51 protein-coding genes and 1 tRNA gene (1 of these 52 only partly in view) are annotated in these 56,775 nt (G+C 70.8%); 21 read left to right on the forward strand and 31 right to left on the reverse strand.

Going from position 1 to position 56,775, the window contains the following annotated elements; all coding sequences use genetic code 11:
• From ACZ7M7_RS38665 to rsmI, 10 genes are all read right to left on the reverse strand, one after another.
• Window positions 1–51 carry the 5' portion of an outer membrane protein assembly factor BamB family protein gene (locus ACZ7M7_RS38665; RefSeq protein WP_472125308.1) on the reverse strand. Its footprint begins 1,785 nt before the window's first position, so the window shows 51 of its 1,836 coding nt (coding positions 1–51); it begins with the start codon at window positions 49–51; its stop codon lies off the left edge, out of view.
• Window positions 52–134: 83 nt separating this feature from the next.
• Window positions 135–1,970, reverse strand: coding sequence for an outer membrane protein assembly factor BamB family protein (locus ACZ7M7_RS38670; protein WP_472125311.1), 1,836 nt, complete (start codon window positions 1,968–1,970; stop codon window positions 135–137).
• Window positions 1,971–2,227: 257 nt separating this feature from the next.
• Window positions 2,228–4,039: an ABC-F family ATP-binding cassette domain-containing protein gene (locus tag ACZ7M7_RS38675; protein ID WP_383606274.1), complete on the reverse strand. Its 1,812-nt coding sequence runs from the start codon at window positions 4,037–4,039 to the stop codon at window positions 2,228–2,230.
• 111 nt (window positions 4,040–4,150) lie between these two features.
• Window positions 4,151–5,203: a peptidoglycan recognition protein family protein gene (locus tag ACZ7M7_RS38680; RefSeq protein ID WP_472125314.1), complete on the reverse strand. Its 1,053-nt coding sequence runs from the start codon at window positions 5,201–5,203 to the stop codon at window positions 4,151–4,153.
• Window positions 5,204–5,439: 236 nt separating this feature from the next.
• Entirely contained in the window at window positions 5,440–6,351 is a 912-nt protein-coding gene (locus ACZ7M7_RS38685; RefSeq protein WP_472125317.1) for a 4-(cytidine 5'-diphospho)-2-C-methyl-D-erythritol kinase, read from the reverse strand.
• Entirely contained in the window at window positions 6,352–7,335 is a 984-nt protein-coding gene (rsmA, locus tag ACZ7M7_RS38690) for a 16S rRNA (adenine(1518)-N(6)/adenine(1519)-N(6))-dimethyltransferase RsmA (RefSeq protein WP_472125321.1), read from the reverse strand.
• A 56-nt stretch (window positions 7,336–7,391) separates the two neighbouring features.
• The gene (locus ACZ7M7_RS38695; RefSeq protein ID WP_472125324.1) at window positions 7,392–8,786 is read right to left on the reverse strand and encodes a ubiquitin-like domain-containing protein; all 1,395 of its coding nucleotides are present in this window, start codon (window positions 8,784–8,786) and stop codon (window positions 7,392–7,394) included.
• A gap of 141 nt (window positions 8,787–8,927) precedes the next feature.
• On the reverse strand, window positions 8,928–9,809 hold the full coding sequence (locus tag ACZ7M7_RS38700) for a TatD family hydrolase (RefSeq protein WP_472125327.1): 882 nt from the start codon (window positions 9,807–9,809) through the stop codon (window positions 8,928–8,930).
• Window positions 9,810–9,856: 47 nt separating this feature from the next.
• A complete protein-coding gene (locus ACZ7M7_RS38705; RefSeq protein WP_451178367.1) occupies window positions 9,857–10,261 on the reverse strand; it encodes a hypothetical protein in 405 nt (134 codons plus the stop codon).
• A 191-nt stretch (window positions 10,262–10,452) separates the two neighbouring features.
• Entirely contained in the window at window positions 10,453–11,301 is an 849-nt protein-coding gene (rsmI, locus tag ACZ7M7_RS38710) for a 16S rRNA (cytidine(1402)-2'-O)-methyltransferase (protein ID WP_369271588.1), read from the reverse strand.
• 62 nt (window positions 11,302–11,363) lie between these two features.
• Between rsmI and ACZ7M7_RS38715 the strand changes: the two genes are divergently transcribed.
• The 3 genes from ACZ7M7_RS38715 to ACZ7M7_RS38725 all read left to right on the forward strand — a co-directional run bounded on the left by ACZ7M7_RS38715 (window position 11,364) and on the right by ACZ7M7_RS38725 (window position 16,638).
• Window positions 11,364–13,106, forward strand: a complete 1,743-nt coding sequence (locus ACZ7M7_RS38715) for a dolichyl-phosphate-mannose--protein mannosyltransferase (RefSeq protein ID WP_383606297.1) — start codon at window positions 11,364–11,366, stop codon at window positions 13,104–13,106.
• A gap of 112 nt (window positions 13,107–13,218) precedes the next feature.
• Window positions 13,219–14,859 carry a penicillin-binding transpeptidase domain-containing protein gene (locus ACZ7M7_RS38720; RefSeq protein WP_472125330.1) on the forward strand — a complete coding sequence of 547 codons (1,641 nt, stop codon included), beginning with the start codon at window positions 13,219–13,221 and terminating at the stop codon, window positions 14,857–14,859.
• A 105-nt stretch (window positions 14,860–14,964) separates the two neighbouring features.
• Complete coding sequence (locus ACZ7M7_RS38725; RefSeq protein WP_472125332.1) at window positions 14,965–16,638, forward strand: penicillin-binding transpeptidase domain-containing protein; 1,674 nt, start codon at window positions 14,965–14,967, stop codon at window positions 16,636–16,638.
• 3 nt (window positions 16,639–16,641) lie between these two features.
• Here the strand turns inward: ACZ7M7_RS38725 and ACZ7M7_RS38730 are convergent, their stop codons facing one another.
• Window positions 16,642–17,001 (reverse strand): SsgA family sporulation/cell division regulator, encoded by a 360-nt coding sequence (locus ACZ7M7_RS38730; RefSeq protein WP_383606306.1) that lies wholly within the window; start codon window positions 16,999–17,001, stop codon window positions 16,642–16,644.
• Between the two features lie 166 nt (window positions 17,002–17,167).
• On the opposite strand from ACZ7M7_RS38730, the gene ACZ7M7_RS38735 reads away from it, so the two are divergent.
• From ACZ7M7_RS38735 to ACZ7M7_RS38765, 7 genes are all read left to right on the forward strand, one after another.
• The gene (locus tag ACZ7M7_RS38735; protein WP_383606309.1) at window positions 17,168–18,226 is read left to right on the forward strand and encodes an energy-coupling factor ABC transporter permease; all 1,059 of its coding nucleotides are present in this window, start codon (window positions 17,168–17,170) and stop codon (window positions 18,224–18,226) included.
• Between the two features lie 2 nt (window positions 18,227–18,228).
• Complete coding sequence (cbiQ, locus tag ACZ7M7_RS38740) at window positions 18,229–18,990, forward strand: cobalt ECF transporter T component CbiQ (protein WP_383606312.1); 762 nt, start codon at window positions 18,229–18,231, stop codon at window positions 18,988–18,990.
• The gene (locus tag ACZ7M7_RS38745) at window positions 18,978–19,739 is read left to right on the forward strand and encodes an energy-coupling factor ABC transporter ATP-binding protein (protein WP_383606315.1); all 762 of its coding nucleotides are present in this window, start codon (window positions 18,978–18,980) and stop codon (window positions 19,737–19,739) included. Before cbiQ ends, ACZ7M7_RS38745 begins: the two co-directional genes overlap by 13 nt.
• Window positions 19,736–20,197, forward strand: a complete 462-nt coding sequence (locus ACZ7M7_RS38750; RefSeq protein WP_383606318.1) for a MarR family winged helix-turn-helix transcriptional regulator — start codon at window positions 19,736–19,738, stop codon at window positions 20,195–20,197. Before ACZ7M7_RS38745 ends, ACZ7M7_RS38750 begins: the two co-directional genes overlap by 4 nt.
• A 122-nt stretch (window positions 20,198–20,319) precedes the next feature.
• Window positions 20,320–20,769 carry an organic hydroperoxide resistance protein gene (locus tag ACZ7M7_RS38755; protein ID WP_383606321.1) on the forward strand — a complete coding sequence of 150 codons (450 nt, stop codon included), beginning with the start codon at window positions 20,320–20,322 and terminating at the stop codon, window positions 20,767–20,769.
• Window positions 20,770–20,832: 63 nt separating this feature from the next.
• Window positions 20,833–21,339: a YbaK/EbsC family protein gene (locus ACZ7M7_RS38760; protein ID WP_383626607.1), complete on the forward strand. Its 507-nt coding sequence runs from the start codon at window positions 20,833–20,835 to the stop codon at window positions 21,337–21,339.
• Complete coding sequence (locus ACZ7M7_RS38765; protein WP_383606327.1) at window positions 21,336–22,181, forward strand: EamA family transporter; 846 nt, start codon at window positions 21,336–21,338, stop codon at window positions 22,179–22,181. The genes ACZ7M7_RS38760 and ACZ7M7_RS38765 overlap by 4 nt, the downstream gene beginning before the upstream one ends.
• A 45-nt stretch (window positions 22,182–22,226) precedes the next feature.
• Here ACZ7M7_RS38765 and ACZ7M7_RS38770 read toward each other — a convergent pair whose 3' ends face one another.
• The 3 genes from ACZ7M7_RS38770 to ACZ7M7_RS38780 form a co-directional block, all read right to left on the reverse strand.
• A complete protein-coding gene (locus ACZ7M7_RS38770; RefSeq protein WP_328881097.1) occupies window positions 22,227–22,502 on the reverse strand; it encodes a hypothetical protein in 276 nt (91 codons plus the stop codon).
• Window positions 22,503–22,639: 137 nt separating this feature from the next.
• A complete protein-coding gene (locus tag ACZ7M7_RS38775) occupies window positions 22,640–23,353 on the reverse strand; it encodes a class I SAM-dependent methyltransferase (protein ID WP_383606330.1) in 714 nt (237 codons plus the stop codon).
• Between the two features lie 19 nt (window positions 23,354–23,372).
• A complete protein-coding gene (locus tag ACZ7M7_RS38780) occupies window positions 23,373–24,884 on the reverse strand; it encodes a purple acid phosphatase family protein (RefSeq protein WP_472125339.1) in 1,512 nt (503 codons plus the stop codon).
• 296 nt (window positions 24,885–25,180) lie between these two features.
• On the opposite strand from ACZ7M7_RS38780, the gene ACZ7M7_RS38785 reads away from it, so the two are divergent.
• Window positions 25,181–25,456, forward strand: coding sequence for a DUF1876 domain-containing protein (locus ACZ7M7_RS38785; protein ID WP_383606336.1), 276 nt, complete (start codon window positions 25,181–25,183; stop codon window positions 25,454–25,456).
• Window positions 25,457–25,500: 44 nt separating this feature from the next.
• Here the strand turns inward: ACZ7M7_RS38785 and ACZ7M7_RS38790 are convergent, their stop codons facing one another.
• From ACZ7M7_RS38790 to ACZ7M7_RS38800, 3 genes are all read right to left on the reverse strand, one after another.
• Window positions 25,501–26,658, reverse strand: a complete 1,158-nt coding sequence (locus ACZ7M7_RS38790; protein ID WP_472125342.1) for a serine hydrolase domain-containing protein — start codon at window positions 26,656–26,658, stop codon at window positions 25,501–25,503.
• A 255-nt stretch (window positions 26,659–26,913) separates the two neighbouring features.
• Window positions 26,914–29,163, reverse strand: a complete 2,250-nt coding sequence (locus ACZ7M7_RS38795; protein ID WP_472125345.1) for an MMPL family transporter — start codon at window positions 29,161–29,163, stop codon at window positions 26,914–26,916.
• Window positions 29,164–29,265: 102 nt separating this feature from the next.
• The gene (locus ACZ7M7_RS38800; RefSeq protein WP_383626619.1) at window positions 29,266–29,865 is read right to left on the reverse strand and encodes a TetR/AcrR family transcriptional regulator; all 600 of its coding nucleotides are present in this window, start codon (window positions 29,863–29,865) and stop codon (window positions 29,266–29,268) included.
• A 162-nt stretch (window positions 29,866–30,027) separates the two neighbouring features.
• Between ACZ7M7_RS38800 and ACZ7M7_RS38805 the strand changes: the two genes are divergently transcribed.
• Complete coding sequence (locus ACZ7M7_RS38805) at window positions 30,028–33,261, forward strand: S41 family peptidase (RefSeq protein ID WP_472125348.1); 3,234 nt, start codon at window positions 30,028–30,030, stop codon at window positions 33,259–33,261.
• A gap of 152 nt (window positions 33,262–33,413) precedes the next feature.
• Here the strand turns inward: ACZ7M7_RS38805 and ACZ7M7_RS38810 are convergent, their stop codons facing one another.
• From ACZ7M7_RS38810 to ACZ7M7_RS38825, 4 genes are all read right to left on the reverse strand, one after another.
• Complete coding sequence (locus tag ACZ7M7_RS38810) at window positions 33,414–33,638, reverse strand: hypothetical protein (protein ID WP_383606351.1); 225 nt, start codon at window positions 33,636–33,638, stop codon at window positions 33,414–33,416.
• An 88-nt stretch (window positions 33,639–33,726) separates the two neighbouring features.
• On the reverse strand, window positions 33,727–34,611 hold the full coding sequence (locus tag ACZ7M7_RS38815; RefSeq protein WP_383606354.1) for an SDR family oxidoreductase: 885 nt from the start codon (window positions 34,609–34,611) through the stop codon (window positions 33,727–33,729).
• A complete protein-coding gene (locus tag ACZ7M7_RS38820; RefSeq protein WP_472125352.1) occupies window positions 34,608–35,552 on the reverse strand; it encodes an alpha/beta fold hydrolase in 945 nt (314 codons plus the stop codon). The genes ACZ7M7_RS38815 and ACZ7M7_RS38820 overlap by 4 nt, the downstream gene beginning before the upstream one ends.
• The gene (locus tag ACZ7M7_RS38825) at window positions 35,549–37,129 is read right to left on the reverse strand and encodes a flavin-containing monooxygenase (protein WP_472125355.1); all 1,581 of its coding nucleotides are present in this window, start codon (window positions 37,127–37,129) and stop codon (window positions 35,549–35,551) included. Before ACZ7M7_RS38825 ends, ACZ7M7_RS38820 begins: the two co-directional genes overlap by 4 nt.
• Before the next feature lie 141 nt (window positions 37,130–37,270).
• Here ACZ7M7_RS38825 and ACZ7M7_RS38830 point away from each other — a divergent pair, with 141 nt between their 5' ends.
• On the forward strand, window positions 37,271–37,912 hold the full coding sequence (locus ACZ7M7_RS38830; protein WP_472125358.1) for a MerR family transcriptional regulator: 642 nt from the start codon (window positions 37,271–37,273) through the stop codon (window positions 37,910–37,912).
• A 275-nt stretch (window positions 37,913–38,187) separates the two neighbouring features.
• Window positions 38,188–39,408, forward strand: coding sequence for a recombinase family protein (locus ACZ7M7_RS38835; protein ID WP_472125361.1), 1,221 nt, complete (start codon window positions 38,188–38,190; stop codon window positions 39,406–39,408).
• Between the two features lie 66 nt (window positions 39,409–39,474).
• Here ACZ7M7_RS38835 and ACZ7M7_RS38840 read toward each other — a convergent pair whose 3' ends face one another.
• Window positions 39,475–40,278: an exodeoxyribonuclease III gene (locus ACZ7M7_RS38840; RefSeq protein ID WP_472125363.1), complete on the reverse strand. Its 804-nt coding sequence runs from the start codon at window positions 40,276–40,278 to the stop codon at window positions 39,475–39,477.
• Window positions 40,279–40,355: 77 nt separating this feature from the next.
• Here ACZ7M7_RS38840 and ACZ7M7_RS38845 point away from each other — a divergent pair, with 77 nt between their 5' ends.
• Window positions 40,356–40,832: a GNAT family N-acetyltransferase gene (locus ACZ7M7_RS38845; protein ID WP_472125366.1), complete on the forward strand. Its 477-nt coding sequence runs from the start codon at window positions 40,356–40,358 to the stop codon at window positions 40,830–40,832.
• Window positions 40,833–40,836: 4 nt separating this feature from the next.
• Here the strand turns inward: ACZ7M7_RS38845 and ACZ7M7_RS38850 are convergent, their stop codons facing one another.
• From ACZ7M7_RS38850 to galU, 8 genes are all read right to left on the reverse strand, one after another.
• On the reverse strand, window positions 40,837–42,066 hold the full coding sequence (locus ACZ7M7_RS38850; protein WP_472125497.1) for an MFS transporter: 1,230 nt from the start codon (window positions 42,064–42,066) through the stop codon (window positions 40,837–40,839).
• Window positions 42,067–42,172: 106 nt separating this feature from the next.
• Window positions 42,173–42,246: transfer RNA gene (locus ACZ7M7_RS38855), tRNA-Ala, on the reverse strand.
• Window positions 42,247–42,318: 72 nt separating this feature from the next.
• Window positions 42,319–43,596, reverse strand: coding sequence for a divisome protein SepX/GlpR (gene sepX / locus ACZ7M7_RS38860; RefSeq protein ID WP_472125368.1), 1,278 nt, complete (start codon window positions 43,594–43,596; stop codon window positions 42,319–42,321).
• Window positions 43,597–43,768: 172 nt separating this feature from the next.
• The gene (locus ACZ7M7_RS38865; protein WP_472125371.1) at window positions 43,769–44,428 is read right to left on the reverse strand and encodes a GNAT family N-acetyltransferase; all 660 of its coding nucleotides are present in this window, start codon (window positions 44,426–44,428) and stop codon (window positions 43,769–43,771) included.
• A gap of 20 nt (window positions 44,429–44,448) precedes the next feature.
• Entirely contained in the window at window positions 44,449–44,949 is a 501-nt protein-coding gene (locus tag ACZ7M7_RS38870; RefSeq protein ID WP_472125373.1) for a MogA/MoaB family molybdenum cofactor biosynthesis protein, read from the reverse strand.
• Window positions 44,946–45,473 carry a cyclic pyranopterin monophosphate synthase MoaC gene (gene moaC / locus ACZ7M7_RS38875; protein ID WP_383606388.1) on the reverse strand — a complete coding sequence of 176 codons (528 nt, stop codon included), beginning with the start codon at window positions 45,471–45,473 and terminating at the stop codon, window positions 44,946–44,948. Before moaC ends, ACZ7M7_RS38870 begins: the two co-directional genes overlap by 4 nt.
• Before the next feature lie 86 nt (window positions 45,474–45,559).
• The gene (gene glp, locus ACZ7M7_RS38880; RefSeq protein ID WP_383606391.1) at window positions 45,560–46,885 is read right to left on the reverse strand and encodes a molybdotransferase-like divisome protein Glp; all 1,326 of its coding nucleotides are present in this window, start codon (window positions 46,883–46,885) and stop codon (window positions 45,560–45,562) included.
• Window positions 46,886–46,889: 4 nt separating this feature from the next.
• A complete protein-coding gene (gene galU / locus ACZ7M7_RS38885; RefSeq protein WP_194045119.1) occupies window positions 46,890–47,792 on the reverse strand; it encodes a UTP--glucose-1-phosphate uridylyltransferase GalU in 903 nt (300 codons plus the stop codon).
• A gap of 61 nt (window positions 47,793–47,853) precedes the next feature.
• Here galU and ACZ7M7_RS38890 point away from each other — a divergent pair, with 61 nt between their 5' ends.
• Complete coding sequence (locus tag ACZ7M7_RS38890; RefSeq protein WP_472125377.1) at window positions 47,854–48,507, forward strand: 5-formyltetrahydrofolate cyclo-ligase; 654 nt, start codon at window positions 47,854–47,856, stop codon at window positions 48,505–48,507.
• Window positions 48,508–48,596: 89 nt separating this feature from the next.
• On the opposite strand, the gene ACZ7M7_RS38895 is transcribed toward ACZ7M7_RS38890, so the two are convergent.
• Window positions 48,597–51,377, reverse strand: coding sequence for a penicillin acylase family protein (locus ACZ7M7_RS38895; RefSeq protein ID WP_472125381.1), 2,781 nt, complete (start codon window positions 51,375–51,377; stop codon window positions 48,597–48,599).
• A 228-nt stretch (window positions 51,378–51,605) separates the two neighbouring features.
• On the opposite strand from ACZ7M7_RS38895, the gene ACZ7M7_RS38900 reads away from it, so the two are divergent.
• The 5 genes from ACZ7M7_RS38900 to ACZ7M7_RS38920 all read left to right on the forward strand — a co-directional run bounded on the left by ACZ7M7_RS38900 (window position 51,606) and on the right by ACZ7M7_RS38920 (window position 56,755).
• Window positions 51,606–53,132 (forward strand): potassium/proton antiporter, encoded by a 1,527-nt coding sequence (locus ACZ7M7_RS38900; RefSeq protein ID WP_472125384.1) that lies wholly within the window; start codon window positions 51,606–51,608, stop codon window positions 53,130–53,132.
• A gap of 273 nt (window positions 53,133–53,405) precedes the next feature.
• The gene (locus ACZ7M7_RS38905; RefSeq protein ID WP_472125387.1) at window positions 53,406–54,698 is read left to right on the forward strand and encodes an MFS transporter; all 1,293 of its coding nucleotides are present in this window, start codon (window positions 53,406–53,408) and stop codon (window positions 54,696–54,698) included.
• 67 nt (window positions 54,699–54,765) lie between these two features.
• A complete protein-coding gene (locus ACZ7M7_RS38910) occupies window positions 54,766–55,089 on the forward strand; it encodes an FmdB family zinc ribbon protein (RefSeq protein WP_472125390.1) in 324 nt (107 codons plus the stop codon).
• A gap of 77 nt (window positions 55,090–55,166) precedes the next feature.
• Window positions 55,167–56,009: an S-methyl-5'-thioadenosine phosphorylase gene (locus ACZ7M7_RS38915; RefSeq protein ID WP_383606409.1), complete on the forward strand. Its 843-nt coding sequence runs from the start codon at window positions 55,167–55,169 to the stop codon at window positions 56,007–56,009.
• A 143-nt stretch (window positions 56,010–56,152) separates the two neighbouring features.
• Window positions 56,153–56,755 (forward strand): hypothetical protein, encoded by a 603-nt coding sequence (locus ACZ7M7_RS38920; RefSeq protein WP_472125393.1) that lies wholly within the window; start codon window positions 56,153–56,155, stop codon window positions 56,753–56,755.
• Window positions 56,756–56,775: the final 20 nt, after the last annotated feature.

Consider the following 56,775-nt stretch of genomic DNA (forward strand, 5'->3'; position numbering starts at 1 on the left):
GAACCCGCCCTGCGGGGGCTGGTTGGGCGGCGGAGGCGGCGGCTGGGTCATGGCGTGGGTACCTCAGGGGAGGGGGACGACGGGCACGGCGGGGACGTGGGGGACGACGGCGAAGGGAAGGACTGCCGCTCGCCTCACTTGCCGAAGGCGAGAATCAGCTTCTCCTTGGATTCGTCGCTGCCGCTCAGCCGGGTGCTCGAGAGGTAGAAGCGCCCGTCGGCCCAGTCGAACGCCTTCGAGAAGAAGCCATTCTCCACGTCCGCGGCGCCGGCCGGGTTCTGCAGCAGCGTCGTCGGCTTGGGGTTGCTGCCGCTGACCGGGATGGACACGACCTGGCCGCCGGCGTCGTACGACGGGTCGACGTAGGCGATGAGCTTGCCGTCCTCGACCTTGATCGGCAGCATCGGCTCCTCGGCGGGGGACTTGACGCGCCACTTCTCCTTGCCGTTGGCCAGGTTGATCGCGACGATCTCGTTGGCCCCGGTGGTCGCCTTGGTCGGCATGTAGAGAGTGTCGGCGTCGGAGGCCACACCGGAGCAGCCCTGGAGGTCACGCTGGAGGATGGCCCAGCCGCACTGGGCGCCGATCTCCAGAGCGACCTCGACCTGCGAGCGGCGCTTGCCGTCGTCGCCGAGCGTGGAGATGTTCCACTGCTTCTTGTCCTCGTTGGTGCTGTAGAGGACCAGCGGGTCGAGGGAGAAGACGCGTGCGACCTTCCAGCCCTTGTCGAACTGCCAGGTCCACTTGACCTTGCCGGTCGCCGGGTCGAGCTCCTGCACCTCGTCGTGCTCGTTGCTGCCGGTGGCGTCGCAGCCCGCCACGGCGATCAGCTTGTCGCCGCCCGCGAAGGAGTCAGGGAAGCACTTGTCGCCGAACCTCGTCTTGTCCCACAGCTTCTTGCCGCTGTTGACGTCGTACGCCGTGCCGGACTGCGAGCGGCCCACCATCAGCGTCTTGCCGGTGATGGACAGTTCGACGTCGAGGGTGCTGTCGAACAGCGCGCCGTTGGCGACCGAGGCCTTCCAGCCCTTGGCGCCGCTGTTGAGGTCGACCTGCTGGAGCTGGTTGCACTTGGCGCGGTCGCTGCTGCCGCTCATGTACGCGACGACGATCTTGTCGTCGGACGACTTCTGCGGGGTGACCGCGCAGATCTTCTGCGGGAAGGTGATCGGGTCCCAAGTGGCTTCACCGTCGCCGACGTTGTAGGCGAAGAGCTGCTTGTACGCCGCCTTCACCGCGGCCTTGTCGGTGATCCACATGCCGGGGGCGTCGGCGCCGGAGGCGGGCGCGTCGGGCGCGGGCTTGTACCAGAGCACCTTCGAGTCGCCGGACTGGCGACCGCCGTTGAGGTTCTCCGGGTCGGCGCCGCCGTCACTGCCACCGCCGTCGGGGTCCTCGGACGGGGACTCGGTGTTCTTCGAGTCACCGCTCTCCTGGGCGATCGGCTTCTTCGGGTCGTCGTCGCCGCTGGTCACCGCGTACACGCCGCCGCCGATGACGAGCAGCGCCGCCACCGCGGCACCGATGGCGAGGGCGGGCTTGCCCTTGAAGGGGTTGCGCGAGCCGGGCTGCGGGGCGCCGGGCGCGCCCGGGTACTGCGGCTGGCCCGGGTAGCCGTAACCCTGGGCGGGCTGCTGGCCGTAGGGGCCGGGCTGCTGCTGATAGCCGTACGGCCCCGGCTGCTGCTGCGGCTGTGCGTACGGGCCGGACGGGTACGGGCCCGGCTGCGCCGGCTGCTGCTGCGGGTAGCCGTAGCCGGGCTGCGGGGCGCCGGGCGGCGGGCCCTGCGGGGGCGGCGGCGTCTGCGGCGGGCCCTGCGGCGGCGGGGGTGTCTGGGGGGCGCCCTGCGGCGGGGGCGGGGTCTGCGGCGCGTCCTGCTGCGGAGGCTGCGGGGCGCCGAAGCCGCCCTGCCGCGGGTCCTGCGGTGCGCCGAAACCGCCCTGGGGCGGCTGGTTGGGCGGCTGGCTCATGAGCGGTTCCCCCTCGTGACCGGTGTGGTGCACGTCCTGTGCCGTCGCGTTTCCGCCACACCGACGGTTCTCAGACTGTTCTCAGACGGCTCTTTCTATCACCCGCCGACGACAGTGCACCGGGCCGTCTCGCCCCCTGTTCCCAAGGGAGGACCGGCCTGTGATGCCCCCGTTATGCGCCTTCACACGCCCTTCACGCGGGGCGCGTGCCGCTCGCGCGAGCCCCTCCGGCACCGCACGCCGGACCGTTGCCCGTGCTACGCGTCCTCGGCAAGTTCCAGCCAGCGCAGCTCCAGCTCGTCCCGCTGGCCGGCCAAGTCGCGCAGTTCCGCGTCGAGTTCGGCGACCTTGCCGAAGTCCGTGGCGTGCTCGGCGATCTGCGCGTGCAGCTTGGTCTCCTTCTCGGAGATCTTGTCGAGCTGGCGCTCGATCTTCTGCAACTCCTTCTTGGCGGCGCGCACATCGGCGGCGCTCTTCTCCGGTACGGCCTTCTCGGCGGCCGGAGCGGACACCGCCCCGGCGGCGACCTGGGCCTCCATGCGGTGGCGGCGCTCCAGGTACTCGTCGATGCCGCGCGGCAGCATCCGCAGGGTGGCGTCGCCGAGGAGGGCGAACACCCGGTCCGTGGTGCGCTCGACGAAGAACCGGTCGTGGGAGATGACGATCATCGAGCCCGGCCAGCCGTCGAGGACGTCCTCCAGCTGGGTGAGGGTTTCGATGTCGAGGTCGTTGGTGGGCTCGTCGAGGAAGAGGACGTTGGGCTCGTCCATCAGCAGGCGCAGCAACTGGAGCCGGCGCCGCTCACCACCGGAGAGGTCCCCGACCGGCGTCCACTGCTTCTCCTTGCTGAAGCCGAACGTCTCGCACAGCTGCCCGGCGGTCATCTCCCGCCCCTTGCCGAGGTCGACGCGCTCGCGCACCTGCTGAACGGCTTCCAGCACCCGCAGGTTCGGGGCGAGTTCGGCGACCTCCTGGGACAGATAGGCGAGCTTGACGGTCTTTCCGACGGCGATCCGCCCGGCGGCCGGCTGCTCCTCGCCCTCCGTCCGTGCCGCCTCGGCCATGGCCCGCAGGAGAGAGGTCTTGCCGGCGCCGTTGACACCGACGAGACCGATCCGGTCGCCCGGGCCGAGCTGCCATGTCACATGCTTGAGCAGCACTTTGGGGCCGGCCTGGACGGTGATGTCCTCCAGGTCGAAGACGGTCTTCCCGAGCCGGGAGGAGGCGAACTTCATCAGCTCGCTGCTGTCCCGGGGCGCGGGTACGTCCTTGATGAGCTCGTTGGCCGCCTCGACGCGGAAGCGCGGCTTGGACGTGCGCGCGGGAGCGCCGCGCCGCAGCCATGCCAGCTCCTTGCGGACCAGGTTCTGCCGCTTGACCTCTTCGGTGGCGGCGATGCGCTCGCGCTCGGCGCGGGCGAAGACGTAGTCGGAGTAGCCGCCCTCGTACTCGAAGACGTCGCCGCGCTGCACGTCCCACATGCGTGTGCAGACCTGGTCGAGGAACCAGCGGTCGTGGGTGACGCACACGAGCGCCGAGCGCCGCTCGCGCAGGTGCTGGGCGAGCCAGGCGATGCCCTCGACGTCGAGGTGGTTGGTGGGCTCGTCGAGGACGATGAGGTCCTGCTCCTCGATGAGCAGCTTGGCGAGCGCGATCCGTCGCCGCTCGCCACCGGAGAGGGGGCCGATGACGGTGTCGAGGCCCTGCGGGAAGCCGGGCAGGTCGAGGCCGCCGAAGAGGCCCGTGAGCACGTCCCGGACCTTGGCGTTGCCCGCCCACTCGTGGTCGGCCATGTCCCGGATGACCTCGTGCCGGACGGTCGCCTCGGGGTCCAGCGAGTCGTGCTGGGTGAGCACCCCGAGCCGCAGCCCGCCCGAGTGCGTGACCCGGCCGGTGTCGGCCTCCTCCAGCTTGGCCAGCATCCGGATCAGGGTCGTCTTGCCGTCGCCGTTGCGACCGACGACGCCGATGCGGTCCCCCTCGGAGACGCCGAGCGACACACCGTCGAGCAGGGCACGGGTGCCGTACACCTTGCTGACGTTCTCGACATTGACCAGATTGACGGCCATTTCTCTCCTGCCCAGGGGGTCGATCAGCCTCCCAGCCTAGTCGGCCCGTACGACAGCCCCGTGCGCCCCGGGGGTCGGCAGCCCCGGGGCGCTTCGCCGTGGAGGCCGGCGTCAGCGGCGGGCGGCCGCCGCGCGGACCTCGGCGAGGAGGTCGTACATGACCTGGCCCGGGCATTCGGTTTCGAAGTAGTCGCGGTGACCGCCGACCGTGTTCGTGTCCTTCTTGGTGCCGTTGACGGGGTTGGTGTAGGTCACCCTCGCCTGCGGGTCCAGGCCCTTGAACCGGGATATGACCTTGATCAGCCGGATCAGGGAGGCCTTGGCCGCGGCCGTGGGGGCCTGCTGGTCGAGGTTGCCGATCAGGGCGATGCCGAGGGCGCCGGAGTTGTAGCCCACGGAGTGGAAGCCGGTGACGAGATCGCCGTCCGGGTTGAAGGCGGGGATGCCGTCGGCACCGGAGTAGCGGCCCTCGTAGACCGTGCCGGCCTCGTCGATGAGGAAGTGGTAGCCGATGTCGCCCCAGTCGTTGGTGATCGCGTGGAACTCGTAGATCGCGCGCACCGTCGCGGCCGGGTCGGGGTCGTCGTTGGGCGTCGCGGTGTGGTGGACCGTGATGATCTGGAGCGGGTAGTACGTCTCGGGCGAGTTGACCTTGCCGTCCTTGTACCGCTTGGACTCGTCGGCGCCCCAGGCCGGCCGCGAGAGGTAGCCGACGCCACGCACGCGCGTGGGCTCGCTCGGCACCTGGTAGGTGCGCTCGGGCCCGTCGGTGGTGTCGATGGCCAGCGAGCGCACGCCGTTGATGTCGCTCGGGGCCTTCACTTCGTAGGTGCCGGCGTTGTCGGCGGCGACCAGGGCGGTACCGCCGTCCCCGACGGCCGCGCAGCCGTGGGCCAGGTTCTGCCAGTTGCCGTCCGAGAGCCGGATGGCGGCGCCCTCCTTGGCGCCGGACCAGCGCACACCGACGTAGGAGGCGGCGAAGGCCGTGGTGGTCTCGCCGGTGCCGGTGGCGGCCTCGGTCCGGGTGGCGGGGAACTTCTCCGGCGTGGTGCCCGAACCACCGGATTCGGAGGTGGAGTTGTCCGTCTCGCCGGAGTCGCCCGCGGCGAACACCATCGGCGCGAGGGCGGCTCCGGAGGCCACCGCCCCGCCCGCGGCGATCATGCCGCGACGGGACAGGGAGCGCTTTCTACGGTGAGACGGCTGAGCAGGTGTGGGGGATTCGGACACAGGAGTGTCCCCTTCCAGAAGTGCACTTGACGGTGAGCCGGGCACGACGGCCCGAAAGTTGAAACGTCAAGCGACCCTAAACGCCTCAGCGGCCGCACGGGTACTGCGATCGCAGTACTTCCGTGTGGAGATCGAGCGAAGAACGCGTACTTGTGAGTACGGCGTCACGCTCAGGCGGCACGCACGACCGTGGCACCCTGCGCGGGCCCGGACGCGGTACGTGCCGCACGGCAAGTGCCGGACGCCCGCAGGGTGTCGGCCACCTTCACGGCGGACTCGGCGTCCCGGGCGAGGAACGCGGTGGTCGGGCCCGAGCCGGAGACCAGCGCCGTCAGCGCGCCCGCCGCGAGCCCCGCGGCGAGGGTGTCGGCGAGCTCCGGGAAGAGGGAGAGGGCTGCGGGCTGCAGGTCGTTGGAGACGGCCGCGGCGAGCGCGTCGGGGTCGCCCTTCGCGAGGGCGGCGAGGAGCGGCTCGGAGGCGACGGGCTCGGGGATGTCGGTGCCCTCGCCGAGCCGGTCGAACTCACGGAACACGGCCGGCGTCGACAGCCCTCGGCCGGCCATCGCGAACACCCAGTGGAAGGTGCCGCCCGCGTCGAGCGTACGGAGCTGCTCGCCCCGCCCGGTGCCCAGCGCCGCTCCGCCGACCAGGCTGAACGGCACGTCGCTGCCCAACTCGGCGCAGATGTCGAGGAGTTCCTCGCGGGAGGCGTGCGTACCCCAGAGCGCGTCGCAGGCCAGCAGCGCGCCCGCGCCGTCCGCACTGCCGCCCGCCATGCCGCCGGCCACCGGGATGTCCTTGGCGATGTGGAGGTGGACCGCGGCGTCCAGTCCACGGCGTTCCGCCAGGGCGAGCGCCGCGCGGGCGGCGAGGTTCGTACGGTCGAGGGGGACCTGGTCGGCGTCGGGCCCGTCACAGGTGACGCGCAGCCCGTCCGGCGAGGGGGTCACGGTGACCTCGTCGTACAGCCCGACCGCCAGGAAGACGTTGGCCAGGTCGTGAAAGCCGTCGGGCCGCGCGGCGCCGACCGCGAGCTGGACGTTGACCTTGGCGGGGACACGTACGGTGACGCTCGCGCTCACTTACTCGGACTCCTTGTGCTGGTCGGCGGGCCGGGCGGCGGACTCGGCGGGCGGGACGCCGGGCTCCTGCGAGCGAGCGCCGGACTCCGTGCGCCGGCCGCCGGACTCCTCGGGCTGGGCACCGGCCGCCTTGTGTTCGGCGATCCGGACGAACTCCTCGACCGTCAGTGCCTCTCCGCGGGCCTGCGGCGAGACGCCGGCGGCGACGAGGGCCTCCTCGGCGGCGGCCGCCGAGCCCGCCCAGCCGGCGAGTGCGGCCCGGAGGGTCTTGCGGCGCTGGGCGAACGCGCCGTCGATGACGGCGAAGACCTCGCGCCTGGAGGCGGTCGTCCTGAGCGGCTCGGCGCGGCGGGTCAGGGACACCAGCCCGCTGTCGACGTTCGGGGCGGGCCAGAAGACGTTGCGTCCGATGGCGCCGGCCCGCTTGACCTCGGCGTACCAGTTGGCCTTGACCGAGGGGACGCCGTACACCTTCGAACCGGGCGGGGCGGCCAGTCGGTCGGCGACCTCCGACTGCACCATGACGAGGGTGCGTTCGATGGTCGGGAAGGTCTCGAGCATGTGCAGGAGGACCGGGACGGCCACGTTGTAGGGGAGGTTGGCGACCAGCGCGGTGGGCGGTGGGCCGGGCAGCTCGGCGACCTGCATCGCGTCGGAGTGCACCAGCGCGAACCGGTCGGCGCGCTCCGGCATGCGGGCCGCGATGGTCGCGGGCAGCGCGGCGGCGAGGACGTCGTCGATCTCGACGGCGGTGACGCGGTCGGCCACCTCCAGCAGCGCCAGGGTGAGCGAGCCGAGTCCCGGTCCCACCTCGACCACCACGTCGTCGGGGCGGACGTCCGCGGTGCGGACGATGCGGCGGACCGTGTTCGCGTCGATCACGAAGTTCTGGCCGCGCTGTTTGGTGGGACGCACACCGAGGGCGGCCGCCAGTTCACGGATGTCGGCGGGGCCCAGGAGGGCGTCGGGGGTGGGGCTGCTCACCCGACAAGGGTACGGGGCCGTACAGCTGACACCCGCCGCCCGTCACCACAGCCGGCTCACCCGTGCAGTCGCTCCCCGCAATGCGGCCAGGGACTCGCTCCCTGCCGCACATACAGCTTCTTCGCCCGTGCCGTCTGCTCCGCCGCCGGCGCGTCCTGCGGACGGCCCTTCCCGCCGAGGCCCCGCCAGGTGTGCGTGTCGAACTGGTACAGCCCGCCGTACGTCCCCGACGAGTCCACCGCGTCCGCCCGGCCCCCGGACTCGCAGGCCGCGAGGCCCTGCCAGTTCAGGCGTTCCGCGCCGCGCACCGACGTCGGCAGCGGCTTGGTGCCGACCTTCACCACCTGCGTCTGCGGCTCGCGCACCACCTCGGACCCGGTCCGCCGCGGCTTCTGCCGGACGCCGTTGACGGTGCGCAGCGAGTACGTGATCCGCCGCAGCCCCAGCTGCCCCGCCCGCTCGACGACCTCCGTGCCCTTGAACACCGAGGGGTCATCGATCCGCTGCACGGCGAACTGGATCGCCTCGTCGCGGATCTCCTTGCGGCCGGTGATCCGCAGGACCGTGACCGTCTGCCCGTCGCGCGGGAAGCTGTCGAGCGGGACGGACGTCGCGTCCTGGCCGCGCAGGGTGATGCCGGCCTGGTCCACGACCTCGCTCACGGTCGCCGCGTTCGTACGGATGGTGCGCGCCCGCCCGTCCGCCATGACGGTCACCGCACGCTCGGTGCGCACATCCAGCGCAAGCCCTTCACGCCCGATGCTCCGGGAGCGCGACGCCGAGACGTACGCCCCCTCCGCGCGCACCCCGATCTGCCTGAGCGCCGCCTCCACCGTGCGCTCCGTCGTCCACACCTCGCGCCGCTGGCCGTCGAGGGTGAGCCGCACGGGGCGGCCGTAGCGCACCGCGACCTCGTCACCGCTGGTGAGCGCCGCATCGGGAGCGGGCGCCACCACGTCGTGCGCGCCGACGTCGACACCCTCCTCGGTGAGCAGCTCGGTGACGTCGTCCGCGAAGGTGTGCAGGGTGCGCGGCTTGCCGTCGACGCTGAGCTCGATCGCCTTGTCCTCGGCGACGAAGGCGCTGGTGCCGCCCGCGAGGAACGCGACGACCAGCGCCTGCGGGACGAGCCGGCGCATGGGCCCGTCCCCCCGCTCGGCGACCCTTCCCCTGCGCCGGTGCGCGGCCCGACGTCCGCCCCTGGGGCGCACTACCGGCTCGTACGCCTCCTCGTACGCCGTCTCGGACGCCTCGTAGGCGGGCCGGTAGGTGTCCTCGTACGGGGCGTAGGAGGTGCCGTATGTGCTGTATGTGCCGTACGCGTCGTGCGTCTCGTACGGCCCCTGCACCCCGTATCCCAGCGTCTGCGCGCTGTGCGGGTCGAAGCCGCCGTACGCCGGGGGCTCGTGGGCCGGGCTCGGGCCATACGTCTCGAACTGCGCGTTGCTCACGACGACACGCTCCAGCGGAGGGGTCCGTTTAGGGCCCCCAGAACCTAGCGGAGCGTCGATCACTCTCCAAGGCGAAGCGACTACGCACAGTTACGACCGGGTCGAGGTGAACCCGTACGAGCGTTATCGAGCGGTGATCCGTCAGTAGCCGAAGGCATGTGCAGTGTTCGAGCCCAGGGCCGCCGCCAGCACGTCCTCGTCGATCCCCCGTACGGCGGCCATGGCGCGCACCGTGATCGGAATGAGATACGGAGCGTTGGGCCGTCCGCGGTACGGGGCCGGCGTGAGGAACGGCGCGTCCGTCTCCACGAGGAGCAGCTCCAGTGGGGCCACCGCCACCGCGTCCCGCAGATTCTGGGCGTTCTTGAAGGTGACGTTGCCGGCGAAGGACATGAAGTACCCGGCGCGGGCGCACACCTGGGCCATCTCGGCGTCCCCGGAGTAGCAGTGGAAGACGGTCCGCTCCGGGGCGCCCTCCTCCTTCAGCACCCGCAGCACATCCGCATGGGCCTCGCGGTCGTGGATGACCAGCGCCTTGCCGTGCCGCTTGGCGATCTCGATGTGGGCGCGGAAGGACGCATCCTGCGCCTCCTTGCCCTCGGGCCCGGTGCGGAAGTAGTCGAGGCCGGTCTCGCCGACGCCCTTGACCTGCGGGAGCGCGGCCAGGCGGTTGATCTCGGCGAGCGCCTCATCGAGCGCCCGCGCACCACCCGGCTCACGCGCCCCCTGCCGGGACCAGCCGTCGGGGTCGCCGTGCACGATGCGCGGCGCCTCGTTCGGGTGCAGCGCGACGGTCGCGTGCACGGCGTCGTGCTGCGCCGCCGTCTCGGCCGCCCACTGCGAGCCGCGTACGTCACAGCCGACCTGCACGACCGTCGTCACGCCCACCGAGGCCGCCTTGGCGAGCCCCTCCTCCACCGTGCCGGACTGCATGTCGAGGTGGGTGTGCGAGTCGGCGACCGGCACCCGCAGCGGTTCCGGGAGCGGCGGGGCGGCGTGCTTGTCGGCGGCGTTCGAAGGCATGTCCCGATCCTACGAAAGGGGCATGCCCGGGCGGCCGGGTGCTCGGCTCAGCTCGCCTTGCGGTGGAAGACGTGCAGGAGATCGGACAGATGCCAGTGGTGGTGCGGCTCGGCCGGCGCCGACTCCGACTCGCGCTCGGCCTTCGACTGGGTGGGGATCGGGCCGGCGCGGTGCAGGGAGTTCTGCACGGAGGACACCTGGCCGGGCCGCATGATCCGCACGACGTGGCCGTCGCAGTTCTGGCACGTGGGCCGGCTCAACGGGGACGGCACCACCTGGCCGTTCGCCACGTACATGACGAACTCGCGCCCGTCACCGTCCAGGTGGTGCTCTATCTCGTACGACTGCTCCCAGCCGTGCCCGCAGCGCATGCAGGCGAACGAATACGACTCGTGGACGACGGCGGTCGCGGCGCTGCGAAGGCCCGTGGTCTGCTGTGCGATCTCACTCATGCCAGCTCCTGTGGTCCGCTGGGTGGGACGGGTCACGTCCCACAACCCAGTGGACTCCTCCGCAGGAGTGAACGCACGGAATCTGTCCAGTGTTGGCGCCGACTTGGACGTTCCTTGCCGAAAGGGCCGGGTTCCTTTACCCCGGCATGGGGCGCACGCTCATGCGATATACGCCCTGCTCACACGGCATTTCACGCCCCCGCCTTCTTCGCCGCCACCACGGCGTCGAAGACCTCCCTCTTGGGCACCCCGGCCTCCGCCGCCACCGCCGCGATGGCCTCTTTGCGTCGCTCCCCCGCCTCTTCGCGGATGCGAACCCGCCGTACGAACTCGGTGGCGTCGACCTCCTCGGCCCCCTTCTCGGGTGCCCCCTCGACGACGACGGTGATCTCCCCGCGCACGCCCTCGGCCGCCCACTCGGCCAGCTCCCCCAGCCCGCCGCGCCTGACCTCCTCGTACGTCTTGGTCAGCTCCCGGCACACGGCGGCCCGCCGCTCGGCGCCGAACACCTCGGCCATCGCGGCGAGCGTGTCGTCGAGCCGGTGCGGCGCCTCGAAGTAGACGAGGGTGCGCCGCTCCTCGGCCACCTCCTTCAGGCGCGAGCGCCGCTCCCCCGCCTTGCGCGGCAGGAACCCCTCGAAGCAGAACCGGTCGACGGGCAGCCCGGACAGGGCGAGCGCGGTCAGCACCGCGGACGGCCCCGGCACCGCGGTGACCTTGATGTCCTTCTCGACCGCCGCCGCGACCAGCCGGTACCCGGGGTCGGACACGGACGGCATCCCCGCGTCGGTCACCAGCAGCACCCGCGACCCTTCGAGCAGCGCCTCGACCAGCTCGGGCGTGCGGGCCGACTCATTGCCCTCGAAGTACGACACGACCCGCCCGGCCGGCTGCACGCCCAGCGCCTGGGTGAGGCGTCGCAGCCGACGGGTGTCCTCGGCGGCGACCACGTCCGCTCCGGCCAGCTCCTCGGCCAGCCGGGGCGGGGCGTCCTTGACGTCGCCGATGGGAGTGCCTGCCAAAACAAGGGTTCCTGTCACGTTTCCATCCTCGCAGGGCGCATCCACGCGACTGTCACAGACGTGTTCCCTACGATGGCGCGGTGACCAGTACCGCGTCCTCCACGGACACCCGGCAGGGCCAGGCGACCCACGAGCAGCGACCGTCGTGGCAGCAGCGGCTGCGCCGATTCGGCTACACGGCGACGCCCGGCAGCGACGTCCGCGACCGGCTCGTGCCGCCTTACGTCCAGCCCAGCCCGCGGATGTGGCAGTTCCTCGGCGTCCCGCGCCCGCTCGCCGAGCGGATCGCGCGCTGGTCGGGCTGGATCGGCCCGCTGCTGGTGACGCTGCTGGCGGGAGTGACGCGGTTCTGGAACCTGGGCAACCCGAAGGCGGTGATATTCGACGAGACGTACTACGCCAAGGACGCGTGGGCGCTCGTCCATCGCGGTTTCGAGGTCAACTGGGACAAGAACGCCAACGACCTGATCCTCAAGGTCGGCGACCAGGTCCAGATCCCCACGGACGCGGCGTACGTGGTGCATCCGCCGGTCGGCAAGTACGTCATCGGGCTCGGCGAGCTGATGTTCGGGTTCAACCCGTTCGGCTGGCGGTTCATGACGGCGCTGCTGGGGACGCTGGCCGTGCTGATGCTGTGCCGCATCGGCCGCCGTATTTTCCGCTCCACCTTCCTCGGCTGCCTCGCGGGCACGCTGATGGCGGTGGACGGGCTGGCCTTCGTGATGGCCCGCACCTCGCTGCTCGACGGGGTGCTGATGTTCTTCGTGCTGGCGGCGTTCGGCTGCCTCGTCATCGACCGGGACAGGGCGCGCGCGAAACTCGCGGCCGCGCTCCCGGCCGACCCCGACGGCCGGTTCCGCCCGGACGCGCACATCGCCGAGACCCTGCGCCTCGGCTGGCGCCCCTGGCGCTGGACGGCGGGCCTGATGCTGGGCCTGGCCATCGGCACCAAGTGGAACGGCCTGTACTTCCTGGTGGCGTTCGGTCTGCTGACGGTCCTGTGGGACGTCGGCGCCCGCAAGGTCGCCGGTGCCCGCCACCCCTACACGGCGGTGCTCAAGCACGACCTGGGTTTCGCCTTCCTCGCGACCGTGCCGGTGGCGATCGTCACCTATATCGCCTCCTGGACCGGCTGGATCCTCTCCCCCACGAACGGCAGCGGCGGCTACTACCGCGACTGGGCGAGCGCCGACGGCCGCAGCAGCAGCTGGTCCTGGCTGTTCCCCGACTGGTGGCTGAGCCTGTGGCACTACGAGCACCAGGTGTACGACTTCCACGTCGGCCTGTCGTCGCCGCACACCTACGAGTCCAACCCGTGGAGCTGGCTGGTCGTCGGCCGCCCGGTGTCGTACTTCTACGAGTCCCCCGCACCCGGCAAGGACGGCTGCCCCGTCGACGCGGGTGAGAAGTGCGCCCGCGAGGTGCTGGCCCTCGGCACGCCGCTGCTGTGGTGGGTGGCCGCCTTCGCGGTCCTGTACGTCCTGTGGCGCTGGGCCTTCCGCCGTGACTGGCGCGCCGGCGCCATCGCCTGCGGTGTCGTGGCCGGCTACCTCCCCTGGTTCCTCTACCAGGAACGCACCATCTTCTTCTTCTACGCCATCGTCTTCCTGCCCTTCCTCTGCCTCGCCGTGGCCATGCTCCTGGGCGCGATCATCGGCCCGCCACGCGCCGGGGACACCCGCCGGGTGGCGGGCGCCACGGGCGCGGGCGTACTGGTGCTGCTGATCGCCTGGAACTTCATCTACTTCTGGCCGATCTACACGGGCACCGCGATCCCGGTCGACGACTGGCGGTCGCGGATGTGGCTGGACACCTGGGTCTGATCGGCCAAAACGGTCACTCTTCGGTCAATAGTTCGGCCAACAAAAGAAAACACCTCTCACACCTTTCCCCCACGCCACTTACAGTGCGGTGGACGAAAACGGGGAGGGGACCATGTCCAAGGGGGTCAAAGTCGCCGTCATAGGCGGCGTGTTCGCCGTGATGGTGGGCGGTGCCGGATACGGCGCGTACAACATCATGTCGGCGTTGAACGGCGGCGGGGCGACGGGGGCGAGCGGGCCGGCGCCGGTACGGTCCGGGCCGCCGAGCGCGGACGAGGTCGAGGAGACCACCACGAAGTTCTTCGCGGCCTGGGAGAAGGGGCAGGCGGCGCAGGCGGCAAAGCTGACGAACAACGACACGGCGGCCGCGCCGGTGCTGACGTCCTACGGCCGGGACGCCCACATCACCGGCGTGAAGATCACGCCCGGCAAGGCCAACGGCGACACCGTGCCCTACACGGTGAAGGCGAAGGTGTCGTACGACGGCAAGTCCGAGCCGCTGTCCTACAGGAGCGAGCTCACCGTCGTCCGCGGCGTCACCACCGGGCGGGCCCTCGTCGACTGGCAGCCCACCGTGATCCATCCGCAGCTGAAGAGGAACGACACCCTCGTCACCGGCGAGGCGGCCGCCCCGCCCATCGAGGCCGTCGACCGCGATGGCACCGTGCTGACGAAGGACAAGTACCCCTCCCTCGGCCCGGTCCTGGACACCCTGCGCGACAGGTACGGCAGCAAGGCGGGCGGCTCGCCCGGCGTCGAGCTGGCGATCCGGCACGCCGACGAGTCGCCGGACACCTCGCTGCTGACCCTCGCGAAGGGCAAGCCCGGCAAGCTGCGAACGACGCTCAGCGCGAGCGTGCAGGCGGCGGCCGAGAAGGCGGTGCAGCGGTACGCCCAGTCCTCCGTCGTGGCCCTCAAACCGAGCACCGGCGAGGTGCTGGCGGTGGCGAACCACCGTGACGACGCCTTCAACGCGGCCTTCGAGGGCCGTGTCCCGCCCGGCTCCACGATGAAGATCATCACCGCGGCGATGCTCATCGACAACGGCGTGACCACGATGAACGGCCCCGCGCCCTGCCCGGACACGGCGACCTGGCAGAGCCAGACCTTCAAGAACCTCACGGGCCTCAAGCCCGACGAGACCGCAGGCGCCACGCTCGCCAACGGCTTCGCGCGCTCCTGCAACACGGCCTTCATCAAGCTCGTCGACGAGGAGCCGCTCACCGACGCCTCGCTGACGACGGAGGCCCAGGAGCGGTTCGGGCTCGGCGGCGACTGGAAGACCGGCGTCAGCTCCTTCGACGGCAGCGTCCCCGCGGCCACCGGCCCGGACCGCGCCGCCGGCGCCATCGGCCAGGGGCAGGTCCAGATGAACCCGCTGAACATGGCGTCGGTCACAGCCACCGCGATCACCGGCGAGTTCCGGCAGCCGTATCTGGTCGCACCCGACCTCGACGACCGCCGACTCGCCACCGCCAAGGGGCTGCCGGCGAGCACCGCCTCCCAGCTGAAGCAGATGATGCGGCTGACCGCGACCGCGCCCCAGGGCACCGCAGTGCAGGTCATGTCCGGGCTCGGCGGCGACATCGGGGCCAAGACCGGGTCCGCCGAGGTCGACGGGGAGGCCACCTCCGACAGCTGGTTCACGGGTTTCCGCAATGATGTGGCGGCCGCGGCCATGTCCCAGCAGGGCGGCCACGGCAGCGACGCGGCCGGACCGATTGTCGCAGCCGTGCTACGAGCGTCCGGGTGAACTTATCCCTCGCGGCACGGGACTCTAGGGTGGTCGTCGTCGTTGGTATGCGTGAGGCTGGCGGGGCGGCGGGGGCTCCTGGAATACGCGAGGGAACGGAAAGCAGTGGGCAACAGAAGGCGCGTCGCCGAGCGACGGAAGACCAACCCCGCCGTGCTCGGCGGGATGATCGCCGTGGTCCTCGGCGGCACCGGGATCGGCGTCTACGCGCTGCTCGGCAGCGGAGCCGCCGCCGAGAACGGTGCGCAGTCGTCGAGCTCCGAGAAGGCCAAGGCCGTCAAGACCGGCCCGCTGTCGGCGACGGAGGTCAAGACCGCGGCCCGCGAGTTCCTCACCGCCTGGCAGCAGGACAAGGTGTCCGAGGCGGCCGCCGCCACGGACGGCACCACGGCGGCCAAGGCCCTGCTGACCGGCTACACCAAGGACGCCCACATCAAGGACGTCACCCTCACCGCCGGCACCCGCACGGGCGCCAAGGTCCCCTTCTCCGTGAAGGGGACGGTGTCGTACAAGGGGACCAGCAAGCCGCTGACGTACGACAGTGCGCTGACGGTCGTGCGGCGGGCCGAGGACGGCAAGCCGCTCGTCCAGTGGCACCCCGGGATCGTCCACCCCGACCTGAAGGACGGCGACACCCTCGTCACCGGCGCGTCCGGCACCCCGCCGGTCAAGGCCCTCGACCGGGACGGCGGTGAGATCACCGAGGACGAGTACCCGTCGCTCGGCTCGGTCCTGGACGGGCTGCGCGAGAAGTACGGCGAGAAGGCGGGCGGCAAGGCGGGCATCGAGCTCCAGGTGGTCCGGGGCAAGGAGTCCAAGAAGGCCGAACTGTCCGACAAGACCCTGGTGGAGCTGAGCAAGGGCACGCCGGGCACGGTGGAGACGACGCTGAGTCCGACGCTGCAGGCCGCAGCGGAGAAGCAGGTGGCCACCAAGTCGAAGGCGTCGGTGGTCGTGCTGCGCCCCTCGACCGGCGAGGTCCTGGCGGCCGCGAACTCCTCGCACGGCTTCAACATCGCCTTCCAGGGCTCCCTCGCGCCCGGCTCCACGATGAAGGTCATCACCTCGTCGCTGCTGATCGAGAAGGGGCTGGCGTCGGCGGAGAAGGAGCACCCCTGCCCGAAGTACTTCACCTACGGGCACTGGAAGTTCCAGAACGACGACAAGTTCGAGATCAAGGGCGGCACCTTCAAGGCGAGCTTCGCCCGCTCCTGCAACACGGCCTTCATCAGCCAGGCGCCCGAGCTGGACGACGACAGCCTCACCAAGCAGGCCCAGCAGGTCTTCGGTCTCGCCCTGAACAACTGGGCCGTCGGGGTGCCCACCTTCGACGGGGCCGTCCCGGTGCAGTCGCAGGCCCAGATGGCGGCCGAGCTCATCGGGCAGGGCGGGGTGCGGATGAACCCGCTGAACATGGCGTCGGTGTCGGCGACCGTGAAGACGGGCACGTTCAAGCAGCCGTACCTGGTCGCCCCCGACGTGGACGGACGGCAGCTCGCGAAGGCTTCGCGCACCATGTCCGCGGCCACGCTGTCCCAGCTGCGCGACCTGATGTCCTACACGGCGGCATACGGCACGGCGGCCGAGGCGATGTCCGGGGTCACCGGTGACGTCGGCGCGAAGACCGGCTCGGCGGAGGTCGACAACCAGAAGAAGCCGAACGGCTGGTTCACCGCGTACCGCGACGACCTTGCGGCGGCGGGAGTGGTCCAGCAGGGCGGGCACGGCGGCGAGACGGCCGGCCCGCTCGTGGCGGCGCTGCTGAAGGCGGGCGGCTGAGCCTCAGTGCGGGACGGGTGCCTCGGCGGCCAGATAGGTCCGCCGCAGGAACCGCATCAACGCCTTCGTCTCGAACTGCACCACCGACACTCCCTGCGCGGAGTGGATCTCCACCACTGCCTGCACGCGACCGCACGGCCACACCCGGACGTCGCCGGAGCTGGCCGGTGCGCGCAGGCCCTCTTCGAGGAGTTCCCGCGCGAAGCTCCACTCGTGCGGGCCGGGCAGGCGCATGCGGACAACACGCGGGTCGGCGTCCGGGTCGTACCGGAGAACGACCGGAATCGCGCCTCGCTCGTCCAGCACCTGGACGTCGGTATCGGTGACGATATGGGCTCGGGCGTACTGCTCGACTACGGACATCGGACGACCCCTTACCGTGCGTCACCTGTGCGGAAACTGTCCATCCGCTTCCCATCCAATGTCCCATATTTCCGGGATTACACCCCGCGGAGCGCCTTATCTCGTGTTCACAACAGAGAGAGACACGCTCTTGCAAACTGTTTGCATCAAGCCACACCATCGAAGGGTGCACGTACCTGACGGATTCATAGACGCCCCGACCTCCGCCGTGACCGGTGTGGTCGCCGCTGCCGCGGTCGCCGTGAGCCTGCGCGGCGCACGCCGTGAACTCGACGAGCGGACGGCCCCGTTGGCCGGCCTGGTGGCTGCCTTCATCTTCGCGGTGCAGATGCTGAACTTCCCCGTCGCGGCCGGAACCAGTGGCCATCTGCTCGGCGGCGCCCTGGCCGCGATCCTCGTCGGCCCCTTCACCGGCGCGCTGTGCATCTCCGTCGTCCTGCTGATGCAGGGCATCCTCTTCGCGGACGGCGGCCTCACCGCGCTGGGCGTGAACATCACCAACATGGCGATCGTCGGCGTCGTCGTCGCCTACGTCGTCTTCCGGGGCCTGGTGAAGGTCCTGCCGAAGACCCGGCGCTCGATCACCGCCGCCTCCTTCGTCTCCGCGCTGGTGTCGGTGCCGGCCGCGGCGCTCGCGTTCACCCTGCTGTTCTGGATCGGCGGCACCACCGACGTCCCGATCGGCAAGGTCGCCACCGCCATGGGCGGCGTCCACCTCCTGATCGGCATCGGCGAGGCCGCGATCACCGCGCTGACGATCGGCGCCGTCATCGCCGTACGCCCGGACCTCGTGTACGGCGCCCGTGATCTGCGGCAGCCGCTGAAGCTGCGGGTCGGCGGCGAGCTCGTCGACGCTCCCGGAGCCGAGGCCGAGCAGCCGGTCGCGGCCCGCACCTCGCGCCGCACCCTGTGGATCAGCGGTCTGGCCACCTCCCTCGTCCTCGCCGGCGTCGTCAGCTTCTACGCCTCCGCCAGCCCCGACGGTCTGGAGAAGGTCGCGGAGGACAAGGGCTTCGCCAAGTCCGCGGAGGAGCACGCCAACGCCGACTCCCCGCTCGCCGACTACGGCGTCAAGGACGTCGACAACGCCCGGCTGTCCGGCGGCCTCGCCGGCGTGATCGGCGTCGGTGTGACCGTGGTCGCGGGCACCGGCATCTTCTGGGCGGTGCGCCGGCGTCGTACGGGCGAAGCGGTTGACACGTCGCCCACGAGCACCAGCGTCTGATCATGGGCGCCGGGCACGCGCACAGGCTCTACCGGCACGGGCACTCGCCCGTGCACGGCCTGCCGCCGCACACCAAACTCGCCGCGACGTTCGCCTTCGTGGTGGTCGTGGTGTCGACGCCGCGGGAGGCGATGTGGGCGTTCGGCCTGTACGCCGTGCTGCTCGCGGTCGTCGCGGGTGTCGCGCGCGTGCCTGCCGGGTTTCTGCTCAAGCGGCTGCTGATCGAGGTGCCGTTCGTCGCGTTCGCCGTGCTGCTGCCGTTCGTGGCGGAGGGCGAGCAGGTCGAGGTGCTGGGCATGTCGCTGAGCGTCAGCGGACTGTGGGGTGCCTGGAACGTGCTCGCGAAGGGCACCCTGGGCGTCGCCGCCTCCGTACTCCTCGCCTCCACCACCGAGCTGCGCGAACTCCTGCTGGGCCTGCAGCGGCTGAAACTCCCGCCCCTTCTCGTGCAGATCGCGTCCTTCATGATCCGGTACGGCGATGTCATCGCCGACGAGATGCGACGGATGCGCATCGCGCGGGAGTCGCGCGGGTTCGAGGCGAAGGGCGTGCGGCACTGGGGCGTGCTCGCGAAGTCGGCGGGCGCGCTGTTCATCCGCTCCTACGAACGTGGCGAGCGCGTGCATCTGGCCATGATCAGCCGGGGATACGCCGGTTCGATGCCGGTGATCGACGAGGTGACCGCGTCCAGGGCGCAGTGGTCGTACGCCCTCGCGCTGCCCTTCGCCGCCCTTGTCGTCTGCGTGTTGGGATGGGCCCTGTGAGTACTGCTTCCCTGGAGGTCTCCGGCCTCGCCTTCGCCTACCCCGACGGCCACCAGGCCCTGTTCGGGGTGGACTTCACCATCGCCCGCGGCGAGCGGGTCGCGCTGCTCGGCCCGAACGGCGCCGGCAAGACGACCCTCGTCCTGCACCTCAACGGCATCCTGACCGGCGGCACCGGCAGCGTGAAGGTCGCCGGACTGCCCGTCGGCAAGCAGCACATGGCCGAGATCCGGCGCCGGGTCGGGATCGTCTTCCAGGACCCGGACGACCAGCTCTTCATGCCGACGGTCCGTGAGGACGTGGCCTTCGGGCCGGCGGCGGCCGGACTGAGGGGGCCGGAGCTGGAGGAGCGCGTCGACCGGGCGCTGGAGCGGGTCGGTATGGCGGAGTTCAAGGACCGTCCGCCGCACCACCTCTCCTTCGGCCAGCGGCGCCGGGTCGCGGTGGCGACCGTCCTGGCGATGGAGCCGGAGATCCTCGTCCTGGACGAGCCCTCCTCCAACCTCGATCCCGCCTCCCGCCGCGAACTGGCCGACATCCTGCGCTCGTTGGACGTCACCGTCCTGATGGTCACGCACGACTTGCCGTACGCCCTGGAGCTGTGCCCGCGCTCGCTGATCCTGAGCGAGGGCGTGATCGCGGCGGACGGGAAGACGGCCGAACTCCTCGCGGACGACACGCTGATGCGCGCCCATCGCCTCGAGCTGCCGTTCGGTTTCGACCCGCGGTCCGTGACAATGGGCGCGTGACGCATCAAGAGGACGCGGGGTCGCTGTCCCTGGACGACCAGCTCTGCTTCGCGCTGTACGCCGCCCAGCGGGCGGTGACGGCCGCTTACCGCCCGCTCCTCGACGAACTCGGCCTCACCTACCCGCAGTACCTCGTGCTGCTGGTCCTGTGGGAGCGAGGCGAGACGACGGTGAAGGAGCTGGCCGCCGCGCTGCGGCTCGACTACGGCACCGTCTCCCCCCTGCTGAAGCGGCTGGAGGCGGCCGGCCTGGTACGGCGTGAGCGGTCGGCGCGCGACGAGCGGTCCGTGCTCGTGGCCGTCACCGGGCGCGGGGAGGAGCTGCGGGAGCGCGCGAAGTGCGTGCCCGGCTCACTGCTCACCACAACGGGGCTCGATGCGGCGGGAGTCGCGCGACTGCGCGAGGAGCTGTGGCAGCTCGCGCACCGAGCACACCCCAGCGCGGACCCCACCCCCTGAACTCGGGTTACCCCCGGTTCCTACCCCCTGGTAGCGGCGACCGACGTACCGGCCAGTACCTTGTGCACAATGTACTTGTGCGCGCCTTTTCCGATGCGCGCTGTCTGGGGGGAGGGCCAACCATGACTGACGAGGGCACCGTCGTCGACACCCGTCCGACGAAGATCATGTACGTCGCCGAGGCCACCGCGCACGGCGGCCGGGACGGCTATGTCACCAGCCAGGACGGCCAGATCGAGCTCAAGGTCGCGATGCCCCCGGAGCTGGGCGGCGACGGCAACGGCACCAACCCCGAGCAGCTGTTCGCCGCCGGCTACAGCACCTGCTTCCACAACGCACTGATCCTCGTCGGCAACCGCGAGGGCTACGACCTCACCGGCTCCACGGTCGCCGCGAAGGTCGGCATCGGCCCCAACAAGCAGCGCGGCTACGGCCTGGCGGTCGCTCTCAGCGTCTCCCTGCCGGTGCTGGACGCGGGTCTCGCCGCCAAGCTGGTGGACGCGGCGCACGAGATCTGCCCGTACTCCAACGCGACCCGCGGCAACATCGAGGTCACGATCCTCCTCGGCTGACTCCCGCTCTCAGCACCCGGAATTCGTTCGTGACACACGTATCCGGCAGCTAGCCTGCCGGGCATGACGTCCTCGGAAGCATCGGAATCACATGCCCACCCACGTTTCGCCGAGGCTCTGCACGAGCTCGGGCTGAGCGATCTGAACGCCCGGATGCGCCGGTTCCCGGACGCGACCCGTACCGCGGCCGAGGCCGCCGCCGCCATCGGGTGCGAGCTCAGCGAGATCTGCAAGTCGCTGATCTTCGCGGCGGACGGGGTGCCCGTGCTGGTGCTGATGGACGGGGCGTCCCGGGTCGACCTGGACCTCGTGCGGAAGGAACTCGGCGCCGAGAAGGTCACCCGGGCCAAGGTCGACGTCGTGCGGGAGACCACCGGGTACGCCATCGGGGGCGTACCCCCCTTCGGGCACCGTACGAAGACGCGCGTGCTCGCCGATCGGTCGCTGCTGGGGCACGACGTCGTCTGGGCCGCCGCCGGGAACCCGCACGTGGTCTTCCCCATGGCGCCCATGGACCTGGTCGCCCATGCCGGCGCCACCCTGGTGGACGTGCGCGAGCAGACTTCGTGACCCCGCTGGTCACGGCCGCCGTCCTGCTCGCGGCCGTCACGCACGCCGGCTGGAACGCCATCGCCCACAAGATCACCGACAAGCTGGTGGGGTTCACGCTCATCGCCGGCGGCGGGGTGGTGATCGGGCTGGCCCTCATGCCCTTCGGGGGGTTTCCGGCGGCCGAGGCGTGGCCGTATCTGTTCGCCTCCGCCCTCGTCCACATCGTCTACTTCGCGCTACTCATGAAGTCCTTCCAGCTGGGCGACTTCGGGCAGGCCTACCCCCTCGCACGCGGCACCGCGCCGCTCGTGGTCGCCGTACTGGCGGCCGTGTTCGCGCACGAGGTGCCGAACGGCTGGGCGGCGGCCGGCATCGCCCTGTCCTGCGCGGGACTGACCGGCGTCGCCCTGTGGGGGCTGCGCGGGCGCCGGCCCAACTGGGCCGCGATCGGGGCCGCGCTGGCGACCGGGCTGAGCATCGCGGCGTACACCGTCATCGACGGTCTGGGCGTACGGGCCTCCGGGTCGTCCCTCGGTTACATCGCCTGGCTGATGGTGATCGAGGGGCTCGTCATCCCGGCGTACGCCCTCTGGCGCTGGCGCGGACAGACGGTCGCCGTACTGCGGCCGTTCGCGGCGCTGGGACTGCTCGGTGCCGCGCTGTGCGTCACCGCGTACGCGCTGGTCCTGTGGGCGCAGACGAAGGCCGAACTGGCGCCGATCGCCGCCCTGCGGGAGTCCTCCATCATCGTGGGGGCCGCGATTGGGGCGGTGTTCTTCAAGGAGCGGTTCGGGGCGCCGCGGATCGCGGCGGCTGCGCTGCTGGTCGTGGGCATCGGGCTGATGCTGCACACGGGTTAGGTGAAAGCCCCGGCCGTTGGCCGGGGCTTCACACCGGTCGGACGGTCAGCCGCCGAAGGCGCTGTTGTTGCAGCCCATCGTCGAGCCGAGGTGCGTGCTCTGGCTGCCCGAGTCGCCCTCGCCGTTGAGGCCGTTGCCCAGCACGCCGTTGAGCAGACCGACGACGCCGAGGATGTCGATGTTCAGGTCGTGGGACTTGCACTGGGTGCTCTGCTGGACCTTGTACTGGTCCCCGCCGTCGGCGTGGGCCGCGCCGGCACCCAGGAATCCGACCGTGGTCAGGGCGGCGACCAGGACGGCGGCCTTACGAAGCTTCTGCATGTCATCTCCGGTGGAGTGAGGTGGATGCAATGCGTGAAGGGGTGACCCCTTACGATTAAGGGAGATTAAGTAAGAAATGCCCCAAATCATCCTGCGGCGCGCCGAGTTTCGAGATCTTGCGCCAGAAGTGCGGCGTCCTACGCCTGCGCCGGCTTGCCCACCCGGAATGCGAACTGCCCGCAATAAGTGAGCTTCCGCAGGTTCACCAGGGCCGTCCTGCGGCGGCCGTGCCGCGCCCACTGGTCGATCTCGGAGTTGAGCGGGGACTGCTCGTCCCAGTAACGGCTGTACTCCGGTGGCCTGCCGAGGTAGCTCCGCATGATCAGCGCCACCCCGTCGAGCGAGGGCCGGATCTCCTCCAGCGCGAGCCCCGCCTCCTCGACCAGCCTCCGGAAGCCGTACGGCGTGTAGTTCCACAGGCTGAAGGAGTGGTACGGCTCGAACTGGGACGTCGATCCGATGAAGCAGCCGCCGGGCGCCAGCACCCGGGCGATCTCCGCGAGCAGTTCGCGCGGGCGGGCGACGTGTTCGAAGACCTGGTGCGAGTAGATCAGCGGCAGTGAGTCGCAGGCGAGCGGGAGACGAACGCCGTCGTAGTGCACCACCGGGTCACCGCCGGGCGTGCGCTGGCCCGCCTCCGGTGAGTCCCGGATGTCGATCCCGACCCACCGCACCTCGGGGTCGTGCTTGCGGAACAGCGCGGCCGACGTCCCGCGTCCGCACCCGAGGTCGACAACCAGCCCGGGCGCACCGGGGGCGCCCATCACCTCGTCGACGTAGTACCGCGAGGTGACCTGACGGGCGTGGTCGTCGGGGATGCAGTCCCGCATGAGGTCCCAGAGGGTCGCCATGCTCCGATGCTACGGACACTCACCGTTGCTCGCGATTCACGCTCCGTGAGAGCCCTGAGAGCGGTGTGACGCCCGAGAGGTCGTGTGCCGCGACGCTGTTGCGGTCGGTGACCGAGCGGCCCAGCGCGTGGTGCGGCCACAGGCCCGCGGCCACCCGGCGGCTGCGCTCGCTCCACTGCCGGGCCGCCAGGTCGCCGGACTTGTAGTGGTTGAGCGCGTAGCCGCCGGAGTGGATGCGCAGCAGGGTGAAGCCGCCGGGGTACTCCTTGGCGGCGGCGACCTCCTGCTGGGTGACGTGCGGGGCACGCACCAGCACGGTGCGCTTGTTGCGGTGGGTGTGGCCCGCGTGGTGGAGGAATACGCCGGGCGCGGATGCGTAGGCGTCGACGACTGTGCGGGCCTGGCGGCGTTCCAGGCACTGGCCGCGGGTCACCGGGAAGACGGAGTCCCGCACGGTCAGCGGATGGTGGCCGAACACCACCGTCGGCTGGTCCGGTGCTGCCCTCAACCCGGCCTGGAACCAAGCCAGTTGCTCGGGGCCGAGGCCGCCCGCGTCGGCGCCGTTGCCGGTCTTGACGTAGGTGTCGAGGCCGATGATCCGCAGCCCGCCGAGGTCACGGGCGAAGTATCCGGGTCCGTCGCTGCCCGCCAGGCCCGGGAAGGCTGCGAGGAAGGTGGAGTTGTCGACGGACCGGTCATGGTTGCCGCGTACGACGAAGTAGTCCTGCCCGTGGGTGCCGAAGCCGTCCAGGATCCGCCGGGCCTCGCCCAGGTCGTGCGCCGCGCCGCCGGCCGAGATGTCGCCCCCGGCCAGCAGCAGGTCGGCCCCGCGCCGCCGGGCCTCCTCGACCAGGGCCCGGCTCATCAGTTCCGGGTACGGCGCTCGCCCCGGCTGCTGCGGCACCCCGCGCAGCAGGGGCAGGCCGCCGACCAGGCCGGCGGTGGTCTCGCCGAGGTGCAGGTCGTTGCAGAGCGCGATGGACAGCAGGTGCCGGCCGGGCGGGGGCTGCGGGGTGGTGAAGGAGTACGGCCCGCCGCTCGCGCCGAACCCGAACGTCGACGTGCCCACCGCGTTGCCGCGCACCAGATGCAGCGGCGTGGGTGTGGCGGTCACGCCTCGTGAGCGGGCCTGGTAGTAGTACGTCTGCCCCGGCTCCAGGTCCGTGAGCTCGACCTGGTGATGGGCGGTCGGCAGGTCGACGGACGCGGTGCGGTTGAGCCGGGAGGGGTGGGTGCCGTAGACGACCTCACCCTCGGTGATCGCGGGGAGCGGGTGGCCCAGGCCGTCGTCGGTGCCGGGGATGCCGGTGTACCAGGTGATGACGGCGCTGTCCTCGGTGAGGGTGACCAGTTCGAGGTTGACGGCGGCCAGGGCGTCGGGGTGGTGCGAGCGGGCCCGCTGCATGGCGGCGGAGGCCGAGCGCAGCAGGGCGGGGGCGAGGCGGGCACCGGAGCGCAACACCTCGCAGGGGCCGGGGAAGGCCGACAGTGCTGCGAGAGCGGGGAGGTGGGCGGAGAAGCAGCAGCGCATGTCCTCGATATGGCCCAGTGCGGTTAACGGGGGAGGTGGCGGTGACGGCGGGGCCAGGTCCGGCGCACGACATCTCCATGGAACGCGACATCTCCATGGAAGCAGGGCGAAGCCGGTCCCCGAAGCGGATGTGCCGAGTCTCACTGATCCCGAGCTGCGCTCTTTGCACCCCGGCGTCCCCTCCGACACCAGGCGCCCCATACCGGCCGTGCGGCGTGAGGAGTTCGCTGACCTCGGCTATGCGGCGGCACCCTCCGAGGCGCACCCTGGAAGCAAGGATTCCGGAGGTGATCGTCATGTTGCACACCACTGTGGGATGGCACGTCGAGATGGAGTTCCAGGAGGACGAGACCCACACGAGGGCGGTCGCGATGGTGCGGCTCCCCGACGGCAGCGAGGTACGCGCCCACGGCCACGCCACAAGGCACCACACGGACTCGAATCAGCCACGCGTCGGCGAGGAGATCGCCGCCGCCCGTGCGCTGAACGAGCTCGCGATGCAGATGCTCACCAAAGCGCACAGTGAGATCGATCAGGCGTCGGGGCGCACGTCCCACCCCATCCACGTCTGAACCGCACGCCGCGCGACCACCGCACGCCGGGCGAGCCCCGCCGGCTAGGCGAGCGCCGTCCGCACCGCCCGTATCAACGCCTGCGCCCTCGGATCCGCCGTCACCGTCTTGCGGAAGCCGTTCGTCACATAGCCGAACGCGATCCCCGTCTCCGGGTCGGCGAAGCCGAGGGCGCCGCCGCGGCCGGGGTGGCCGAAGGAGCCCGGCCCCAGCAGCGGGGACGCGCTGCCGTGCAGCATGTAGCCCAGACCGAAACGGGTGTTGACCACCAGAACGCGGTCCTGCCCCGCCGCCTCCTCGGCCCGCGCCAGCTCCACCGTCGCCGGGTCGAAGAGCCGTACCCCGTCGACCTCGCCGATGAGCGCGGCGTAGAAGCGGGCCAGTGCGTCGGCCGTCGCGATGCCGTTCGTCGCGGGGAGGGCGGCGGCACGGTAGGCGGGGTCGTTCTGGTCGGGGAAGGGGGTGATCGCGGCGAAGGCGCGGCGCGTGAGGGAGGCCGGATCCTGATAGGCCTCGGTGACCGAACGCTTCGGACGTGCGCGGAGCCCGCCCGCGGGCTCGGGTCCCTCGACCCGGCCCGTACGGCCCACGCGGCCCGCCTCGGACTCGGGCAGCCCGAGCCACAGGTCCAGGCCGAGCGGACCGGCGACCTCCGCCGCGAGCCACTCGCCGGCCCACCGTCCGGTCACCCGACGCACCAGCTCGTCCAGCAGCCAGCCGTACGTCAGCGCGTGATAGCCGTGATCGGTGCCCGGCACCCACGCGGGCGCCTGAGCGGCGACCGCCTCGGGGCCGCGGTGCGGGTCCAGCGCCTCCTCGGGCGTGAGCGGGCGGTCGAGCACCGGGAGCCCGGCGCGGTGGTTCAGCACATGCCGGACCAGCAGCCGCTCCTTGCCGTGCGCCTTGAACTCCGGCCAGTACTCACCCACCGGCGCGTCCAGGTCCAGCTGCCCGCGCTGCCGCAGGATCAGGGGTACGGCGGCGGCGACGCCCTTGGTCGCCGAGCGCACGACCTGCGCGGTGCCGTGCTGCCACGGCTGCGTGCCGTCGACGTCCTTCGTGCCGGCCCACAGGTCGACGATCTTGCGCCCGTCCCGGTACACGGCGACGGCCGCGCCGCGCTCCCCGAGGGTGCCGAAGTTCCGTATGAACGCCTCCCTGACCGGCTCGAAGCCCTCGGCCACTGTGCCGTTCACGTCCACGCCCGTGCTCCCCTGCGACTGTCTCGTTCCGCGGCCGGCCGGCTGCGCCGTGCGGCCGGCTCGTCCGCCTACGACAGTCATCCCAACACGGGTGCGGGGCCTTCGATTCCGTTGTGTGGCCGACGTCTCGGCCGCTCGGGCCGGTCGAGAGGCCGCAGTTCGGACACATGAAAGAGCCGGTGAGGGCACCCCGTCCCCACGGAGCCCTCACCGGCCGGTCTGTCACTTCAAGGGCGGTACCTCAGAGGCGGCGCCTCAGGCGCGCACCAGCGCCCGGTCCTCGTCGGGGTCCTCGGACCCCTTCGCCTCGGCGTCCGTGCGCAGGCCCTCGCCCTCCACGTCCACGTTCGGCAGGGCACGGTCCAGCCACTTCGGCAGCCACCAGGCCTTCTTGCCGAGCAGGGCCAGGACCGCCGGGACGATGGCCATCCGGACGACGAAGGCGTCGAAGAACACCGCGATCGCCAGGCCGAAGCCGATCATCTTGACCATGGACTCGCTGGAGCCGATGAAGCCCGCGAACACCGCCATCATGATCACCGCGGCCGCCGAGACCACCCGGGCGCCGTACTTGAACCCGGTCACCACCGCCTGGCTCGGCTTCTCGCCGTGGACGTACGCCTCGCGCATCCGCGTCACGAGGAACACCTCGTAGTCCATCGCCAGGCCGAAGACCACGCCGACCATGAAGATCGGCATCATGGACATCACCGGGCCGGTCTCCTCCACGCCCAGGAGGCCCGCGAACCAGCCCCACTGGAAGACCGCGACCACCGCGCCCAGCGCCGCCATCACGCTCAGCAGGAAGCCGAGAGCCGCCTTCAGCGGGACCAGGATCGAACGGAAGACCACGATCAGGAGGAGGAAGGCGAGGCCGACCACGAGCGCCAGATACGGCAGCAGCGCGTCGTTCAGCTTCTCCGAGACGTCGATGTTCATCGCCGTGCTGCCGGTGACCAGCACGGTCGCGTCCGTGTCGGCCTTCACCTCCGCGCCCTTGTCGCGGATGGCGTGGACCAGGTCCTCGGTCGTGACGGACGACGGCTTGGCGTCCGGGATCACCGTGATCGTCGCCGTGTCGCCCGCCTTGTTGGGCGTCGCCGGCGTCACCGCCACGACGTTCTTGATGCCCTTGATGTCGTCGCCGACCTGCTTGAAGGCGGCGTCCGGGTCACCGCTGCCCTGGGCGTCGACCACCACCATCAACGGGCCGTTGAAGCCGGGCCCGAAGCCGTCGGACAGCAGGTCGTAGGCACGCCGCTGCGTGGTGGACGTCGGCTGCGAACCGTCGTCGCCGAGACCCAGTTCGAGGGAGGTCGCGGGGACGGCCGCGGCGCCGAGGCCCACGACACCCAGCAGGAGGATGGCGATCGGACGGCGTACGACGAAGCTGGCCCAGCGGGTGCCCAGGTTCGGCTTGGCCGGCCTGCCCGCCTCGCTGCCGGAGGCCGCCTTCTTCGCGGCCCGCTTGCCGCCCAGCCACCGGCTCTTCTTCCCGGCGGGCTGCACCTTCTTGCCGGCGTACCCCAGCAGGGCCGGGATCATCGTCAGCGCGATCAGTACCGCGATCACGACCGTGCCCGCCGCCGCGATGCCCATCTTCGTCAGCATCGGGATGTTGACGACCGACAGGCCGACCAGCGCGATGACCACCGTCAGACCGGCGAAGACCACCGCCGAGCCCGCCGTGCCGACGGCCCGGCCGGCCGCCTCCTCGCGCTCGCGGCCCTCGGCCAGTTCGGCGCGGTAGCGGGAGACGATGAACAGGGCGTAGTCGATGCCGACCGCCAGGCCGATCATCATCGCCAGCGTCGAGGTCGTGGAGCCCAGCTCCAGCGTGCTCGCCAGGGCCGTGATCGTCGAGATGCCGATGCCGACACCGATCAGGGCGGTCAGCAGCGGGAGCCCGGCCGCGATGAGCGAGCCGAAGGTGATGACGAGGACGACCGCGGCGACACCGATACCGATGATCTCCGTGGCGCCGGTGTGCGGCACTGTCTGGAGCGCGTCACCGCCGATCTCCACGGTCAGCCCGGCGTCCCGCGCGTCCTGTGCGGCGTCCTCCAGGGCGTCGCGCGAGGAGTCCTGCAGTTCCATGCCGGAGACGTCGTACTTCACCGACGCGTACGCGACCGTGCCGTCCTTGCTGACGGCCTGCGCGGTGTACGGGTCGGCGACGGAGGCCACCTCGGAGCCGTCGGACAGCTCCTTGACGGTGTCCTCGACGGTCGCCTTGTTGCCGGCGTCCGTCATCTTCTGCCCGTCCGGCGCCTTGAAGACGACCCGGGCGGTGGCGCCGTCGGCACTCATGCCGGGGAAGCGCTGTTCCAGCAGGTCGAAGGCCTTCTGCGCCTCGGTGCCGGGGATCGAGAAGGACGTCGTGCCCGCGGCGGGCGCGCTGGCCGCACCCACACCGGCGAGGGTGAGCAGCGCGACCCATATGAGGGCGACGAAATGCCGTCGCCTGAAGGCGAGCCGGCCGAGTTTGTAGAGGAACGTGGCCACGAGGGCGTCTCCCGGTCAGGTCGTGGATTGGTGCGTGGGCAGGGGTCATCAGCCCGACGACGTGAGCGGTTACGTCAGGTGGAGGGCTTGCTCAGGGGACTGTCAGGGGGTGGGCGCGCCGAGGGCGGGGAGGACCACGGCGTCGATGTACGACATGAGGAAGGCCTGCGTCGGCGGCTGGTCGTCGATCAGGGTGCGGGTGGCGAACGCGCCGACGAGCATGTGCACCACGTACTCCAGCGCGGGGCAGTCGGCACGGATCTCGCCGCGGTCGACGGCCCGCTGGACCACCCGGTTGAACTCCGCCATCTCCGGCTCGATGAGCAGTTCCTTGAAGGCCCTCAGCAGGTCGGGGTTGGCGTGCACCGCCATGAACAGACCCCGCATCAGCGCGGCGTTCTGCTGCATGTGGCAGTCGTCCTCGCGTGCCGTGAGGGCGTGGAGGTCGCCCCGCAGGGATCCGGTGTCGACGTCGGCGATGTTGCCCGGCTTGTTGTGCCGGATCGCCTTCGCCACCAGCTCCGGCTTGCCGCCCCACTGGCGGTAGAGCGTCGCCTTGCTGGACCGGGTGCGGGCCGCCACGGCGTCCATGGTGAGGGCGTCGTAGCCGACCTCCCGGAGCAGGTCGAGCACGGCCTCGTACAACTCGGCCTCGCGCTCAGGGGTGATCCGACTGCGACGTGCCGTAGCCGCCTCGGTCACGGTCCTCACCTCCCCCTCCGAACGACACGGTTTCGTACACCTAAAAGGTACCTCATCCACGAGCGAAACGAAACGGTTTCGTTCGTGTCGTGGGTCACGCGCACCCCTATGCCGGGCATGTCACAAGTTGCTCAGGTCCGTCCCCGGGAAAAGCATGGGTAGGTGAGCTATCTGCGCCTGCCGCACCTCCATGACGACCTGCTGTGCTTCGTGGCCGAGGACGACCTGTGGCTGGCCCCCCTCGACAGCCCGGCCCGCGCCTGGCGACTCACCGTGGACCGCACCAAGAGCGGCCCACCCCGCTTCTCCCCCGACGGCCGCCACATCGCGTACACGAGCTGGCGCAGCCTGGTCCCCGAGATCCACCTCGTCCCGGTGGACGGCGGTCCCGGCCGCCAGCTCACCCACTGGGGCTCGGCCGACACCCAGGTGTGCGGCTGGACCCCCGACGGCGTGATCCTCGCCGTCGCCTCCCACGGCGAGCCCTTCTCCCACTTCACCTGGGCCTACAAGGTCCGCCCGGACGGTGATCCCGGCCGCAAGCTCCCCTGGGGCCCGTGCTCCGACCTCCAGGTCGCCGACCTCGACGGCGAGCGCAAGTCCCTGCTCCTGACCGGTACCCCGCCGCACGAACCGGCGTCCTGGAAGCGCTACCGGGGCGGTGCCATGGGCAGGCTGTGGCTGCACGGCGAACGCCTTCTCGCGGACATCGGCGGCCACCTCGCCTCCCCCATGTTCGTCGGCGGCCGGATCGCCTTCCTCTCCGACCACGAGGGCGTCGGCAACCTCTACTCGTGCGCGTACGACGGCTCCGACCTGCGCCGGCACACCGACCACGACGCCTTCTACGCCCGGCACGCCGCGAGCGACGGCACCCGGGTGGTGTACCAGTGCGCGGGCGACCTGTGGATCGTGGACGACCTCGCCGCGGACTCCGAGCCGCGCCGGCTCGACGTACGCCTGAGCGGGCCGCGCGCGGGCCGGCGGCCGTACCAGGTGCCGGCCGCCCAGCACGTCGACGGCATCTCCGTGGACGAGACGGGCCGCGCGAGCGCCGTGGTCGTGCGCGGCAGCCTGTACTGGCTCACCCACCGGGACGGCCCCGCCCGCACGATCATCGACACCCCGGGCGTACGGGTCCGGCTCCCGGAGATGCTCGGCTCGATCGGCCAGGTCGCGTATGTGACGGACGCGGAGGGCGAGGACGCCATCGAGATCGCCTACCTGCCCAGGGCGACCGGCGACCGCGAACCGCGCCGACTGGCCTCGGGCGAGCTGGGCCGGGTCCTGGAGATGGTCGCCGACCCGCAGGGCGAGCGCCTCGCGATCGCCGCGCACGACGGGCGCCTCCTGCTGCTGGACGTGACGGAGGACTCCAACGGCGAGGTCACCGAGCTGATCCGGTCCGTCAACGGTCCGGTGCGGGACCTGGCCTTCTCCCCGGACGGCACCTGGCTGACGTGGTCGCACCCCGGCATCGGCCGCACCCTCCGCCAGATCAAGCTGGCCCGCATAAAGGACCGGATGATCGTCGACGTCACCAACGGCCGCTTCGAGGACGAGAATCCGGTGTTCACGCGGGACGGCCGCTACCTGGCCTTCCTCTCCTGGCGCGGCTTCGACCCCGTGTACGACGTCCACACCGGCGACCTCTCCTTCCCGCTGGGCTGCCGCCCCTACCTGGTCCCCCTGTCCTCCGCGACCCCCTCCCCCTTCGCCCTGAACCCGGAGGGCCGCCCCGCGGCCGGCGGCCTGGACCCGGTGGAGGACGAGGAGGGCGGGGACGGCGGCGCACCGACCGTCGAGATCGAGGGCCTGGAGAGCCGGGTCACCCCCTTCCCGGTCACCGCCTCCAAGTACTCGGCGCTGTACCCGGTCGCGGGCGGCGGGCTGGTCTGGCTGCGCTGGCCGATCTCGGGCGCGCTGGGCGAGACGTTCGCCAACCCCGACGACATGACCGGCCGGCCGACCCTCGAGCACTTCAACATCAGCAAGGCGAAGAAGTCCGAACTGGTCGACCATCTCGACTGGTTCGCGGTGAGCGGCGACGGCAGCCGCCTGGTCCTGGTCGACGAGAGCGAACTGCGCGGAGTTCCGGCCTCCGAGTCCGGCGACAGTGACACGACGGTGTGGATCGACCTGCGCCGCATCCTGCACCAGGTCGACCCGACGGCGGAGTGGAGGCAGTCCTACGCGGAGGCGGGCCGGCTGATCCGGGCGTACTTCTGGGAGCCGCAGATGTGCGGCATCGACTGGGACGCGGTCCTGGCCCAGTACCGCCCGCTCGTCGAACGGGTCGCCTCCCCCGACGAGTTCGCGGACCTGCTCCGCGAGGTCCTGGGCGAACTCGGCACGTCACACGCCTACGTCTCCGCCGCCCGCCGCAACGAGGGCCCGGCGCACTACCAGCGCTGGCAGGGCCTGCTCGGCGCCAACTTCGTACGCCGCGACGAGGGCTGGATGGTCAAGCGCATCCTCCCCGGCGAGTCCTCCGACTCCAAGGCCCGCTCCCCGCTGGCAGGCACCGGAATCCGGGAAGGCGCGGTGCTCACCCACGTCGACGGCCGCCCCGTGGACCCGGTCACCGGGCCCTACCCCCTCCTGGCCGGCGCCGGCGGCACGACGGTGGAGCTGACGTTCACGCCGGCGGAGGGCGAGGCGGGCCGGGCACGCCGCGTGGCCGTGGTCCCCCTCATCGACGAACGCCCCCTGCGCTACCAGGACTGGGTCGCCAAACGCCGCGCCGTCGTACGGGACTTGAGCGGCGGCCGCTGCGGCTACCTGCACATCCCGGACATGGGCGGCTCGGGCTGGGCCCAGTTCAACCGGGACCTGCGCATGGAGATGTCACGCCCCGCACTGATCGTCGACGTACGAGGCAACGCGGGCGGCCACATCAGCGAGCTGGTCGTGGAGAAACTCACCCGCACGATCCTCGGCTGGGACCTCACCCGCAACGCCCAGCCGGTGTCGTACGCCTCGAACGCCCCGCGCGGCCCGGTCGTCGCCCTCGCCGACGAGGCGACCTCCTCCGACGGCGACATGATCACAGCCGCTTTCAGACTCCTCAAACTGGGCCCGGTCGTCGGACAGCGCACCTGGGGCGGAGTCGTCGGCATGACCGGCCGCCACCGCCTGGGCGATGGCACGGTGATCACGGTCCCGATGAACGCGGCCTGGTTCGACGCGTACGGCTGGAGCATCGAGAACAAAGGGGTGAGCCCGGACGTCGAGGTCCTGCGGACGCCGCTGGACTGGGCGGAGGGCCGCCACGCCCAACTGACGGATGCGGTGGAACTGGCGCTGGAGCTGTTGGAGACGAACCCGTCGGCAACTCCCCCGGACTACGCACACGTTCCCGACCGGTCAAGACCAAAGCTTCCCCCACGCTCTTGAGGGACGGCGGGACGACACCCAAGGGGCGCGGGGAACTGCGCGACCAGCCCCCACGGACCCGCACCCGACAACGAAACCCCCAACACCAACACAAACGCGGGGCACCCGCCAAAACAGGGGGCACCCCGCGCCGCGTTCAGCGAACCGACTGACTACCGGTCGTAGTCGTGGTCGAAGCGCTCCTCGTCCTCACGCATGCGGTCGGACTCCTCGTCCCGCTGCGGCCGCTGCGGGCGACCCCGCTCCGGCTGCCCCTGCGGACGGCCCCGCTCCGGCTGCCCCTGCGGACGCCCCTGCGGGCGCTCCTGCTGACCGTGCTGACGCGCACGCTCCTGCAGCTGCTCGGACTTCTCCTTGAACTGGTCCTTCATGCCCATGTGGGTTCACTCCCGTAGTGAGTGGGGGGTTGGCCCCTCGGTGGGGCCTCGACCAGATTCACACGGGCGATAACCCTGCGCATGTCGATCAGTTACGCCGCGTAATACGCTCCTGCTCATCGGCGGCGCCGCCCGCTCCGACCAGCCCCGTCCGCACCCCCACCAGCCGGTCCCCGAAGCGCCGCATCTCCCGTTGCCCCACGGTCCCGATGATCCCCGGCAGATAGCCACGGACCCCCTGCATCCCGCGCAGCCACCACTGCCCGTAGACATGGCTGGAGCGCCGCTCGATGCCCGCCACGATCCGGTCGACCGCCGGCCCCAGCGGATACGTCTTGTTGGAAGGCCACGGCAGCCGCTTCCTCAACTCCCGCATGACGTCGTCCTGATCGGCGCCGCGCACCATGTCGGTGTCGGTCCAGGACAGATACCCGACCCCCACCCGCACGCCCTTGTACCCGACTTCGGCCCGCAGACTGTGCGCGTACGCCTCCACACCCGACTTGGACGCGCAGTACGCGGTCATCATCGGCGCCGGGGTGATGGCCGCGAGCGAGGCGATCTGCAGCAGATAGCCGCGGCTCTCCATCAGCACCGGCAGGAACGCACGAGCCGTCACCGCCGACCCGATGAGGTTGACCTCGATGACCCGCCGCCACGCCTCCGGGTCGGAGTCCACGAACGGTCCCCCGCTGGCGACACCCGCGTTGGCGACGACGATGTCGACCTTCCCGAACCGTTCCTTGACCTCACGCGCCACCCGCGCCATCGCCTCGTGATCCGTCACGTCGGCGTACCAGTGGTCGCTGTCGCTGTGCAGCCGTTCGGAGACCTGCTTGAGGGCGTCCGCCTCCAGCCCCACGAGCGCCACCTTCGCGCCGCGCGCCGAGAGCTTGCGGGCGAGCAACTCCCCGACGCCCCGCGCCGCCCCCGTGACGACGGCGACCTGTCCTTCGAGGCTCACCCTGCTCATGCGCCCTCCTTGACCTGCGTGTACGTCTTGACCTGCGGGTACGTCATCGCCAGTTCTCGTATCTTCCCGGTCACCAGCTCGGGCGCCTCGACCGGTGTCATGTGCCCGAGGCCGGGCAGTTCGGTGACGCCGAGGCAGTGCGGCAGCGCGGCGGCCAGCGAGCGGGCGTGCACCGGCGGGGTCAGGCGGTCGGCCGTGCCGACGACCACCGCGGTCGGCACCGTCAACTCCCTTACGCCGTGGTCGAGATCGAGCAGATCCAGCACGTTCGACCAGGCGTGTCGCACCCTGCGCGGGCACGCGTGCACGATCCGCGCGCACGCCTCGACCATGTGCGGGGCCGAACCGGCGCCCATCGTCGCGTACTTGAGGATCGACCTGGCGATCGGCGTGACCGGCCCGAGCGGCGCCCGGGAGCCGAGGATGTGCTTGGTCAGCCAGGTCCGCAACCGTCCCGGCCGCATCGGTACGACCGTGGACTCGGCGACCAGCCGCGAGGCGCCCGTGCTGCACAGCAGGACCGCGGCGGCGTGCGCACGGAACCCCGGGCGGGCAGCGGCGGCCATCACCGTCATGCCACCCATGGAGTGCCCGACGATCACGGCCTTCTCACCGGGTGCGAGCGTCGCCTCCAGTACGGCTTCGAGGTCGTCGGCGAGGGCGTCGCTGCTGCACGCCGGGCTGGCCGGGCTGCGTCCGTGGCCGCGCTGGTCGTAGGCGATGACCCGGTGGTCGACGGCCAGCTCCCGGATCTGCGCCGCCCAGAAGGCGGTCGAACAGGTCCAGCCGTGCGCGAGCACGACGGCGGGCGCTGCCGTGTCGTCGACGGGACCGTGCACCTCCACGTGCAAAGGGGCACCATCGGCGGATATCGCCGTCAGTTCACGGGCGGGGGCGGGCGGGGCGTACGGCCCGGAGGCGACGTGCATCAGCCGGCTCACGCGGTCACCCCCGACTTGGCGTCCTTGGAGTTGGCGCCCTTCGACTTGCCGCTCTTCGCCTTGCTGTCCTGTGACTTGGCGTCCTGTGGCGGGGCGTCCTTCTCGGCCGGCGCTCGCAGGAGCTCGTACTCCGCCAGATCCACCCGCCGCGTGGCCCGCCGGAACTCGGTCGTCGTACCGGGCCAGACGGTCGTGTTGCGGCCGCTGGCGTCCAGGTACCAGCTGGTGCAGCCGCCCGTGTTCCACACCGTCCGCTTCATGCGCTCCTGAACCCGCCGGTTCCAGGCGTGCACGGCGCTGGGCCGGGCGTCCAGGGCCGCGCGTCCGCCGAGGACGTTCAACTGCTTCACGAAGTCGGCCATGTAGTTCAGCTGGGACTCGATCATGAGGATCATGGACGAGTTCCCGAGCCCCGTGTTGGGCCCGATGATCGTCATCCAGTTCGGGAACCCGGCGGCGGACGCGCCCCGCAGCGCCTCCATCCCGCCCTTCCACGACTCGGCGAGGGTCTGCCCCTGCGCACCCACCACCCGGTCCGCGATCGGCATGTCGGTGACGTGGAACCCCGTACCGAAGACGATCGCGTCGGCCTCGGCTTCGCTGCCGTCGGCGGCGACGAGGGTCGAGCCGCGAATCTCGCTCAGACCGCTGGCGACGAGGTCGACGTTGGGCTGGGCGAGCGCCGGGTAGTACTCACTGCTCAGCAGGATCCGCTTGCAGCCGATGCGGTAGTCGGGGGTCAGCTTGGCGCGCAGGTCCGGGTCCTTGATGGAGCGGGCCATGTTGCGCTTGGCCAACTGCTCGATCAGGCCGAGCTCGTTGGGGCGCTTGGTGAACGCCTGGACCTGCAGCTCCCGGATGCCCCACAGCAGTCCACGGCGCAGTTGCGCGGTGAGGGGCAGGGCCCGGTGCAGGGAACGCTCGACGCCGCTGATGGCACGGTCGACGCGGGGCATGACCCATGGCGGGGTCCGCTGGAAGAGCGTGAGCCGCTCGACCTGCGGCTGGATGGACGGCACGATCTGGATGGCGGAGGCGCCGGTGCCGACCATCGCGACGCGCTTGCCGCGCAGGTCGAAGTCGTGGTCCCAGCGGGCGGAGTGGAAGACCTTGCCGGGGAAGGAGTCGAGCCCCGGGATGTCCGGCATCTTCGGGTCGGACAGCGGCCCGGTGGCGGAGACGACGAGGTCGGCCGACAGACTCCCCGCGCTGGTCTCGATGTCCCAGCACAGCCGCTCGGCGTTCCAGGTCATCCGCTGTACTTCCGAGTTGAAGCGGATGTGCGGCCGCAGCCGGAAGACGTCGGTGACGTGCTCCAGGTAGGCGCGGATGTGCTGCTGGCCGGAGAAGGTACGCGGCCAGTCGGGGTTGGGCGCGAAGGAGAAGGAGTACAGATGGGACGGCACGTCACACGCACACCCCGGATAGCTGTTGTCCCGCCACGTGCCGCCGACGCTGTCGGCCCGCTCCAGGACGACGAAGTCGGTGACGCCCTCACGCCGCAGCCGTACGGCGGCCCCCAGCCCGCCGAACCCGGACCCGACCACCGCGACCCGCACATGTTCGCGTTCGGCCATGCCTGTGCCTCCCTGCTTCCACCCGGAACCCGGAACCATGCCAGTGAACACTGGCACAATGGGGAGAGTAGAGGAGGTCCGTACCGACCGGTAGGGGTCGGATCGAGGAAAGTTACCGCCGGTACGAATTAAGGTTCCCGGGTGACCCAGAAGCGTGAATACCGCATGGAGGAACTGGCCCGCCTGGCCGGCATCACGGTGCGCACCCTGCGCTTCTACCGCGAACGCAAGCTGATCCCGCCACCCCGCCGCGAAGGCCGCATCGCCTGGTACGACGACCGGCACCTGGCCCGCCTGCGCACGATCTCGGCACTGCTGGAACGCGGCCACACCCTGAACGGCATCGCGGAACTCGCCGACGCCCTCGACCACGGCCGCGACGTCGCCGACCTCCTCGGCGCCGCCCCCACGGAGGAGGAGCCGGTCCGCCTCACCCCCGAGGAACTCGCCGCCCGCTTCGAGGGCCAGGTCACCCCGGAGAACCTCGCCGCCGCCCTGGACCTCGGCTACCTCGGCACCGACGGCGGCGAGATCGTCCACATCAGCCGCCGCCTCCTGGACGTCTCCTCGGCCCTGGTCCGCGAGGGCATCCCCCTCGCCGAGGTACTGGCCGCGGGCAAGCAAGTCCGCGAACACGTCGACGACCTCGCGGAGATGTTCGCCGAACTGGTCCTCCGCCACGCCCGCGAGGACGACCTGCAACGCCTGCGCCCGCTCGCCCGGAGCGTGGTGGAGGCGGAACTGTCGCTGGCACTGGACCGACGGCTGCGCAAGCGCGACTAGCGGCCGAGATCACCTCGCGTCTCAACTGTCCGACGGTTCATGAACATTCACACCATTGAGGCACTTTCACAGCAGTCCCAGGCGAAGCCGCGTTCGCACTCCGAGAGTGAGACCGAAAAGGCCCCGGCGACTGTGCGACCAGTCCCGGGGTATGGCCGACTCTTACGTGGAGCGTCGACGTGCCCAAGCGTAGTCCTCAGCCGTCACAACCGGCTTCAACTCCCACCGAACAGCCGCGAGCTCTAGGAGCTGTGCGTCTCAGCAACCTGACCGAAGTGACCACCTCACCCGGCAGGCAGCGCGCCTGGATCCAGCAGTGCACCGACCGACTGGGCTTCACCCTGATCGCCGAAGCCGCAGATCTGGGGGTTTCCGCACGCAAGATGTCTCCCTTCGAGAGGCCTTCGCTGTCGCCTTGGCTGCGACGCCCGGACGCATACGACGCCATCGTGTGGTCACATGTGGACCGCGCCGTGCGTTCCGTCGCCCACATGTCCGACTTGGTTGAATGGGGCAGGCGACATGCGACGACGCTCGTCTTCGGGATGCCTGAGGAGCGTCAGCCGCTCGTGGTCACGCCGCAGGCAGATGGCGACTCCATTCGCCGCTGCATGAATCTGGCCTACGCCGCCGAACAGGAAGCTCGCGCTCTGTCCGCTCGGCTCACCAGCGCCCACGAAGCGCTGCGCGCGATGGGCCGATACGGAGGCGGCCTCGCTCCATTCGGGTACAAGAAGGCGCCGCATGCCTCCGGCGTCGGCTGGTGTCTCGCTCCCGACTCGGAGACCGTTACCGTTGTCCGCGCGATTGTGGACGACGTGCACTCGGGACTGTCCCTGGTCGCCATCGCCCACAAACTCGAAGCCGCGGGTGTACTGGTGCCGCGTGACCGTCATGCCCTACTTCAGGGACGCCCAACGGGCGGGCGGCGCCACGGACGCGATTTCGACCGATTTCGCTGGACGGCGGGCAGCCTGTCCAAAATCCTGCGCACGCCGACGCTGATGGGACACCGGGTGCACAGGGGGAAGACCGTCCGTGACGCTGAGGGCTCACCCGTACTCATCGGCCCTCCGCTGCTCACCGAAGAGGAGTTCCAGGCCCTCCAGGACGTCCTCAACGCGCGTTCCAACGGCATCCACCCCAAGCGTCGGGAGACATCGCTTTTGATCGGAGTGGCGCACTGCGCCGGGTGCAGTGGCCGCATGTACTTCGCCACACGGAAGGCCTATGCGTACGGCGACTACGCCTGCCGTGCGTCGGCCCGCGGCACGACCTGCGCTGCCCCTGCCGCCATCCGCGCCAGCTGGCTCGACGAGTACGCCGTCAGCCGGTACCGCGAGGCATTCGCCGTGGACGGCGAGGTGACAAGGGAAGGACTCCTCCGGGACGGGGTTCGCGTCACAGTCGCCAAGGGACGATCGGGCGGCGGCCCGGAGCGGCTGGCCGGGCCCGACACCTCCCGCTTGACCTTCACAGTCGGGTCACGTCGCTGACCTACCTACGGTGCGTATGGGGGTGCGCAGGGCATCAGCACGCCCTGCACACCCCCATGATCCAAGTCACATGTCGAAGACGACCGTCACAGGAGCGTGATCCGACCACCGTTCGTCATAACTGGCGGCTCGCTCCACGAACGCCTTGGCCGCTCTCCGCGCAAGACCCGGGGTCGCGACGGCGAGGTCGATCCTCCAACCTGTATCGCTCTCGAAAGCCCGCCCCCGGTACGACCACCAGGTGTACGGCCCCTCCACATCCGGATGCAGCTCCCGTACAACGTCGATATAGCCCCCGGCGCCGGCCTCGAACACCTCGGTCAGCCACTCCCGCTCCTGAGGCAGGAAGCCGGAGTTCTTGGTGTTGCCGCGCCAGTTCTTCAGGTCGGCCTGCTGGTGGGCGATGTTCCAGTCGCCGCAGACCAGGACCTCGCGGCCGTCGGCGGCGGCGCGCTCGCGCAGGGACTTCAGGTAGGCGAGGAACTCGCCCATGAAGCGGACCTTCTCGTCCTGCCGCTCCGTGCCCACCTCGCCGGAGGGGAGGTAGAGCGAGGCGACCGTCACACCCGGCAGGTCGGCCTCGACGTAACGCCCGCTGTCGTCGAACTCACTCGACCCGAAGCCGACCTGGATCCGGTCGGGCTCGCGGCGGGTGTAGAGGGAGACGCCGGCGCGGCCCTTGGCGGCGGCGGGCGCGTGGACGACGTGCCAGCCGTCGGGCGTGCGGACGGGCTCGGGCAGCTGCTGCGGCTCCGCGCGCACCTCCTGAAGGCACAGCACATCGGCCTCGGTGCCGGCGAGCCACTCCACGAAGCCCTTCTTCGCGGCGGCCCGCAGCCCGTTCACATTCACAGAGGTCACAGTGAGCACTCGGGCACCCTACCGGCACACTGGACGGTGTCCGATTCTGGAAACTCTTGATCTTGAATTGATATACGGTATCTAGCATGCATATACGCCCTGTCCCGTTCGACCACCCCGACGCCGTCAAGCTCAACGACCAGGTGCAGGCCGAGTACGGCGTCCGCTACGGCGACGCCGGCGACGCCACACCCCTGGACACGGCGGACTTCAGGCCGCCGAACGGCCTCTACCTGGTCGCGTACGACGCGCTCGGCACCCCCGTCGCGTCCGGCGGCTGGCGGTCGCAGGACGAGAACGGCGAGGGCAACGAGGACGGGGACGCCGAGCTCAAGCGGATGTACGTCATCGAGCAGATGCGCGGGCGAGGCCTGGCGAGACGCATCCTGGCCGCGCTGGAGGAGGACGCGCGGGCGGCGGGCCGTACGCGCATGGTGCTGGAGACCGGGACGAAGCAGCCGGAGGCGGTGGCGCTGTACACGTCCAGCGGCTACGAGCCGTGCACGAAGTTCGGCTACTACCGCTTCCACGAGCTGAGCCTGTGTTACGCGAAGGCGCTGTGAGCGCTCAGTTCCGTGCGGCGTTGACGCGGTAGAGGTCCCGCACACAGAGGTTGAGGACAGTGGCGGCGACGACGAGCCCGGCGCACACCAGCAGCACCGTCCGGTTGCCCCAGCTGCCGGCGGCGAGCGCGGTGAGCAGATAGCCGAGCGGAATGGCCAGCCGCTCCCCGACGCTGTTGAACGCGCTCATGCGCCCCAACTCGCCCTGCGGAACGTGCTGCTGGAAGGCGGTCGTCCACGCGACGATCGCCACGTCCAACGCGACCCCCGCGAGCAGGGTGGCCAACAGCAGCCAGGGCAGGGGCAGTCCCCACGCCATGACGAGCAACGGCCCGGCGAGCGGCGCACCTGCCACGACCGCCACGACCATCAGCCGGTACGGCCGCCAGCGCAGGCACACCACGGTCCCGACCAGCAGCCCCGCGGAGAACGCGGCCGCCACGAGCCCCCAGTCACGGGCCCCCGCGTACTGCTCCGCCGCGACGACCGGCCCCAGCAACTGGAAGCCGGCCAGCCAGGCGGCGACGAGGACGGCCCCGGCGACCGTGTAGGTCCACAGCCAGGTCCGCGACCGGAAGCCGGTCCAGCCCTCCCGCAGGTCACCGAGCGCACTGGTGGCGGTGACGGGCGCGTCCAGGCGCAGCCCGAGCAGCAGGACGGCGGCCACGGCGAAGGTGAGCGCGTCCCAGGCCAGCGCCCAGGCCGGACCGCTGACCGCGACGACGACTCCGCCGATGGCCGGCCCGAGCACTTTGACGGCGTTGCTCGGCAGCCTGAGCAGGGCGTTGGCCTGCTGCAACTGCTCCGCCGGCACGATCTGGGGCACGGCGCCCTGGGTGGCGGGCACGGTGAAGGCCATGGCCGTCCCCGAGACGAAGCCGCACACCGCGATGGAGGTGGTCGTCGCCTGTCCGATCGCGACGGTCACGGCCAGCGCCCCCTGAGCGGCGGCGGCCAGCAGATTGCCGAGGAAGAGCAGCCTGCTCCGGGAGACCCGGTCCGCGAGCACTCCGCCCACGAGCAGGAAGACGACGGTCGGCACGGTGTTCGTGGCGAGCACCACACCGAGGTCGCCCGCTCCTCCGCCCTGCTCGATCACGGAGTAGGCGAGTGCGAGAGGCGCCATCGCGGATCCGGTGGCCGAGATGAGACTGGCGGTCACGAACCGCCGGAAGCGCGCGTTCCGCAACGGCGCCACGCGCCTGGCCGGTAACTCCGCGGTCGCCTTCGGCACAGTCCCCCTCAAGACGTGACCCCTTGGGAACAACAAAGATCCCGCCCGATCAACCGATCGGACGGGATCTTTCAACTGCCCAGGTTTCCCTGGAAAGTTGTTGCGGTGGACCTGAGGGGATTTGAACCCCTGGCCCCCTCGATGCGAACGAGGTGCGCTACCGGACTGCGCCACAGGCCCTTGCAACGAGTGAAACTTTAGCACCCCGATCGGCCTGCTTGGAAATCCGTTCCCTGGCCGGACGGGGGGTGGCTACTCGTTCGCGGCTCGTGGCCGCTCGCCGTCCTCGAACTGGTCGAACAGCGGCGTACGGCCCCGCTCACGCGCCCGGCGGGCGGAAGCGGCCCGGCGTGCGTCGCTACGACCGCCCCCCTCGGCCTTCTCCTCCTCGGGACCCGCGTCGCCCGGTTCGGCGCCCCGCTCGGACCCGTCCGCGGCCTCGGCGCCCGCCTCCCGGTCCCGGCCGACGGGGCTCGACCGTGCCGAGCTCCAGGCGTCCGGCGCGCCGAGGTCCACGTCGGAGGTGGCCCGGGGCGCGACCGGTGCGGTCACGTACGTCGGCAGGGGCACCGGCACCGGGTCCCAGCTGTCGCCGTGGCCGGGCCTGCGCTGCCGCTCGCGCTGCTGGTCGACCCACTCGGCGTGGTCGGTCTGCTCGACGAGGGCGCGCCGGTCCGCGGCGAGCGCGGAGAGCCCGGGGTCGGTACCTGGTTCGGGCCCCTCGTCGGACTCGTCGAGGCCGGAACCGGCGTCGGCGGGGCCGCGCCGACGCGACTGGCGGGCATGCTCGCGCAGCCGCTGCGCGGCGACCTCGGCGCGGCGCCGGTCCATCTGGTAGGCGAAGCGGCGGCGCTCCTGGGAGCGCAGATACGCGATGTACCCGCTGAGCATGACGGCGGGAACGCCGGGTGCCCACAGGAACGCGAGCCCGCCGACCGCGGCGACGATCGCGCCGAGGGTGAAGGCGAGGAAGAGGACGACGGTGGTACGCCGGCGGCGCGCGAGCACCTTCAAGCGCCGGGCGCGCGCTGCTGCCGCCTCCTCCGAGGCCGAGGGCGCCCGCCGGGCGGCGGGTACTCGCTTGCGTGCCTTGGGGCCGGAGCCCGCTTCGGCCGTGGGCGCGCCCGCGCGTTCGGGGGCCTGCCTGGACCCGTGTTCGGGCGCCGGTTTGCCCACCGGTTCTCGCGGGGATTCCCGCGCCGGCTCCTGGCGCCCCGGTGCCTGCGCCTGTACCGCAGCCTGGGTCTGCGGACGGGTCGGAGGCATGGCGAAGGCCCGGACGTCCACCGACTCGGTGACGTCGCCCGGGTCATCGGCGCTGGGCTCCCCCTCCTCGGTGGAGCGCGCGCGCAGGTCCTTGGCGTACCGGCGCTCCATCCCCGCCCGTCCGGACAGCAACCGGATGGCTGTGCTGAAGCGTTCCGTCGGACGGGCCTCGTTCAGCTCGTCCTGCCTACGGAGCCACATCGGCACCAAGTAGGCGGCCCAGGCCCCGACAATGACTGCGTAGATGAGGCCGCTGCTGCTCACGTCTCACACGGTAGAGGGGTTTGCGTGAGGCCATCCGCCAATTGAGCCGGTGTGTCGCACGATCTGGCTGATATTTCGAACTTTTTTTGTGACCGATGCGATCAGCAGCCCGCCGAGGGCGCGAATTTAACGCCCCGAGCCGGTCATCCGGCGATCAATTTCGAACACTTATTCAATTTCCGGGCCAGGCGGGATTCCCTCGGCTGTTCTGGCGGGTGTCCTGCGGGTTCGACTGGGATGTCTTCTCCGAGCGCGCCCGTTGCCAGCCGCCGAGCAACCCCTCCGGCACCTCTTCGGCCGTGAGCGCGAAGACGAGATGGTCGCGCCAGGCTCCGTCGATGTGGAGATATCGCGGACGCAGCCCCTCCTCGCGGAATCCGAGTTTCTCCACGACCCGGCGGCTGGGCGCGTTCTCGGGGCGAATGCAGACCTCGATGCGGTGCAGACCAACGGTGCGGAAACAGTGGTCCACGACGAGTGCCACCGCGGTCGGCATCACACCGCGGCCCGCCACCGCCTCGTCCACCCAGTAGCCGACGTGTCCCGAGCACATCGAGCCCCAGGTGATCCCGGCGACGGTCAACTGCCCGACCAGCCGCCCCTGGTACTCGATGACGAACGGCAGCATCCGGCCCGAGTGCGCCTCGGACCGCAGATGCCGGACCATCTGGCGGTAGGTCGGCCGGTGCGTGATCGGTCCGCTGGGCGTGGGCGGCGGAATGGTCGCCTCCCAGGGCCGCAGCCAGTCCCGGTTGCGCCGGTTGACCTCGCGCCAGGCCCGTTGGTCGCGCATCTTTATCGGCCTCAGGACGACATCGCCGTCCCTCAGCACGACGGGCCAGGATGGGCTGTTCAGCTCGCACCCCCGCTGCTGGGTCTGGGGTGGTCGCCGCCGCGGATCTGGTCGACGGCGTGGGTCAGCAGGGGCTCCAGGACGGCCAGCCCGTCCTTCACCCCGCCGCTGGAGCCGGGCAAGTTGATGATCAGCGTGCGCCCGGCGATTCCGGTGAGCCCCCGGGACAGTGCCGCCGTGGGCACCTTGTCCCGTCCGAAGGCCCTGATCGCCTCGGCGATGCCCGGCACCTCGAAGTCGAGGAGGGCACGGGTCGCCTCGGGGGTGCGGTCCGTCGGCGAGATGCCGGTGCCGCCGGTGGTCACGATGACGTCGTACCCGGCATCGACTCCGGCGCGCAGGGCTGCCTCCACGGGATCCCCGTCGGGGACGACCTGGGGTCCGTCCACCGCGAAGCCGAAGCTCTTGAGGCCGTCGGCGATCAGCGGGCCGCCCTTGTCCTCGTAGACCCCGGCGGCGGCCCGGTTGGAGGCGGTGACCACAAGAGCGCGATACGTCATGCCCGGCTCCAGTCGCCCGACTTGCCGCCCGTCTTCTCCTCCACCCGTACGTCCGTGATGACCGCTCCCTTGTCGACCGCCTTCACCATGTCGATCACGGTGAGCGCGGCGACGGAGACCGCGGTGAGGGCCTCCATCTCGACGCCCGTGCGGTCCGTCGTCTTCACGGTGGCCAGGATCTCCACCGCGTCGTCCGCGACCGACAGATCCAGTTTCACACCGGACACCGACAACGGGTGGCACAGCGGGATCAGGTCCGGTGTGCGCTTGGCGCCCATGATGCCCGCGATACGCGCGGTGGCGAGGGCGTCGCCCTTGGGTACCCCCTCGCCGCGCAGCAGCTCGACCACACGGGGCGAGACGAGGACGCGTCCGCTGGCGCGGGCGGTGCGCGCGGTCACGTCCTTCTCGGAGACGTCGACCATGCGGGCCGCGCCCGCCTCGTCGATGTGGGTCAGCCGCTCCTGCGTGGGTCGGTCGTGCTCATGGGGTCCGGGGGTCTCCCCCCGGGAAGGCACAGTCATGATCGTGTGGCGCTCCCGGTCCGGGCCCGTCGCGGTGCGGCGCACGGGCCTGCTGTGCGCGACACGGTATCGCGGGCCAGGGCCCCTCAGCGGAGCAGGACCACCTCGACCTCGGCGCCGGGCTCGACGCTCTCCACGTCCTCCGGGACGACGATCAGCGCGTCGGCGTGTGCGAGGGCGGCGATCAGATGGGATCCGGCGCCGCCGACCGGCCGCACTCCGCCGTCGGTGTAGGTCCCGCGCAGGAACTGTCTGCGTCCCTTGGGCGAGCTCAGTGCCTTGTCGGCAGCAAGGGTCGCCGTCATCCGCGGCCGGTGGACGTCCTCCAGGCCCATCAGGGTGCGGATCGCGGGGCGCACGAACAGCTCGAAGGAGACGTACGACGACACCGGGTTGCCCGGGAGCGCGAGCAGCGGGGTGTGGTCGGGGCCGATGGAGCCGAAGCCCTGGGGCTTGCCGGGCTGCATGGCGAGCTTGCGGAAGTCGATGCCGCTGCCGGCCTCGTCCTCGTCGCCGACGTGCGACAGCGCCTCCTTGACGACGTCGTACGCCCCGACGCTCACGCCGCCGGTGGTGACCATGAGGTCGGCGCGCACGAGCTGGTCCTCGACGGTGGACCGCAGGGTCTCGGCGTCGTCGGCGACGGCGCCCACGCGGTAGGCGATGGCGCCGGCGTCACGGGCCGCGGCGGTGAGGGCGAAGCTGTTGGAGTCGTAGATCTGGCCGTGGCCCAGGTCCTCGTCGGGCTGGACGAGTTCGCTGCCGGTGGACATGACGACCACGCGCGGGCGTGGGCGCACGCGCACCGTGCCGCGTCCGATCGCGGCGAGCAGGGCGATCTGGGGCGGCCCGAGGACCGTGCCCGCCTCGAGGGCACGGTCGCCCGCCTTGACGTCGCTGCCCTTGGCGCGCACATGCGCGCGTGCCTCGGCCGGCCGGTGGATCTGCACCTGGCCACGGGCGCCGTCGGGGGCCAGACTGCGGGCGCGCATCCCGGTCACCGGGCCCTCGCCGAGGCCGCCGTCGGTCCACTCCACGGGAACGACCGTCTCGGCGCCGGGCGGCAGCGGGGCGCCGGTCATGATGCGGGCGGCCTGGCCGGGGCCCACGTGGAGCGGGTCGGCCTGGCCCGCCGCGACGTCCCCGACGACCTCCAGGACCGCCGGGAACTCCTCGCTCGCGCCCGCGACATCCGCGACCCGCACCGCGTACCCGTCCATGGAGCTGTTGTCGAACGGCGGCAGGGAGACCGGCACCGTGACGTCGTCGACCAGGACACAGCCCTGGGCGTCGAGCAGTTGCAGCTCGATGGGTTCGAGGGGGCGGACGGTCGCGAGGATGTCCTCCAAGTGTTCGTCCACCGACCAGAGGTGGTCCTGGTCGGCGGGGCGGGGCGCGGCGGCGGTGCTCAACTCGCTACATCTCCTCGGCTACGTAACTGCGAAGCCAGGTCCGGAAATCCGGGCCCAGGTCTTCACGTTCGCACGCGAGTCGGACAATGGCACGCAGGTAGTCGCCACGGTCTCCGGTGTCATAGCGGCGGCCCTTGAAGACGACGCCGTGCACCGGGCCGCCGACCTTCTCGTCCTGCGAGAGCTGCTGCAGGGCGTCGGTGAGCTGGATCTCGCCGCCGCGACCGGGCTCGGTCTTGCGCAGTATGTCGAAGATGGCAGGGTCGAGGACGTAGCGGCCGATGATCGCGTAGTTCGACGGGGCGTCCGCGGCGGCCGGCTTCTCGACGAGGTCGTGCACCTTGACCACGTCGCCGTCCTCGGTGGGGTCCACGGCCGCACAGCCGTAGAGGTGGATCTGCTCCGGTGCGACCTCCATCAGCGCGATGACGCTGCCGCCGTGCTGCTCCTGCACCTCGACCATCCGCTTGAGCAGCGGGTCGCGCGGGTCGATCAGGTCGTCGCCGAGGAGGACGGCGAAGGGCTCGTGGCCGACGTGCGGGGCGGCGCACAGGACGGCGTGGCCGAGGCCCTTGGGGTCGCCCTGGCGGACGTAGTGCATGGTCGCGAGGTCGCTGGACTCCTGCACCTTGGCGAGCCGGCCGGCGTCACCCTTCTTCTGAAGGGCGGATTCCAGCTCGTAGTTGCGGTCGAAGTGGTCCTCCAGCGGGCGCTTGTTGCGGCCCGTGATCATGAGGACGTCGTCGAGGCCTGCCGATACGGCCTCTTCGACCACGTACTGGATCGCCGGCTTGTCGACGACCGGCAGCATCTCCTTGGGAGTGGCTTTGGTGGCCGGCAGGAAGCGGGTACCGAGGCCCGCTGCGGGGATGACAGCCTTGCTGATCCGAGGGTGCGACTGAGTCATGCCCGACACCATATCCGGTGCCTTTGCAGTGAATCTGAGGCTCCGGTTAATTCACTCTCATATGAGCGTATTAAGAAGGGTACGGGTGCGACCAGTGACTCACTCCGGACGTCCGGCCGACACTGACAAGCGAACGTTGCGGCGAGAGTTCATCTCGGTGAGAAGCAGGTTGACGGCCGATGACCTGCGGGAAACAGCGACCGCGCTGGCAGGTCGGGCGCTGGAACTGCCCGAGCTCGCGCACGCGCGCATGGTTGCGGCGTATGTGTCCGTAGGGAGTGAACCCGGCACGCTCGCGCTGCTGGACGCGCTGCGCGCCCGGGGCGTGCGCGTCCTGCTCCCCGCCCTCCTGCCCGACAACGACCTCGACTGGGGTGCCTACTTCGGGGAGGACTCCCTCGCCCGCGTCCAACACGGCGGAAAGATGGCTCTCTTCGAGCCCGCCGGCGAACGTCTTGGCCCGGACGCCGTGACCGACGCCGACGTCGTGCTGCTGCCGGGCCTCGCGGTGGACGCGCGCGGGATGCGTCTGGGGCGCGGGGGTGGGTCGTACGACCGTGTCCTGGCCCGCCTCGAGGGCGCCGGGGCGCATCCCGCGCGCGTGGTGCTGCTGTACGACTCCGAGGTCGTCGAGCACGTCCCCGCAGAGCCGCACGACCGTCCGGTGGACGCGGTGGTGACGCCGTCGGGGGTGCGCCGGTTCGGCGCGGCCTGAGTCCCCCGAGCCGGACAGCCGAAGGGGCCCTCCACGCGTGCGTGGAGGGCCCCTTCGGCGTTCGCCTTCAGCTGTGCGCCGTCAGCGGCTCACGGCTTGAGCACCAGGGTGTCGCTCGTGCTCTCGTCGACGGCGTCGTTCGAGAAGGACCAGTCGAGCAGTTCGCCGTCGGCCCACTTGTCCGTCTGGTCGGTGTAGTGGGCGTTGTAGGCGTGCCCCGAGGCGCCGGTGAGGTTGATCCACTTCGACTTGTCGAGGTCGCCGAGGTTGACCACCATCCGCATCGACGGCACCCAGACCACGCCGTAACCGCCGGCCGCGTTCCAGCCGCTGGCGTTGACCGTGGCCTCGCCGCCACTGAGCTTCCAGGGGCCGCGGTTGAGGGCGTACTGGAGGAACCCGGGGCCGTCGGTGCCGAGGGTCTGGTTCTTCAGGAACAGGCGGTGCAGCCGGCCCCAGCTCCAGGTGTCGATGTCCTTGCCGAGCTTGGCGGTCAGCTCCCAGCGGGCGTCGATCATGGCGCGCTTGAACAGGCCGTCACGGTCGGTGGCGGCGGGACGGGTGCCGTTCTTCGGCGTCGTCCACCAGTCGCTCTTCTCGTCGTCCAGGAGGCTGCGCACGACCTCGAACCAGCGGTCGCCGCCGTCCGGCTGCGCCTGGTCGGCGTCGCGCTCACCGCACTCGCGGACCTTGTCCGTGTCGTCCGCGGGGCCGGTGGTGTTGACCGGGTCGATCCACAGGCACTGGCCCTTGACCCGCAGCTCCTTGGGCAGCTTGTTGCCGAAGGCGAGCTTGAGGATGTTGCGCCAGACCGAGTTGAAGTAGGCGGCGGCCGCCGAGTCGGCGTCCTGGGTGTAGTCCCAGCCCTCCAGGAGTTCCTGTGCCTCCCGGACGTCGTCCGCGTCCCGGACCGTCTTGTCGTCGATGTCGATCTTCAGCAGCTTGGGCACCAGCAGCTTGGCGATCTCGCTGCTGTTGTCGAGCTGCATCTGACGCATGTCGTCGGTGGAGATCTTGCCGCCGTCGTCGATCTTCGACTGGATCAGATCGGTGATGCGCTGGCTGCGGGCGCCGTAGCCCCAGTCCGTGGTGAGCGTGTAGGGGTACTTGGCCTTGTCGACCACCGCCTGGTTGGCGGTGACGATGTAGCCGCGGGACGGGTTGTACTCGTACGGCAGCTCGTCGTCGTCGATGTAGCCGGTCCAGCGGGACTTGGAGTCCCAGCCGGGCGCCGGGACGGAACCGTCGTAGCCCTGCGCGCGCGTGGGGATCCTGCCGGGCAGCGTGTAGCCGATGTTGTCCTCGGTGTCGGCGTAGATCAGGTTCTGAGAGGGGACGTCGAACAGGGCGCCCGCGGCGCGGAAGTCGGTCCAGTTCTTCGCCTTGTCCATGGCGAAGACGGCGTCCATGGTGGTGCCCGCCTGGAGCGCGGTCCAGCGCAGCGAGATGCCGTAGCCGTCGCCGCGGTCGGGGGCGGCGGTGTCGACGGTGGCCTTCTTGCCGACCTTCACCAGCTCGCTGCTGCGGTCGGACAGCAGCGGTCCGTTACCGGTCTCGCGGACGACGATCTTCTTGGGGGAACCGCCGGCGACCTTGATGGTCTCCTCGCGCGTGGTGAAGGGGCGCGTCTTGCCGTCGTACAGGTAGCCGTCGCCGGAGAGCTTCTCCAGGTAGAGGTCGGTGACGTCGACGCCGGAGTTCGTCATGCCCCAGGCGATGTTCTTGTTGTGGCCGATGACCACGCCGGGCATGCCCGCGAAGGTGTAGCCGCTGACGTCGTACTGGCACTTGCTGGAGACCGAGCGGCAGTGCAGGCCCATCTGGTACCAGACGGACGGCAGCGAGGCCGACAGGTGTGGGTCGTTGGCCAGCAGCGGCTTGCCGGTGATGGTGTGCTTCCCGCCGACCACCCAGGAGTTGGAGCCGATGCCGTTGCCGTTCACGCCGACGGCGGTCGGCAGGTCGTCCAGGACGTCCTGGAGCCCCGACAGCTGACTCTGCAGGCCGGCGCCGTCCGAGCCGGCGGCCGTTCCCGTGCCGCTCGTGGAACTGTCGGCGGAGGAACCCGCGGTGGACGTGGAGCCCTGCTCGAAGGTCTTGGTGACCTCGTCGTACCGGCCCGCCTGGACGATCGTCTTGTTGCGGCCGTAGGGGTAGTCCGGGTACAGGTCCTGGATCTCCTTGGGGCCCAGGCGGCTGGTCATCAGGGCGCGGTCGATCTCGTCCTGCATGTTGCCGCGCAGGTCCCAGGCCATCGCCTTCAGCCAAGCGATCGAGTCGACCGGGGTCCACTTCTGCGGCTTGTAGTCGTTGGCGAACCCGAGGGCCGCGTACTCCAGGGAGATGTCCTTGTTGCCCTTGCCGTCCAGGTAGGCGTTGACTCCCTTGGCGTACGCCTGGAGGTACTTCTTGGTGGAGTCGGACAGCGTCTTCTCGTACTCCTGCTCGGCCACGCGGTTCCAGCCCAGGGTGCGCAGGAACTCGTCGTTGTCGACCTGGCTCTTGCCGAACATCTCCGACAGACGCCCGGAGGTCATGTGGCGGCGCACGTCCATCTCGTAGAACCGGTCCTGCGCCTGGACGAAACCCTGCGCCATGAACAGGTCCTCGTCGGAGGAGGCGTAGATCTGCGGGATGCCGTAGCCGTCGCGCTTCACATCGACGGGCCCGGACAGCCCGTCGAGCGTTATCGACCCCTTGGTCTGCGGGAAGGAGGCACGCACGGTGCTGATGGACCAGTACGCCCCGCCGGTGACGCCCGCCACGACGGCCAGGACCAGCACGATGACGATCAGGCGGCCTCTGCGCCCCTTCTTCCTGCCGGACTTGCCGGGCTGCTGACCCGTGGAGGCGGTGGTGTTGGGGGGCATCGCTGTCCTTGCTGTCCTAACGCGAGCGGCAGGCGGTCCTGGAGTGCTGGAGCAACCATAGGCGCAGGGCCCACTCCACCTTGACGCGGAGTGGGGAACCAGCGCGGACGGACGTTCGATCATGCCTGCCCGAGTGTCAAGAAATCGTCAAGAGTTAGGTAAGGTAACGAAGTAGTTGGGTGCGGAGAACCGCCACTTCGTGTCCTATGTACGTGAGCCCGCGCGCGCGTGCGTGCGGGCCAGGGAAGGGAACGGCCGCTGACTGTCCACGACCTCAACCAGCTCCTGCTCGTCTGCTCGCTCGTCCTGCTCCTCGCCGTCGCCGCGGTCCGGATCTCCTCGCGCAGCGGGCTCCCCAGCCTGCTCGTATACCTGGGGATCGGCGTCCTCATGGGCCAGGACGGGATCGGCGGCATCAGCTTCAACGACGCCGAGCTGACCCAGGTCATCGGGTACGCGGCGCTGGTCGTGATCCTGGCCGAAGGCGGTCTGGGCACCAAGTGGAAAGAGATCAAGCCGGCGCTTCCGGCCGCCACCGCCCTGGCACTGGTCGGGGTCTCGGTGAGCGTCGGGGTCACGGCGGCGGCAGCGCACTATCTGGTCGGGCTGGAGTGGCGGCAGGCGCTCATCATCGGGGCGGTCGTCTCCTCGACCGACGCCGCCGCGGTCTTCTCGGTGCTCCGGCGGATTCCCCTGCCCTCGCGCGTGACCGGCACCCTGGAGGCCGAGTCCGGCTTCAACGACGCCCCCGTGGTCATCCTGGTGGTCGCCTTCTCCACGCACGGTCCGATCGAGCACTCGTACGTGCTGCTCGGCGAGATACTGCTGGAGCTGGCCATCGGCGCCGCCATCGGCCTCGCGGTGGGCTGGCTGGGCTCCTGGGGCCTGCGGCACGTGGCACTGCCCGCCTCCGGTCTCTACCCGATCGCCGTCATGGCCATCGCCGTCGCCGCCTACGCCGCGGGCGCCATGGCGCACGGCAGCGGCTTCCTGGCCGTGTACCTCGCCTCGATGGTGATGGGCAACGCCAAGCTGCCGCACTGGCCCGCCACGCGCGGGTTCGCCGACGGGGTCGGCTGGATCGCGCAGATCGGCATGTTCGTCCTGCTCGGGCTCCTGGTCACCCCGCACGAGCTGGGCGACGACATCCTGCCCGCGCTCATCATCGGGCTGGCGCTGACCATGGTGGCCCGCCCGCTGAGCGTCGTCCTGTGCCTGACGCCCTTCGGCGTCGCCTGGCGGGAGCAGGCCCTGATGTCCTGGGCCGGGCTGCGCGGCGCCGTACCCATCATCCTGGCGACGATCCCCATGGTCGGCGGCGTCGAGGACAGTCGCCGCATCTTCAACATCGTCTTCGTCCTGGTCGTCGTCTACACCCTGGTCCAGGGTCCGACCCTGCCCTGGCTGGCCCGCAAGCTGCATCTGAGCCGGGGACCCGGGGCCGACGACCTCGGCATCGAGTCGGCGCCGCTGGAGCGGCTGCGCGGGCACCTGCTGTCCTTCGTGATCCCCGACGGCTCGAAGATGCACGGCGTCGAGATCAACGAGCTGCGGCTGCCCGCCGGGGCCGCCGTCACGCTCGTCGTCCGCGAGGGAAAATCGTTCGTTCCGCTGCCGACCACGGTGCTGCGGCACGGGGACGAACTGCTCGTCGTCGCCACGGACCCGGTACGGGACGCCGCCGAGCTCCGCCTGCGCGCCGTGGGCGCCGGGGGCAAGCTGGCCGGGTGGCTGGGGACGAACGGGACGCCCTGAGGCACGGCCGGAGAAGGCCTGCCCAATCGCAGGTGGAGCGCTACGTAGTGCTCATTTTCACAGGATCAACGGCCGATTTCCCCTGTACTATGCAGGAGCACCCAGATCGAACCAACTCTGCCTGACGCAGAGCTGGCGCGACCGTATGGCGGCCGGGACGTCCCTCCTCACATGGGCGCCGGTATCTACCGCAGTTCCGCGCAAGAGGACAGCTCTCGGCGCCGCCCCCGACCCGTAGGGGCCGCGCTACCAGGCGGCAGAAAGGCACGGGCCGTGGCATCCACGGTCACCACCGAGCCGTCGAAGGACGCGCCGGCCTCCTCCCGCCCGGGATACGGACAGCTGCTGCGCACCCGCGGCGCCTGGACGTTCCTGCTCCCCGGCTTCGCGGCACGCCAGCCCTTCGCGATGCTGACCATCTCCATCGTGCTGCTCGTGCAGCACACCACGGGTTCGTACGGTGCGGCGGGTGCCGCCGCTGCCGTCACCGGCGTCTCCATGGCGCTGTTCGCGCCCTACAGCGGCCGCCTCGCCGACCGCTACGGCCAGCGCGCCGTCCTGGTCCCCGGCGTCCTGCTGCACACCCTGTCCGGTCTGACCCTGACGACGCTCGCCCTGACCGACGCGCCCCTGTGGGCCCTGTTCGTCGCCGCCGTGCCCACCGGCGCCTCGGTGCCGCAGGTCGGGCCCATGGTGCGGGCCCGCTGGGGCGTGAAGCTCCAGGGCTCCCCCCTGATGACGACGGCCGCGGCCTTCGAGTCGGTCACCGACGAGCTGACCTTCGTCGTCGGCCCGCTGCTGGCCACCGCCCTGTGCACCGCCGTCGACCCGGCCGCGGGCCTGATCACGGAGGCCTCGCTCACGCTGCTCGGCGGTCTGCTGTTCGCGGCGCAGAAGAGCACGCAGCCCTCGGTCGCCGCCGTCGGGCACACGCGCGTGGAGCACGCTTCGGCGCTGCGCATCCCCGGCGTGCGCGTGCTGATCGTGACCTTCCTCGGCATCGGCTCCGTCTTCGGCGGCATGCAGGTCTCACTGGCCGCCTTCTCCGAGTCGATCGGCGAGCCCGGCCTGAACGGCGTCCTGTACGGCACCTTCGCCGCGGGCAACATGCTCTCCGGCATCGCCTGCGGAGCAATCGCCTGGAAGGTGGCCCCGCAGCGCCGCCTCCTCGTCGGATACGCCGCCCTCGCGCTGACCGCGTCCGGCCTGTGGGCCGCACACTCGGTGCTCGTCCTGGCCGGCCTCGGTCTGCTCGTCGGCATGTGCATCGCACCCGCGCTGATCACCGGCTACACGCTGGTCGAGAGCCTGGTCCCGGCCGGCGCCCGCACCGAGGCCTTCACCTGGCTCACGGGTGCGGTCGCGCTCGGCCAGGCCGCCGCCGTCACCGTCGCAGGTCAGCTGGAGGACCGCTTCTGGGGCGGCGCCGGATTCCTGGTGCCGATGGGCGGTACGCTCCTCGCCCTCGCGACCCTGGTGGCGCTGCGCTCGCGGCTGGAGGCACGGTCCGGCAGCCGGACGGTCGCACGTGGCGTGGGTCACCGCGTGCCGGTGGCAGTGGACTGAGCGGCTGGAATACGTCACTATGGACCGTCGTTAGCACTCATCGAGTGAGAGTGCCAGGAGGAAGACAGTGCCCACCTATCAGTACCAGTGCACCGAGTGCGGCGAGGGTCTCGAAGCGGTGCAGAAGTTCACCGACGACGCCCTGACCGAGTGCCCCAACTGCCAGGGCCGCCTCAAGAAGGTGTTCTCCGCGGTCGGCATCGTCTTCAAGGGCTCCGGCTTCTACCGGAACGACAGCCGCGGCTCCTCGTCGAGCAGCTCGCCGGCGTCGTCGAAGTCGTCGACGACCTCCTCGTCCGACTCGTCCTCGTCCTCCTCCTCGTCGCCTTCGTCCTCCTCGGACTCGAAGTCGTCGAGCGCCGGCACCTCCTCCAGCAGCTCCGCCGCGTAGGAGTCGTTCCTCACGGGACCCTGTCGTCATCCGGCGACGGGGTCCTCGGCATTTCCGGGTGCGGTTAGGGTGCGGGCATGGCGAACAAGGCGAACGTGGAACTCGGCGTGATCGGCGGCTCCGGCTTCTACTCGTTCCTCGACGACGTGACCGAGATACAGGTGGACACCCCGTACGGGCCGCCCAGCGACTCCCTCTTCCTGGGCGAGATCGCCGGCCGGCGGGTCGCCTTCCTGCCCCGGCACGGACGCGGCCACCATCTGCCGCCGCACCGGATCAACTACCGGGCCAACCTGTGGGCGCTGCGCTCGCTCGGCGCGCGCCAGGTGCTCGGCCCGTGCGCGGTGGGCGGGCTGCGGCCCGAGTACGGACCGGGCACGCTGCTGGTGCCGGACCAACTGGTCGACCGTACGAAGTCCCGGGTGGGGACGTACTTCGACGGACTGCCGCTGCCCGACGGTGCCGTGCCGAACGTCGTACACGTCTCCCTGGCCGACCCCTACTGCCCCACCGGTCGCGCGGCCGCGCTGAAGGCGGCGCGGGGGCGGGACTGGGAGCCGGTGGACGGCGGCACTCTGGTCGTGGTCGAGGGACCCCGCTTTTCGACCCGTGCCGAATCGCTGTGGCACCAGGCCCAGGGCTGGTCGGTGGTGGGCATGACCGGCCACCCCGAGGCGGCTCTCGCCCGTGAACTGGAGCTCTGCTACACCTCGTTGACGCTGGTCACCGACCTGGACGCGGGTGCCGAGACCGGCGAGGGCGTCTCGCACGACGAGGTGCTGCAGGTGTTCGCGGCGAATGTGGACCGGCTGCGGGGCGTGCTGTTCGACGCGGTGGCCGCGCTGCCGGCGAACGAGGAGCGGGACTGCCTGTGCACCAAGGCGCTGGGCGGGATGGACCCGGGGTTCGAGCTGCCGTAGGGCCCTGGAGAGGGCGGCGGAACCTTACGTTCGGGTGAGGGAGTTCTCCACAACCGGCCGGTAGTCCACGGGCTCCGACGGGCAGCGGCGCGATGCCTCATCGTGGCCTGCAAGCCGTTCCGTCGTCGCAGGTGGTGGTCCTCATGTCCGTTGCTCCGTGGTCGTCCCCGACCTCCCTCCCTTCCTCTCCCCCGTCGCCCTCCCCTTCCCCTTTCGCTTCCTCTCTTGTCGCTCCGCTCCCCCTGGGCGCGGACGCTCCGGCCACGTGCGAGGTACCGCACTTCGCCCCCTTACGGGTGCGCGGCGGGGGGCATCGGCTGCGCCGACTCCTACGTCACCGCAGGCGGGCCGCGGCGGCGGGGCTCGCCGTCACCGCGGCCGCACTCGTGGCGGCGGGTCCGCAGGAGGCCGACCGGGCACGCGGGCATCCGGTGGCGGACCCCGGTCGACAACACCGGGCCGTCGAGAGGGTGTCCGCGCCGGTGCGGATCGCCGACGGAGCGACCGTGCGGCTGCTGCGACCCGGTGACCGGGTCGATGTGATCGCCGCGGAGGAGAGCGCGACGGGCGGGGAGGCTCAGGTGGTCGCGCGCGGGGCCCGGGTGTCGCAGGTGCCGGAGGTGCCCGAGCCGCTGGACGCCGCCGGCGAGAGCGGTGCGCTGGTCGTGCTGTCGGTACCGCGCTCCACCGCGGCACGCCTCGCGGGCGCGAGCGCTACGGCACGGCTGGCGGTGACGCTGTGCTGAGCCGGATCGCGCATGTCGTG

The sequence above is a fragment of the Streptomyces sp. NPDC111606 genome (assembly GCF_055656945.1).

What these genes read in the sequence shown, in the direction of transcription:
- ACZ7M7_RS38670 (WP_472125311.1), bottom strand. Translation starts at nt 1,970, where the DNA reads ATGAGCCAGCCGCCCAACCAGCCGCCCCAGGGCGGTTTCGGCGCACCG.
- ACZ7M7_RS38675 (WP_383606274.1), bottom strand. Translation starts at nt 4,039, where the DNA reads ATGGCCGTCAATCTGGTCAATGTCGAGAACGTCAGCAAGGTGTACGGC.
- ACZ7M7_RS38680 (WP_472125314.1), bottom strand. Translation starts at nt 5,203, where the DNA reads ATGATCGCCGCGGGCGGGGCGGTGGCCTCCGGAGCCGCCCTCGCGCCG.
- ACZ7M7_RS38700 (WP_472125327.1), bottom strand. Translation starts at nt 9,809, where the DNA reads ATGCCTTCGAACGCCGCCGACAAGCACGCCGCCCCGCCGCTCCCGGAA.
- ACZ7M7_RS38705 (WP_451178367.1), bottom strand. Translation starts at nt 10,261, where the DNA reads ATGAGTGAGATCGCACAGCAGACCACGGGCCTTCGCAGCGCCGCGACC.
- ACZ7M7_RS38720 (WP_472125330.1), top strand. Translation starts at nt 13,219, where the DNA reads ATGTCCAAGGGGGTCAAAGTCGCCGTCATAGGCGGCGTGTTCGCCGTG.
- ACZ7M7_RS38730 (WP_383606306.1), bottom strand. Translation starts at nt 17,001, where the DNA reads ATGTCCGTAGTCGAGCAGTACGCCCGAGCCCATATCGTCACCGATACC.
- cbiQ (WP_383606312.1), top strand. Translation starts at nt 18,229, where the DNA reads ATGGGCGCCGGGCACGCGCACAGGCTCTACCGGCACGGGCACTCGCCC.
- ACZ7M7_RS38745 (WP_383606315.1), top strand. Translation starts at nt 18,978, where the DNA reads ATGGGCCCTGTGAGTACTGCTTCCCTGGAGGTCTCCGGCCTCGCCTTC.
- ACZ7M7_RS38755 (WP_383606321.1), top strand. Translation starts at nt 20,320, where the DNA reads ATGACTGACGAGGGCACCGTCGTCGACACCCGTCCGACGAAGATCATG.
- ACZ7M7_RS38760 (WP_383626607.1), top strand. Translation starts at nt 20,833, where the DNA reads ATGACGTCCTCGGAAGCATCGGAATCACATGCCCACCCACGTTTCGCC.
- ACZ7M7_RS38770 (WP_328881097.1), bottom strand. Translation starts at nt 22,502, where the DNA reads ATGCAGAAGCTTCGTAAGGCCGCCGTCCTGGTCGCCGCCCTGACCACG.
- ACZ7M7_RS38775 (WP_383606330.1), bottom strand. Translation starts at nt 23,353, where the DNA reads ATGGCGACCCTCTGGGACCTCATGCGGGACTGCATCCCCGACGACCAC.
- ACZ7M7_RS38780 (WP_472125339.1), bottom strand. Translation starts at nt 24,884, where the DNA reads ATGCGCTGCTGCTTCTCCGCCCACCTCCCCGCTCTCGCAGCACTGTCG.
- ACZ7M7_RS38785 (WP_383606336.1), top strand. Translation starts at nt 25,181, where the DNA reads ATGTTGCACACCACTGTGGGATGGCACGTCGAGATGGAGTTCCAGGAG.
- ACZ7M7_RS38810 (WP_383606351.1), bottom strand. Translation starts at nt 33,638, where the DNA reads ATGGGCATGAAGGACCAGTTCAAGGAGAAGTCCGAGCAGCTGCAGGAG.
- ACZ7M7_RS38815 (WP_383606354.1), bottom strand. Translation starts at nt 34,611, where the DNA reads ATGAGCAGGGTGAGCCTCGAAGGACAGGTCGCCGTCGTCACGGGGGCG.
- ACZ7M7_RS38825 (WP_472125355.1), bottom strand. Translation starts at nt 37,129, where the DNA reads ATGGCCGAACGCGAACATGTGCGGGTCGCGGTGGTCGGGTCCGGGTTC.
- ACZ7M7_RS38845 (WP_472125366.1), top strand. Translation starts at nt 40,356, where the DNA reads ATGCATATACGCCCTGTCCCGTTCGACCACCCCGACGCCGTCAAGCTC.
- ACZ7M7_RS38870 (WP_472125373.1), bottom strand. Translation starts at nt 44,949, where the DNA reads ATGACGTATCGCGCTCTTGTGGTCACCGCCTCCAACCGGGCCGCCGCC.
- moaC (WP_383606388.1), bottom strand. Translation starts at nt 45,473, where the DNA reads ATGACTGTGCCTTCCCGGGGGGAGACCCCCGGACCCCATGAGCACGAC.
- galU (WP_194045119.1), bottom strand. Translation starts at nt 47,792, where the DNA reads ATGACTCAGTCGCACCCTCGGATCAGCAAGGCTGTCATCCCCGCAGCG.
- ACZ7M7_RS38890 (WP_472125377.1), top strand. Translation starts at nt 47,854, where the DNA reads ATGAGCGTATTAAGAAGGGTACGGGTGCGACCAGTGACTCACTCCGGA.
- ACZ7M7_RS38895 (WP_472125381.1), bottom strand. Translation starts at nt 51,377, where the DNA reads ATGCCCCCCAACACCACCGCCTCCACGGGTCAGCAGCCCGGCAAGTCC.
- ACZ7M7_RS38915 (WP_383606409.1), top strand. Translation starts at nt 55,167, where the DNA reads ATGGCGAACAAGGCGAACGTGGAACTCGGCGTGATCGGCGGCTCCGGC.
- ACZ7M7_RS38920 (WP_472125393.1), top strand. Translation starts at nt 56,153, where the DNA reads ATGTCCGTTGCTCCGTGGTCGTCCCCGACCTCCCTCCCTTCCTCTCCC.